At 68.4% G+C, this 55485-nt stretch carries 57 protein-coding genes and 1 pseudogene; 36 read left to right on the top strand and 22 right to left on the bottom strand.

Translation table 11 applies throughout. From position 1 onward, the window contains the following. Positions 1-88: 88 nt before the first annotated feature. The 4 genes from BRW65_RS16525 (at position 89) to BRW65_RS16510 (ending at position 4737) form a co-directional block, all read left to right on the top strand. The gene (locus BRW65_RS16525) at positions 89-1141 is read left to right on the top strand and encodes a YncE family protein (protein WP_073876371.1); all 1053 of its coding nucleotides are present in this window, start codon (positions 89-91) and stop codon (positions 1139-1141) included. Positions 1142-1285: 144 nt separating this feature from the next. Next, complete coding sequence (locus BRW65_RS16520) at positions 1286-2917, top strand: long-chain fatty acid--CoA ligase (protein WP_073876369.1); 1632 nt, start codon at positions 1286-1288, stop codon at positions 2915-2917. A gap of 36 nt (positions 2918-2953) precedes the next feature. Beyond that, a complete protein-coding gene (locus BRW65_RS16515; RefSeq protein WP_073876533.1) occupies positions 2954-3838 on the top strand; it encodes a class II glutamine amidotransferase in 885 nt (294 codons plus the stop codon). A gap of 29 nt (positions 3839-3867) precedes the next feature. Continuing rightward, positions 3868-4737, top strand: coding sequence for a patatin-like phospholipase family protein (locus BRW65_RS16510; RefSeq protein WP_073876531.1), 870 nt, complete (start codon positions 3868-3870; stop codon positions 4735-4737). 21 nt (positions 4738-4758) lie between these two features. Here BRW65_RS16510 and BRW65_RS16505 read toward each other — a convergent pair whose 3' ends face one another. Both BRW65_RS16505 and BRW65_RS16500 read right to left on the bottom strand, forming a co-directional pair. Next, positions 4759-5838, bottom strand: a complete 1080-nt coding sequence (locus tag BRW65_RS16505) for a patatin-like phospholipase family protein (protein WP_139273148.1) — start codon at positions 5836-5838, stop codon at positions 4759-4761. An 89-nt stretch (positions 5839-5927) separates the two neighbouring features. Next, entirely contained in the window at positions 5928-6371 is a 444-nt protein-coding gene (locus BRW65_RS16500; protein ID WP_244168110.1) for a lipoprotein LpqV, read from the bottom strand. A 112-nt stretch (positions 6372-6483) separates the two neighbouring features. Here BRW65_RS16500 and BRW65_RS16495 point away from each other — a divergent pair, with 112 nt between their 5' ends. Next, entirely contained in the window at positions 6484-7083 is a 600-nt protein-coding gene (locus tag BRW65_RS16495) for a cysteine dioxygenase (RefSeq protein WP_073876363.1), read from the top strand. Then, a complete protein-coding gene (locus BRW65_RS16490) occupies positions 7083-7532 on the top strand; it encodes a rhodanese-like domain-containing protein (protein WP_073876361.1) in 450 nt (149 codons plus the stop codon). Before BRW65_RS16495 ends, BRW65_RS16490 begins: the two co-directional genes overlap by 1 nt. Here BRW65_RS16490 and BRW65_RS16485 read toward each other — a convergent pair whose 3' ends face one another. From BRW65_RS16485 to BRW65_RS16475, 3 genes are read right to left on the bottom strand one after another with little or no spacing between them, the layout of a single operon-like run. Beyond that, the gene (locus BRW65_RS16485) at positions 7533-9278 is read right to left on the bottom strand and encodes an alpha/beta hydrolase (protein ID WP_073876359.1); all 1746 of its coding nucleotides are present in this window, start codon (positions 9276-9278) and stop codon (positions 7533-7535) included. An 8-nt stretch (positions 9279-9286) separates the two neighbouring features. Continuing rightward, a complete protein-coding gene (locus BRW65_RS16480; protein WP_073876357.1) occupies positions 9287-10078 on the bottom strand; it encodes an enoyl-CoA hydratase in 792 nt (263 codons plus the stop codon). A gap of 13 nt (positions 10079-10091) precedes the next feature. Then, entirely contained in the window at positions 10092-11126 is a 1035-nt protein-coding gene (locus BRW65_RS16475; RefSeq protein WP_073876355.1) for an enoyl-CoA hydratase/isomerase family protein, read from the bottom strand. A 212-nt stretch (positions 11127-11338) separates the two neighbouring features. Here BRW65_RS16475 and BRW65_RS16470 point away from each other — a divergent pair, with 212 nt between their 5' ends. Continuing rightward, entirely contained in the window at positions 11339-12190 is an 852-nt protein-coding gene (locus BRW65_RS16470; protein ID WP_073876529.1) for a Bax inhibitor-1/YccA family protein, read from the top strand. 150 nt (positions 12191-12340) lie between these two features. On the opposite strand, the gene BRW65_RS16465 is transcribed toward BRW65_RS16470, so the two are convergent. Both BRW65_RS16465 and BRW65_RS16460 read right to left on the bottom strand, forming a co-directional pair. Then, positions 12341-13558 (bottom strand): acetyl-CoA C-acetyltransferase, encoded by a 1218-nt coding sequence (locus tag BRW65_RS16465; protein ID WP_073876353.1) that lies wholly within the window; start codon positions 13556-13558, stop codon positions 12341-12343. Positions 13559-13641: 83 nt separating this feature from the next. Continuing rightward, positions 13642-14604 carry an SGNH/GDSL hydrolase family protein gene (locus tag BRW65_RS16460; RefSeq protein WP_139273151.1) on the bottom strand — a complete coding sequence of 321 codons (963 nt, stop codon included), beginning with the start codon at positions 14602-14604 and terminating at the stop codon, positions 13642-13644. A 244-nt stretch (positions 14605-14848) separates the two neighbouring features. Here BRW65_RS16460 and BRW65_RS16455 point away from each other — a divergent pair, with 244 nt between their 5' ends. The 4 genes and pseudogenes from BRW65_RS16455 (at position 14849) to BRW65_RS16440 (ending at position 19398) form a co-directional block, all read left to right on the top strand. Continuing rightward, positions 14849-15916, top strand: a complete 1068-nt coding sequence (locus tag BRW65_RS16455; RefSeq protein ID WP_073876349.1) for an alpha/beta hydrolase fold domain-containing protein — start codon at positions 14849-14851, stop codon at positions 15914-15916. Between the two features lie 69 nt (positions 15917-15985). Further along, on the top strand, positions 15986-17380 hold the full coding sequence (locus BRW65_RS16450) for a cystathionine beta-synthase (protein ID WP_073876347.1): 1395 nt from the start codon (positions 15986-15988) through the stop codon (positions 17378-17380). Between the two features lie 102 nt (positions 17381-17482). Further along, positions 17483-18189: pseudogene (locus BRW65_RS16445) on the top strand (RDD family protein). Positions 18190-18237: 48 nt separating this feature from the next. Then, on the top strand, positions 18238-19398 hold the full coding sequence (locus BRW65_RS16440) for a cystathionine gamma-synthase (protein ID WP_073876345.1): 1161 nt from the start codon (positions 18238-18240) through the stop codon (positions 19396-19398). An 83-nt stretch (positions 19399-19481) separates the two neighbouring features. Here the strand turns inward: BRW65_RS16440 and greA are convergent, their stop codons facing one another. Both greA and BRW65_RS16430 read right to left on the bottom strand, forming a co-directional pair. Continuing rightward, a complete protein-coding gene (greA, locus tag BRW65_RS16435) occupies positions 19482-19976 on the bottom strand; it encodes a transcription elongation factor GreA (protein ID WP_007168983.1) in 495 nt (164 codons plus the stop codon). A gap of 220 nt (positions 19977-20196) precedes the next feature. Beyond that, complete coding sequence (locus BRW65_RS16430) at positions 20197-20622, bottom strand: DUF4307 domain-containing protein (RefSeq protein ID WP_073876343.1); 426 nt, start codon at positions 20620-20622, stop codon at positions 20197-20199. Positions 20623-20737: 115 nt separating this feature from the next. Between BRW65_RS16430 and mca the strand changes: the two genes are divergently transcribed. The 4 genes from mca to BRW65_RS16410 are packed head-to-tail and all read left to right on the top strand — an operon-like array spanning position 20738 to position 24291. Next, on the top strand, positions 20738-21610 hold the full coding sequence (gene mca, locus BRW65_RS16425) for a mycothiol conjugate amidase Mca (RefSeq protein WP_073876341.1): 873 nt from the start codon (positions 20738-20740) through the stop codon (positions 21608-21610). After that, positions 21607-21909: a hypothetical protein gene (locus BRW65_RS16420; RefSeq protein ID WP_073876339.1), complete on the top strand. Its 303-nt coding sequence runs from the start codon at positions 21607-21609 to the stop codon at positions 21907-21909. Before mca ends, BRW65_RS16420 begins: the two co-directional genes overlap by 4 nt. Then, positions 21896-23908, top strand: a complete 2013-nt coding sequence (locus BRW65_RS16415) for a thioredoxin domain-containing protein (protein WP_073876337.1) — start codon at positions 21896-21898, stop codon at positions 23906-23908. Before BRW65_RS16420 ends, BRW65_RS16415 begins: the two co-directional genes overlap by 14 nt. An 11-nt stretch (positions 23909-23919) precedes the next feature. Continuing rightward, positions 23920-24291 (top strand): nuclear transport factor 2 family protein, encoded by a 372-nt coding sequence (locus BRW65_RS16410; RefSeq protein WP_073876335.1) that lies wholly within the window; start codon positions 23920-23922, stop codon positions 24289-24291. A 5-nt stretch (positions 24292-24296) separates the two neighbouring features. Here the strand turns inward: BRW65_RS16410 and trhA are convergent, their stop codons facing one another. After that, positions 24297-25064, bottom strand: a complete 768-nt coding sequence (gene trhA / locus BRW65_RS16405) for a PAQR family membrane homeostasis protein TrhA (protein WP_073876333.1) — start codon at positions 25062-25064, stop codon at positions 24297-24299. Between the two features lie 156 nt (positions 25065-25220). Here trhA and BRW65_RS16400 point away from each other — a divergent pair, with 156 nt between their 5' ends. The 3 genes from BRW65_RS16400 to BRW65_RS16385 all read left to right on the top strand — a co-directional run bounded on the left by BRW65_RS16400 (position 25221) and on the right by BRW65_RS16385 (position 28327). After that, positions 25221-26009, top strand: a complete 789-nt coding sequence (locus tag BRW65_RS16400) for a (2Z,6E)-farnesyl diphosphate synthase (protein ID WP_073876331.1) — start codon at positions 25221-25223, stop codon at positions 26007-26009. Between the two features lie 251 nt (positions 26010-26260). Further along, entirely contained in the window at positions 26261-27631 is a 1371-nt protein-coding gene (locus BRW65_RS16390; RefSeq protein WP_073876329.1) for a hypothetical protein, read from the top strand. A 270-nt stretch (positions 27632-27901) separates the two neighbouring features. After that, positions 27902-28327 (top strand): hypothetical protein, encoded by a 426-nt coding sequence (locus tag BRW65_RS16385; protein WP_073876327.1) that lies wholly within the window; start codon positions 27902-27904, stop codon positions 28325-28327. A 3-nt stretch (positions 28328-28330) separates the two neighbouring features. Here BRW65_RS16385 and coaA read toward each other — a convergent pair whose 3' ends face one another. Further along, positions 28331-29269: a type I pantothenate kinase gene (gene coaA, locus BRW65_RS16380; RefSeq protein ID WP_073876325.1), complete on the bottom strand. Its 939-nt coding sequence runs from the start codon at positions 29267-29269 to the stop codon at positions 28331-28333. 125 nt (positions 29270-29394) lie between these two features. Between coaA and glyA the strand changes: the two genes are divergently transcribed. The 5 genes from glyA (at position 29395) to BRW65_RS16355 (ending at position 35573) form a co-directional block, all read left to right on the top strand. Beyond that, on the top strand, positions 29395-30675 hold the full coding sequence (gene glyA / locus BRW65_RS16375) for a serine hydroxymethyltransferase (protein WP_073876323.1): 1281 nt from the start codon (positions 29395-29397) through the stop codon (positions 30673-30675). 86 nt (positions 30676-30761) lie between these two features. Further along, on the top strand, positions 30762-31589 hold the full coding sequence (locus tag BRW65_RS16370; protein ID WP_073876527.1) for an acyl-ACP desaturase: 828 nt from the start codon (positions 30762-30764) through the stop codon (positions 31587-31589). A gap of 219 nt (positions 31590-31808) precedes the next feature. Then, positions 31809-33110 (top strand): PhoH family protein, encoded by a 1302-nt coding sequence (locus BRW65_RS16365; RefSeq protein WP_073876321.1) that lies wholly within the window; start codon positions 31809-31811, stop codon positions 33108-33110. A 41-nt stretch (positions 33111-33151) separates the two neighbouring features. Next, positions 33152-34027, top strand: a complete 876-nt coding sequence (locus BRW65_RS16360) for a polysaccharide deacetylase family protein (protein ID WP_073876319.1) — start codon at positions 33152-33154, stop codon at positions 34025-34027. Between the two features lie 85 nt (positions 34028-34112). Further along, positions 34113-35573, top strand: a complete 1461-nt coding sequence (locus tag BRW65_RS16355) for an adenylate/guanylate cyclase domain-containing protein (protein ID WP_084187851.1) — start codon at positions 34113-34115, stop codon at positions 35571-35573. Between the two features lie 15 nt (positions 35574-35588). Here BRW65_RS16355 and BRW65_RS16350 read toward each other — a convergent pair whose 3' ends face one another. The 3 genes from BRW65_RS16350 to glpX are packed head-to-tail and all read right to left on the bottom strand — an operon-like array spanning position 35589 to position 39001. After that, positions 35589-36503: a hypothetical protein gene (locus tag BRW65_RS16350; protein WP_073876315.1), complete on the bottom strand. Its 915-nt coding sequence runs from the start codon at positions 36501-36503 to the stop codon at positions 35589-35591. 8 nt (positions 36504-36511) lie between these two features. Beyond that, positions 36512-37924 carry a class II fumarate hydratase gene (locus BRW65_RS16345; protein WP_073876313.1) on the bottom strand — a complete coding sequence of 471 codons (1413 nt, stop codon included), beginning with the start codon at positions 37922-37924 and terminating at the stop codon, positions 36512-36514. 24 nt (positions 37925-37948) lie between these two features. Further along, positions 37949-39001: a class II fructose-bisphosphatase gene (gene glpX / locus BRW65_RS16340; RefSeq protein WP_208611827.1), complete on the bottom strand. Its 1053-nt coding sequence runs from the start codon at positions 38999-39001 to the stop codon at positions 37949-37951. Positions 39002-39056: 55 nt separating this feature from the next. Between glpX and BRW65_RS16335 the strand changes: the two genes are divergently transcribed. Genes BRW65_RS16335 through BRW65_RS16325 form a run of 3 tightly spaced genes read left to right on the top strand, consistent with a single transcriptional unit; the run spans position 39057 to position 42109 of the window. Continuing rightward, complete coding sequence (locus BRW65_RS16335; protein WP_073876311.1) at positions 39057-39743, top strand: DUF4245 domain-containing protein; 687 nt, start codon at positions 39057-39059, stop codon at positions 39741-39743. A 13-nt stretch (positions 39744-39756) separates the two neighbouring features. Further along, a complete protein-coding gene (locus tag BRW65_RS16330; protein ID WP_073876309.1) occupies positions 39757-40554 on the top strand; it encodes a dienelactone hydrolase family protein in 798 nt (265 codons plus the stop codon). Positions 40555-40567: 13 nt separating this feature from the next. Beyond that, positions 40568-42109 carry a carboxylesterase/lipase family protein gene (locus tag BRW65_RS16325; protein WP_073876307.1) on the top strand — a complete coding sequence of 514 codons (1542 nt, stop codon included), beginning with the start codon at positions 40568-40570 and terminating at the stop codon, positions 42107-42109. Positions 42110-42118: 9 nt separating this feature from the next. Here the strand turns inward: BRW65_RS16325 and BRW65_RS16320 are convergent, their stop codons facing one another. The 5 genes from BRW65_RS16320 to BRW65_RS16300 form a co-directional block, all read right to left on the bottom strand. After that, the gene (locus tag BRW65_RS16320; protein ID WP_073876305.1) at positions 42119-43264 is read right to left on the bottom strand and encodes an AI-2E family transporter; all 1146 of its coding nucleotides are present in this window, start codon (positions 43262-43264) and stop codon (positions 42119-42121) included. An 85-nt stretch (positions 43265-43349) separates the two neighbouring features. Then, positions 43350-44468, bottom strand: coding sequence for a 3-beta-hydroxysteroid dehydrogenase (locus tag BRW65_RS16315; RefSeq protein ID WP_073876303.1), 1119 nt, complete (start codon positions 44466-44468; stop codon positions 43350-43352). A 62-nt stretch (positions 44469-44530) separates the two neighbouring features. Further along, positions 44531-44767 (bottom strand): exodeoxyribonuclease VII small subunit, encoded by a 237-nt coding sequence (locus BRW65_RS16310; RefSeq protein ID WP_073876301.1) that lies wholly within the window; start codon positions 44765-44767, stop codon positions 44531-44533. Next, a complete protein-coding gene (xseA, locus tag BRW65_RS16305; protein WP_073876299.1) occupies positions 44757-46007 on the bottom strand; it encodes an exodeoxyribonuclease VII large subunit in 1251 nt (416 codons plus the stop codon). Before xseA ends, BRW65_RS16310 begins: the two co-directional genes overlap by 11 nt. Beyond that, positions 46004-46591: a lipid droplet-associated protein gene (locus tag BRW65_RS16300; RefSeq protein ID WP_073876297.1), complete on the bottom strand. Its 588-nt coding sequence runs from the start codon at positions 46589-46591 to the stop codon at positions 46004-46006. Before BRW65_RS16300 ends, xseA begins: the two co-directional genes overlap by 4 nt. 89 nt (positions 46592-46680) lie before the next feature. On the opposite strand from BRW65_RS16300, the gene BRW65_RS16295 reads away from it, so the two are divergent. After that, positions 46681-47679 carry a 4-hydroxy-3-methylbut-2-enyl diphosphate reductase gene (locus BRW65_RS16295; RefSeq protein ID WP_073876295.1) on the top strand — a complete coding sequence of 333 codons (999 nt, stop codon included), beginning with the start codon at positions 46681-46683 and terminating at the stop codon, positions 47677-47679. A gap of 34 nt (positions 47680-47713) precedes the next feature. Here BRW65_RS16295 and BRW65_RS16290 read toward each other — a convergent pair whose 3' ends face one another. Beyond that, the gene (locus BRW65_RS16290; RefSeq protein WP_208611825.1) at positions 47714-48898 is read right to left on the bottom strand and encodes a DUF6542 domain-containing protein; all 1185 of its coding nucleotides are present in this window, start codon (positions 48896-48898) and stop codon (positions 47714-47716) included. 141 nt (positions 48899-49039) lie between these two features. On the opposite strand from BRW65_RS16290, the gene ychF reads away from it, so the two are divergent. Beyond that, entirely contained in the window at positions 49040-50137 is a 1098-nt protein-coding gene (ychF, locus tag BRW65_RS16285) for a redox-regulated ATPase YchF (protein ID WP_073876291.1), read from the top strand. 18 nt (positions 50138-50155) lie between these two features. Here ychF and BRW65_RS16280 read toward each other — a convergent pair whose 3' ends face one another. Continuing rightward, positions 50156-50614, bottom strand: a complete 459-nt coding sequence (locus BRW65_RS16280; RefSeq protein WP_073876289.1) for an SRPBCC family protein — start codon at positions 50612-50614, stop codon at positions 50156-50158. A 119-nt stretch (positions 50615-50733) separates the two neighbouring features. Here BRW65_RS16280 and BRW65_RS16275 point away from each other — a divergent pair, with 119 nt between their 5' ends. The 4 genes from BRW65_RS16275 to BRW65_RS16260 all read left to right on the top strand — a co-directional run bounded on the left by BRW65_RS16275 (position 50734) and on the right by BRW65_RS16260 (position 53002). Then, positions 50734-51312, top strand: coding sequence for a dihydrofolate reductase family protein (locus tag BRW65_RS16275; RefSeq protein ID WP_073876287.1), 579 nt, complete (start codon positions 50734-50736; stop codon positions 51310-51312). Between the two features lie 79 nt (positions 51313-51391). Then, positions 51392-51820 carry a hypothetical protein gene (locus tag BRW65_RS16270; protein ID WP_073876285.1) on the top strand — a complete coding sequence of 143 codons (429 nt, stop codon included), beginning with the start codon at positions 51392-51394 and terminating at the stop codon, positions 51818-51820. A gap of 63 nt (positions 51821-51883) precedes the next feature. Beyond that, complete coding sequence (locus BRW65_RS16265; RefSeq protein ID WP_073876283.1) at positions 51884-52357, top strand: SRPBCC domain-containing protein; 474 nt, start codon at positions 51884-51886, stop codon at positions 52355-52357. 93 nt (positions 52358-52450) lie between these two features. After that, positions 52451-53002, top strand: coding sequence for a VOC family protein (locus tag BRW65_RS16260; protein ID WP_073876281.1), 552 nt, complete (start codon positions 52451-52453; stop codon positions 53000-53002). Positions 53003-53036: 34 nt separating this feature from the next. On the opposite strand, the gene BRW65_RS16255 is transcribed toward BRW65_RS16260, so the two are convergent. Next, positions 53037-53531, bottom strand: a complete 495-nt coding sequence (locus BRW65_RS16255; protein WP_073876279.1) for a nitroreductase family deazaflavin-dependent oxidoreductase — start codon at positions 53529-53531, stop codon at positions 53037-53039. A gap of 76 nt (positions 53532-53607) precedes the next feature. Here BRW65_RS16255 and BRW65_RS16250 point away from each other — a divergent pair, with 76 nt between their 5' ends. From BRW65_RS16250 to BRW65_RS16235, 4 genes are all read left to right on the top strand, one after another. Further along, complete coding sequence (locus BRW65_RS16250) at positions 53608-53979, top strand: hypothetical protein (RefSeq protein WP_073876277.1); 372 nt, start codon at positions 53608-53610, stop codon at positions 53977-53979. 72 nt (positions 53980-54051) lie between these two features. Next, complete coding sequence (locus BRW65_RS16245; RefSeq protein WP_073876275.1) at positions 54052-54450, top strand: VOC family protein; 399 nt, start codon at positions 54052-54054, stop codon at positions 54448-54450. Between the two features lie 104 nt (positions 54451-54554). Next, on the top strand, positions 54555-54914 hold the full coding sequence (locus tag BRW65_RS16240) for a hypothetical protein (protein ID WP_073876273.1): 360 nt from the start codon (positions 54555-54557) through the stop codon (positions 54912-54914). Between the two features lie 144 nt (positions 54915-55058). Next, the coding region (locus BRW65_RS16235; RefSeq protein WP_244168109.1) for a C40 family peptidase at positions 55059-55485 on the top strand (427 nt) is incomplete at its 3' end.

The following is a 55485-nucleotide window of genomic DNA, read 5'->3' as shown; positions in this document are numbered from 1 at the left end:
CTGAGATCTGTTAGATCCGGAGGCCGAATTGTCGCGCAAGTACGGCGATTTTGCCTCCGCGCCGACAACACAGCAAAGGCGGTGCAGCGTGAGCGGTGTGAACGGCCGCAAGGCCTTCCCGGAGCACGGAGAAGAGCGAAACTTCGAATTGGGCGACGGCCCGTTGGTTCGTATTCCGGTGGGATACGGCCCGATCAGCGATGCCGGCTTAAGCCCCGACGGCAGCCGGCTGATCGTCGCCAACCACGGCGGGGACACGGTCTCGATCGTCGACACCGATGCGCGGCGCGTGGTGCAGACCATCGCCGGCCTCGAAGAGCCCTTCGCGATCGCCCTCAGCGGTGGCGACGAGCCCCGCGCCTACGTCAGCACGGCGACCGCGGCATACGACTCCGTCGACGTCGTCGATCTCGGCACGAACGCGCGCGTCGCGACGCATCCGCTGGCCAACAGCGTGAGCGACCTCGCCGTGAGCGCCGACGGCAGGTTCGTCTACGCCGGCCGGAACGGCGCCTTGGGCGCCGACGTCACGGTCCTGGACACCAGCACGGATGACTTCGAGGTGATCGACCTCGCCACGGCGCCGGGGACCACGGTGGACTGTGTCCGCATCAGCCCCGACGGGCGTCGGCTCTATGCCGCCATTAACGGGCCGTCCGGTGGCCAACTGGTCGAGGTCGACACTCGGCGCTCGCGCATCGCCGGGGCTTACGAGCTCGGGCTACCCATCCGCGACGTCGCGCTGAGCGACGACGGCGGCACGGCCTACGTGGCCAGCTGCGGCCCCGTCGTGGGTGCGGTGCTCGACGTCATCGACACCCGAACCCGCGAAATCACCGGCACCCGCAAGCTCAGCGAGGTCGCCGGTCCGCTCACCCGCCTTGCGCTGAGCCGCGACGGCCGCGCCTATCTGGTCAGCGACGACCACGTGGCGGTGGTCTGCACGCGCACCCACGACGTCATCGGGGACTTCACGGCGGTGAAGCATCCCTCCTGCGTGGTGGAGAGCCCGGACGGCAGGTACCTCTACATCGGCGACTACTCCGGCGTGGTCACCGTGGCGCCGATCACCGCGGGACCGGCCGACGAGTCGACCACCCGACTGCCCGCGCCGGCGCAGCGGGAACCCGTACTCGCTTAGGGTGATTGCCGACGCCGGCGCCGAACTCGGGCTTAGGGTGGAGGCTGCCGGCGGCTCCTCGCCTCCGGCGCGGGACGCGGTCACCCCGCGTCTCGCGGGTTGACATCAGGCGACGCTGCGCCGAGATCCAGAGGCGGTACCTCAATGGACAGCACGATGCAGGACTTTCCGTTGACGATCACCGCGATCATGCGCCACGGCTGCGGCGTGCACGGCGCGCGCACGGTCACCACCGCCACCGGCGACGGCTACCGGCGGACCAGCTACCGCGAGTTGGGGCAGGACGCCGCGCGGCTGGCGAACGGGTTGCGCCGCCTCGGCGTCAGCGGTGACCAGCGGGTGGCGACGTTCATGTGGAACAACGCCGAACACCTGGCGACCTACCTGGCGGTGCCGTCGATGGGCGCCGTCCTGCACACCCTCAACATTCGCCTCTTCGCCGAGCAGATCTCCTACGTCGCCAACGAGGCCGAAGACCAGGTGGTGCTGGTCGACGCGTCGCTGGCCAAGCTGCTCGCGCCGGTGCTCGGCGACCTCAAGACCGTGCACACCGTGATCGTGGTCGGGGCGGGGGACACCGCTTCGTTCGAGGGATCGGGCAAGGCCGTGCTGCGGTATGCCGACGTGCTCGCCGGCGAGTCCACCGAGTTCGACTGGCCTGACATCGACGAGAAGTCCGCGGCCGCGATGTGCTACACCAGCGGCACCACCGGCAACCCGAAAGGCGTGGTGTACAGCCACCGTTCGAGCTACCTGCACACGATGGCGGCCTGCACCACCAACGGCATCGGCGTCGGCGCCGTGGACAGCGTGCTGCCGATCGTGCCGATGTTCCACGCCAACGCGTGGGGTCTGCCCTACGCGGCCCTGATGGCCGGCGCCGATCTGGTGTTGCCCGACTGCCACCTCGACGCCCGGTCGCTGATCCGCATGGTCGAGGACCTGCGACCGACCGTGGCGGGCGCGGTGCCCACCATTTGGAATGACGTATTGCATCGCCTGGCGGATGAACCCGACCACGACATGTCGTCGCTGCGGCTGGTGGCCTGTGGGGGATCGGCCGTCCCGCTGTCGCTGATGCGCAGCTTCGAGGAGAACCACGGCGTTCAGATCCGGCAACTGTGGGGCATGACGGAGACCTCCCCGTTGGCGACCATGGCGTGGCCGCCTCCGGGAACTCCCGAGGACCAGCATTGGGCGATCCGTGCCACCCAGGGTCAGCCGGTCTGCGGCGTGGAGATGCGGATCGTCGACGATAACGGCAAGGTGCTGCCCAACGACGGCGAGGCCGTCGGCGAGGTGGAGGTTCGCGGCCCTTGGATCGCCGGCTCCTATTACCTGACGCCCGACGACTCGAAGTTCGACTCCAGCTGGTTGCGTACCGGTGACGTGGGGCGGATCGACGAGCGCGGTTTCGTCACCCTGACCGACCGGGCCAAGGACGTGATCAAGTCCGGCGGCGAGTGGATCTCCTCGGTCGAGCTGGAGAACAGCTTGATCGGGCACCCGCACGTGGTCGAAGCCGCGGTGGTCGGCGTGCCCGACGAGCGCTGGCAGGAGCGGCCGCTGGCCGTTGTGGTCGCCAAGGAAGGCACCACGGTCAGCGCCGATGACCTGCGAAAGTTCCTCGCCGAGAAGGTCGTTCGCTGGTGGCTGCCCGAGCGGTGGGCGTTCGTCGAGGAGATTCCACGCACCAGTGTGGGCAAGTACGACAAGAAGGCCATCCGGGCGCGCTACGCCGAGCATGGCTATTGGGTGGTCGAGGCCCGCGACTGAGTGCCGGCCTGCGCGAAGCTGGGTACCGTCGCCACCATGTGTCGACTATTCGGCCTGCACGCCGGGACGGACGTTTGCACCGCGACGTTTTGGTTGTTGGACGCCCCCGACAGCCTGGCCGAACAGAGCAGGAGAAACCCGGACGGCACGGGCGTGGGCGTTTTCGACGGGCACGGCCGGCCGCAGCTGGACAAGCAGCCGATGGCGGCCTGGGAGGACGCCGCGTTCGCCACCGAGGCCCATGACCTGACCGGCACCACGTTCATCGCGCACGTGCGTTACGCGACGACCGGTTCCCTAGACGTCCGCAACACCCACCCGTTCCTGCAGGACGGCCGCATCTTCGCGCACAACGGCGTGCTGGAGGGGCTCGACGTCCTCGACGACCGGCTGCGCGAGGTCGGCACCGACGATTTGGTTCTGGGCGACACCGACTCCGAGCGGGTGTTCGGGTTGATCACCGCCTCGATCCGGGCGCTCGACGGCGACGTCACCGCGGGTCTGACCGATGCCGTGAGGTGGCTGGCGGCCAATGTGCCGATCTATGCGCTCAACGTGCTGCTGAGCACGGCCACCGACATGTGGGCGCTGCGCTACCCGCAAACTCATGAGCTCTACATCTTGGACCGGTCCGACGACGCCGCCACCCGGGCCCCGACATTCGACATGTGCACCAACCGCATTCACGCGCGGTCGGAACATCTGTGCACCCGACCGTCGGTGGTCTTCGCCACCGAACGCATGGACGACGACCCTCGCTGGCGCTTGCTCGAGCCGGGTGACCTGGTCCACGTGGACGCCGCGCTGCGCGTCGACCACCAACTGATCCTGCCCGACCCGCCCGCACACCTGCTGCGCCGGGCGGAGCTGAGCGCACCGGTCCAGGAGGCCCAACATGCGCTGCCGGGCGCCCGGCGCTAGCCGATGCCCGACTGGCAGAGTGGGTGGGCGTGACACCCAGACGAGCACTAGTGTTGGCCGGTGGAGGGATAGCGGGAATCGCCTGGGAGACAGGCATTTTACGCGGCATCGCCGACTCGTCACCGGCGGCGGCCGGCCTGTTACTGGGTTCCGACGTGCTGGTGGGCACCTCCGCGGGGTCGACGGTTGCCGCGCAGATCGGGAGCGGCGCCCCGCTCGCTGACCTGTTCGACCGGCAGGTGGCCGAGGCGTCGGCCGAGATCGATTCCGGGGTCGACGTCGAGGCGATCACCGCAATGTTCCTGAGGGCACTGGCGGAGCCCTACGCCGACTCGTCGGACCGGACCCGGCAGCGGCTGCAGCGGATCGGCGCCGTGGCGCTCGCGACGGAAACTGTTCCGCCGCCGGTGCGCCGCCGGGTCATCGCGCAGCGATTGCCCTCCCACGCCTGGCCCGACCGGGCGCTGCGGATCACCGCAATCGACGTTGCCACCGGCGAATTGGTCGTTTTCGATCGCGAGTCCGGTGTCGACCTCGTCGACGCGGTGGCGGCCAGCTGCGCGGTTCCCGGGGCCTGGCCGCCGGTTGCGATCAACGGCCGGCGCTACATGGACGGCGGGGTGGCCGGCTTGGTCAACCTCGGTGTGGCCGCCGATTGCGCTACGGCGGTGGTGCTGGTGCCCTCGGGCGTGGACGCGCCCTCGCCGTTCGGTGCCGGGCCGGCCGCGGAGATCTCCGCCTTCACCGGCGCGACGTTGGCGGTGTTCGCCGACCCAGACTCGCTGGCGGCCTTCGGGCCCAACCCGTTGGATCCCGCCTGCCGCGTCTCGTCGGCACTGGCCGGACGCGAGCAGGGCCGCCGCGAGGCCGCGGCCGTCGCGAGCTTTCTCGGTGTCTAACCCGTTGCGGCGCAGCGGGTTTCACCCCTCGATCGTGGACGGCGCGGCGCGGTCGTTCTCGAACGCGTCCAACGCCTCGTCGGCCAGCGCACGGCCGACGGCGATCACCTCCGCCGCCCGGTGAAACTCCAGACCCCGGCAGATTGAGCGCGGAACTTCGATCAACAGGTCGGGCGGGTAGACGGCCAGCGTATGGCGCGCCAGCGCGGCCTGGGCGATGTCGATCGTCCGGTTCATCACCTCGAAGCTGCCCAGTTTCGGGACGTCCGGTGCGGCCTCGACCAATTCACCGGCCACCTCGTCGTCGGCCGCGTTCTCCTCGACGTCCGGATCGTCCGGCCAGCTGTCCGCCTCGGCGGTGGACCCGCCGAACCTGCCCAGGACGGCCCGCGCGGTCGGCCGATCGAGCAGCGAGCGGGCGGCCGTGGTGTCGAGCAGCGCCGAGGTGCTGCGCACCATGCGGTTCAGCCACTCGGCCGTGGCCCCCGCCTCCGCATCGCGGTTGGCGATCGCCTCGCTGCCGCTGAGGCTCACCGCGATGGTCACGTCGGCGTTGACGGCCGAGAGGGGCGCCATCGGCAGCGGGTCCAGGATGCCGCCGTCGGCCAGCAGACGCCCGTCGACCTCGTGCGGCGCGATCACCCCGGGGATGGCGATGGATGCGCGGATCGCGGTGTCGACCGGACCGCGCTGAAACCACACCGATTTACCGGCCACCAGGTCCGTCGCCACCGCGGTGAAGGGGATGGGCAGCTGCTCGATGGTGACCGGGCCGAGGATGTCGCGCACGGCATCGAGGATCTTCTCGGCGCGCATCACGCCGGCCGCGCTGATCGAGAAGTCCAGCAGCCGCAGGATGGTGCGCTGCGTCAGGGACTTCGCCCAGTCGGCGAACTCGTCGCGGCGCCCGGCCGCCTCCAGGCCGCCGACCAGCGCGCCCATCGACGAGCCCGCGATCCCCACGATCTCGTAATCCCGGGCCCGCAGCGCCTCGATCACCCCGATGTGGGCGTACCCGCGGGCACCGCCACTGCCCAGCGCCAACGCCACCCGGGTCGGTGACGATCGGCGCGCCGCCGCTGCGACGGGTCCCTCCGGCATCCCTTCATTTTGCGCGGCGGCACCGGTCCCCACCGGCCAGGTGGGCAGTTTTTTCTACCCGTGAATTCAATTGCGCGGGTTCGGACGCGCTAGCCGCATTCGTCGTTGGCGGCGGCACGCGCGGCGGTGAGCACGGCCGCCTGGCGGGCCGGCGTGAGATCCGCCCATCGGGCATTCCAGCTGCCCGGGGTGCCCGACGGCGCGGTCTGGACCATCGCCAAGTACGTCTCGAACAGCGACTGACCGGTCCCGGGATGGGCATCCATCCACACTTTTGCGGCGTGACAGGCCTGGTAATACTCTTCCTCGGTCGAATCGGCGGGCACGTCGACCCTGGTCGTCACGCCCCCCGGCGAGAGCCCGACGGCGCCCGGGGGAGGCGCACCGGGGCCATTGGGAATGCCCGCCGGACGCGTCGACGAGGACGCGGGCCTGCCGCTCGGGTGGTCAGCGGAGCATCCCGTGACCGCCAACAAACTGGCCGCCACGGCGAGCGTGCCCCACCGCGGGGGTCGACGAACGCACCGGCGCACCCCCTCAATCTATGCAACACTGGCGGCCGTGATGGAGCGCTTCGGATTTTGCGAGTGTTGTCGGCCCTAACGCGCCGCCGCCCGTCCGATCCGTTTTCTCTGGAGCTCCCCAATGTCTGTACCCCTCGCCGTCCCGGCTGCTGCGCTGCGCCCGCGCCACGTTTCGTCCCCATCGTCGGGGCCGACCCGCTTGCGGGTGCCCGACCTCATGCACGCCACCGACCAGGCCGCCGACGACGTCCTGAGCGGACGTTGCGACCACTTACTGCCCCCGGACGGCATACCTGAGACGCGGCGCTGGTTCACCCGCATCCACGGTGACGAGGAGCTGGACGTCTGGCTGATCAGCTGGGTGCCCGGTCACCACACCGAACTGCACGATCACGGTGGATCGCTGGGCGCGCTGACGGTGCTGTCCGGATCGCTCAACGAATTCCGCTGGGACGGACGCGCCCTGCGGCAGCGGCGGCTGAACGCCGGCGATCAGGCCGGGTTTCCGCTGGGCTGGGTGCACGACGTGGTGTGGGCGCCCCGGTCCGTGGCCGTGCCGGTCTCGGGCTTGGCGGGCGCCAACCGCGGCCCGGTGCGCCCTTCGCTCAGCGTGCACGCCTATTCGCCGCCGCTGACCGCGATGTCCTACTACGAGGTCACCGGCCGAAATCGGTTGCGCCGCCAGCGCACCGAGCTGACCGATCAACCGGAAGGACCGTGATGAGCCGCATCGACATTGTGCTGAGATCCGCCCGGCGTCGCTTCCGTCGCCTTCCCGCCGCCGAAGTGCCCGACGCCCTGCGGCGAGGGGCGGTGCTCGTCGACATCCGACCGCAGGCCCAGCGGTCCCGCGAGGGTGAGATCCCCGGTGCGCTGGTGATCGAACGCAACGTCTTGGAGTGGCGCTGCGACCCGACCAGCGACGCCAAGCTGCCCGAGGCCGTCGGCGATGACGTCGAATGGGTGATCGTGTGCTCGGAGGGCTACACCTCCAGCCTCGCGGCCGCCGCGCTGCTCGACATCGGCCTGCACCGCGCCACCGACGTCATCGGGGGATTTCACGCCCTCACGGGTTCGGGTGTGCTGGAACAGCTTTCCGGTGCCGCGCCGGTGGAAGCCGGCCCGGGCGTGCTCGCCGATTCCGGCACCCCGGGTCGCCGCTGGCTCTAACTAGCCGGTGGACGTGGCGTCCGAATGGAGCAGCGGCCGCAGCTTGTCGGTCTTCTCCTGCGACCAGCCGGGCGGTGATAGCACGGCGGCCCAGCCGTCGGCCGCGTCGGCGACGTAGTGGTGCCCATGCCCCTCTGGAACGTCGACGGCCACCGCCATGTCCGCCGAAACCTGCAGGAACGTCACCACCGGGATCCAGCGCGTCTCGGGCAACACGTCGTAGCCCCGCGGCTCCCGCAGCCAGTCCGGTTCGCTGAACAGCAAATCGGGGGACCACCAGGCGATCGGATCCGAAGCGTGTTGCAGGTAGACCACCCGCGGGTGGTCCCACGCCGAGTTCGGACGGCCTAGATTGCTCGGGCGCGCGACGAACCGGACGTTCTTGCCGTCGTTGTAGATCGGCAGCCACTCCGGGGAACCGGCGTCGCGCGTCGACGTCAGGTCCGTCCAGATGGTGTTCTGGAACGTCGGTCCGCTGAACAGCGCGCCGTCGGTGCGGGCGAGGACGTTGTTGAGGCTCATGAACGGCGCCTCGCCGCCGAACGAGCCCAGGCTCTCGCCGAACACGACGAGCTTGGGGCGTTGCGCCTCGGGCATCTGACGGATCAGTCGGTCGACGGCCTCGAATAACGCCTGCCCGGCGTGGCGGGCGTTCTCCTTGTCCACCAGGAAGGACAGCCAGCTCGGCAGGAACGAATACTGCATGCTCACGATCGCGGTGTTGCCGTTGTACATGTACTCGAGCGCATCGGCTTCCGCCTCGTTGATCCAGCCCGTGCCGGTGGTCGTCGCGACCGCAACGACGGCGCGTTGCAGCCCGCCGGTGCGCTGCAGCTCGCGGGCCGCGAGCTCGGCGGTCGCCGTGATGCCGTCCGCGGAGTTCAGCCCGGCGTAGGCCCGGATCGGTTCGGTCGCCGGCGCCCCGTTGAAGGCGGTGAGCTGGTCGACTCTGGGCCCGGCTTCGACGAAGATACGGCCTTGGTGCCCAAGGGATTCCCACGACACCAGCGATTCGGGTCCGCCGGATCGCAGCGGTGTCTTGGGTGGCGCGGTGTCGGGGTTCATCTCGTTGTTCGCCGACGCGAAGGTGTTGTTCATCGTGCGCATCGCGAACTTGAGCACCACGCCGTTGAGCAGGGTGATGGTGAGCGCCACCAGCAGCGCCACCACGATGGTCGCCGACAGCCGGAACGGCGCGATGCGGTCGACCTGACCGACCAGGAAGCGCACCAGCCACCGGATGAACTGGCCGATTTCGACCAGGGTGAACAACACCACGAGGGACAGACCCGCGGCCACCGGGTAGTCGTACCACTGCAGGTGCGCGACGCCCATCAGGTCGCGCACGTTGTCCTGCCAGAGGTGAAACCAGATGGCCATCAACACCATTCCGAGGGCGCCGATCGGGATCAGCACCATCCACGCCCACCGCGGCGGGGGTGGGCTGTGGTCCTTGGCGCGCATGTAGCGGACCAGCCACACGGCGAAGACGCCCAGCCCGTAGCCGATGGCGCCGGAGATCCCGCTGACCAGGCCCTGGAACAACGCGCCGCGCGGCAGCAGCGAAGGCGTCATGGAGAACCAGATGAAGATCAGGCCAACGGTGGTGCCGGTGAACGTGTAATGGCGTACCCACCAAGGCTTTTGGCTCCACCGAGGCTGACGAGTCGTCGGACCGGATTCCGGTTTGGCTTCCGGCTCGGCCTCGTCTTCCGGCGTGGTCGTCGCAGCACCCGGCTCGGTCATCGCGGGGCCTACCGGTGGGTGAAGTTGGGAGCGCGCTTTTCGATGAACGCCGTCATGCCCTCGGACTGGTCGTCGGTCGCGAAGGTCGAGTGGAAGAGCCGACGTTCGTAGAGCAGTCCCTCGGACAAGGTGGATTCGAACGCGCGGTTGACGGCCTCCTTGGCCATCCGGGCCGCCGAGCGCGACATCTGCGAGATGGTGGTGGCGACGGCCTTGGCCTCGGTGAGCAGGTCGTCGGCCGGCACCACGCGCGAAACCAGGCCGCTGCGTTCGGCTTCGGCGGCGCCGATGGTGCGCCCGGTCAGGATGAGGTCCATGGCCTTGGCCTTGCCGATGGCGCGGGTCAGGCGCTGCGAACCGCCCATGCCCGGCAGCACCCCGAGTTTGATCTCGGGCTGGCCGAACTTCGCCGTGTCGGCGGCGATCAACACGTCGCACATCATGGCGAGCTCGCAGCCGCCGCCCAGCGCATGCCCGGCCACGGCGGCGATGGTCGGGGTGCGGACGGCAGCCAGTTTGGCCCAGGGGGCGAAGAAGTCGGCGTCGAAGGCGTCGGCGAACGACAGCCCGGCCATCTCCTTGATGTCGGCGCCCGCGGCAAACGCCTTGGCCGAACCGGTGATGATGATCGCCCCGATGCCCGGGTCGTTGTCGAGCTCCGTTGCGGCGCTGGTGACTTCGTTCATCACCTGAGTGTTCAGCGCGTTGAGCGCCTTCGGCCGGTTCAGGGTGATGGTGCCGACGCGCCCGTCGCGTTCGACCAGGATGGTCTCGTAGCTGTTGGAAGTGGGGTCCGTCATCCAGATCGCCTTTCTAGAAACTCAAGTCGTCGTCGACCGGGGTGAAATACCCCTCGACGTCCGCCGCGGCCACCGCGTCCAGCGTCGCCGGCGACCAATTCGGGTTGCGATCTTTGTCGATCAGCTGCGCACGGATGCCCTCGACCAGGTCGTGCGACCGCAGCGACGCCGACGACACCCGATAGTCCTGAACGAGAACGTCTTTCACGGTCTCGAGTTTGGCCGCGCGCCGGACCGCCTCCAGGGCGACCGACAACGAGATCGGCGAGCGGGTGGCGATCAGGTCGGCCGCCTCCGTGGCCGGGCCGCCGTGTGTGCGCAGATTGGCGACGATGTCTTCGACCGTGTCACCCGCGTAGCAATCGTCGATCCAATCGCGTTGCGCGGCAAGCTCGCTCGGTGGCGGCTCGACGGCGTGCTTGGCGAGCGCGCCCTGCACGCCATCAGCGACGATCGCCCGGGTGAACGCCTCCAGATCCTGGTGCGGGACGTAGTGGTCGGCGAATCCCATGGCGATCGCGTCGGCCCCGGAAAACGGCGCCCCGGTGAGCGCGGCGTGCAGACCCAGCCCGCCGGGCGCCCGGGACAGCAGGAACGCCCCGCCCACGTCGGGAACGAAGCCGATACCGACCTCGGGCATCGCGACCTTCGAGGTGTCGGTCACCACGCGGATGTTCGCGTGCGCGCTGACGCCGACCCCGCCGCCCATCACGATGCCGTCCATCAGCGCCACGTATGGCTTGGAGAAATCGGCGATCTGGGCATTGAGCAGGTACTCGTCGCGCCAGAACCGCCGCGCCTCGACGCCGTCCTTGCGGGCGCTGTGATAGATGGAGACCACGTCGCCGCCGGCGCACAACCCGCGCTCGCCGGCGCCGGCGAGCACCACGGCACGCACCGCGTCGTCGTTTGCCCAGTCGGTGAGGATCGCGCCGAGCGCGTCCACCATCTGCTGGTTCAGCGAGTTGATCGCCTTGGGGCGGTTGAGCGTGATCAGACCGACGTCGCCGTCGATGCGGGTGAGAACCTCATCCGATTCGTCGGTCACGCCCTAACCTCCCATCGCCGGGTCACCCTCGAGGAAAAATCTAGATCGTCACGACCGGCGCCATACCCTCGGGTAAGGGTTATCTTTAACCCGACGCCAGCAGCAAAGGCTCGAGGCGCCGGAAAATGCCCAGTTCGACTGGGAACCCGGACGGAACGTTGCTCGTTGAGATTGTGTTCGCACAGCTCGAAGCCAATAGAGAGGACCCGACGGTGCGGGAGACAAGCAACCCGGTATTTCGTTCGCTGCCCAAGCAGCAGGGCGGATACGCGCAATTCGGCACGGGCGCGCCCCCGATGCAGGGCTATGGAGCCGACCCCTACGCGGCGCCCTACCAAGCTCCCTACCAGGAGGCCAGGGCTTCGCGTCCGCTGACCATCGACGACGTCGTCACCAAGACCGGCATCACGCTGGCCGTGTTGGCGGTGTCCGCCGTGGTTTCCTACTTCCTGGTGGCGTCCAACCTGGCGCTGGCGATGCCGCTGACCATGATCGGCGCGCTGGGCGGTCTGGGGCTGGTGCTGGTCGCGACCTTCGGCCGCAAGCAGGACAGCCCGGCCATCGTGCTCAGCTATGCCGTCCTGGAGGGGCTCTTCCTGGGCGCCATCTCGTTCGTGTTCGCCAACTTCTCCGTCTCGCACGCCAACGCCGGCGCGCTGATCGGGGAGGCTGTCCTGGGCACCTTCGGGGTGTTCTTCGGCATGCTCGTCGTCTACAAGACGGGGGCCATCCGGGTGACGCCCAAGTTCACTCGGATGCTGGTCGCCGCGATGTTCGGCGTGCTGTTCCTCATGCTGGGCAATTTCGTGCTCGCGATGTTCCACGTCGGTGGCGGAACCGGCCTGGGCCTGCGCAGCGGCGGACCGATCGCCATCATCTTCTCGCTGGTGTGCATCGGGATCGCGGCGTTCAGCTTCCTGATCGACTTCGACGCGGCCGACCAGATGGTGCGCGCCGGGGCTCCGGACAAGGCGGCCTGGGGCATCGCGCTGGGCCTGACCGTGACGCTGGTCTGGCTGTACATCGAGATCCTGCGTCTGCTCAGTTACCTGCAGAACGACTAGCTCTCGTCAACGAAAAGACCGGCACACCGATTGGTGTGCCGGTCTTTTCGTGCTGGGCGCCAGTGTGCGCGGACGGCGTCGCGCGTGCGCTCACGGGCGGGCCTTCTCGGCGTGTCGCCGCCAGCGACGACTGGTCGCGGTGGCGGGCGGTCAGCTGAGCCGCTCGATGATCATCGCCATGCCCTGCCCGCCGCCGACACACATGGTCTCCAGGCCGAACGTCTTGTCGTGCGTCTGCAGGTTGTTGATCAACGTGGTCGCGATCCGCGCGCCGGTCATGCCGAACGGGTGGCCCAGGGCGATCGCCCCACCGGACACGTTCAGCTTGTCCTCGTCCATGCCGAGCTCGCGCGCCGAGCCCAGCACCTGGACCGCGAAGGCCTCGTTGATCTCGTAGAGGTCGATGTCGCTGATCGACATGCCCGCCCGCGCCAGCGCCTTCTTGCAAGCCTCGATCGGGCCCAGTCCCATGATCTCCGGCGACAGGCCGCTGACCCCGGTGGACACGATGCGGGCCAGCGGCGTCAGGCCCAGCTCCTTGGCCTTCGTGTCGCTGGTGATGATCAGCGCGGCGGCGCCATCGTTCAAGGGACACGCGTTGCCGGCGGTCACCGTGCCGTTGGGCCGGAACACGGGCTTGAGCTCGCTGATCTTCTCGTAGGTGGTGCCCGGGCGCGGGCCGTCGTCGGTGCTGACGGTGGTGCCGTCGGGCAGGGTCACCGGGGTGATCTCCCGCTCGAAGAAGCCGCTCTTGATGGCCTCCTCGGCGCGGTTCTGGCTGCGCACCCCCCAGTGGTCCTGGTCCTCGCGGCTGATGCCGGTGAGGATGGCGACGTTCTCGGCGGTCTGGCCCATCGCGATGTAGACGTCGGGCAGGTTGCCGTCCGCGCGGGGATCGTGCCACTCGTCCGCGCCCGCGGCGGCGGCGGTCGAGCGTTCCTGGGCCGCGTCGAAGATCGGGTTCTTGGTGTCGGGCCATGAGTCGGAGTTGCCCTTGGCGAACCGGGACACGGTCTCCACGCCGGCGGAGATGAACGCGTCGCCCTCGCCGGCCTTGATGGCGTGGAACGCCATCCGGGTGGTCTGCAGCGACGACGAGCAGTACCGGTTCACCGTGGTGCCCGGCAGGAAGTCGTAGCCGAGTTCGACGGCGACGACCCGCGCCATGTTGAAGCCCTGCTCGCCGCCCGGCAGGCCGCAGCCCAGGATGAGGTCGTCGATCTGGTGCGGGTTGAGCGCGGGCACCTTGTCCAGCGCCGCGCGCACCATCTGGGCGGCCAGGTCGTCGGGCCGCATGGAGACCAGCGACCCCTTCATCGCGCGGCCGATCGGCGAGCGGGCGGCAGAGACAATAACGGCTTCAGGCATGACGGTTCCCTTCAAATCCCTTCCGGATTCCGGCGAGCTCGCTTCACAAACCGTTGACATGACGCCGACGGACTAGGACAAATCTAGTCGCTGCCAACCGGTGGGCACGAGGACGGGGCGGGTCCCGGTGCCGGGCGCCGCCACAGCCGCGACATCACGCTGGTCCGGGTGTGCCGCTGACCGAGCACCGGCGGGGTCGTCGACGCCGCCAATTCCAACGGCGGGATGTCGACTTCCTCGCCCAGCGCCTCGCACAGCGCCCGCAGCAGCGCGTCGGCCGCGATCGCGTACGCCGGGGCGGACGGGTGGAAGCCGTCGGGGGAGAACATCACGTGGGGCGTTGACCGGAACTGCGGTGTCATCAACTGTCCGAGCGGTACCGGCATGCCGCCCGCGGCCCGAACCGCCGCGGCCTGCGCGCGCGCCAGCTGCACGCAACGCTCGTGCGCCAGCGACCGAAGCGGTTGCGGGATGGCGGTGATGACGCCCAGGTCCGGGCAGGTGCCGGCGATCACCACCGCACCGCGGGCGTGCAGCTTGCGGACGCTGAGCCCCAGCCGCTGCGCGGACTGGCTGACGCCGTTGAGGGCCGTCACGTCGTTGGCGCCCACCATGATCACCGCCACGTCCGGCGGCGCCCCGGCCACGAACATCGCATCCACCTGGCCGCACAGGCCCTTCGACGTGGCGCCGACGATGGCCTTGGTGCTCAGCCGGATTCGCTTGCCGGTCTGCTCGGCGAGGCCCCGCGCGATCCGCACCCCGGGCACTTCCTCCGCGCTCAGGCACCCGTACCCGGCGGCCGTCGAATCACCGAAGATCATCAAATGCAGGTCGACGGGCATGCCGCGGTGCCACCGCTCCACCGGTCCGCCGCCGCGGGTGTACACCCCGTCGGCGCGCGGCGGGATGTCCCACGACTTGGGGATGACGGTGCGCGCGTGCGTCGCCTGGCCGACGAGCAGGTTGCGCGCGCCCAGATAGGCAGTGCCTGTCGAGGCGAGGGCGCCTGCGGTGGCCAGGGCGATCGCCGAACGACGGGGCACCCGCATGGACACGGGCTCCAGTTTAGATGGGCTTGCATGTTTGCGGGGTCGGCCTGCCAACAATCCGATCACGGCCCGAATCGAACTTGGTAACAAATCGGACTCTTTAAACGTTCTCTTAAGAAGTGGCTGTCAAGCTGAGTTCGCGGGGTTGGCTGGGTGCCTCGAGTAACCGGCTGAACCAGACGCTCAGCTGCCCCGTCACATGCTGTATCGCACTACGACGGCGTAGGAAGTGTTGAGCATGAGCGCACCCGGTAAGGTATCCGGCTCGCCCCGGACTGCCCTTCGTCCTTATCAAGTTCTCAAGGCGCGTCGCGCCGAGACGCGCCGATACGCGATGAGCGATGGCGCGCCGGTCGAGGTCCTCGAGTCCGGGCCCAGCGTTGCTGCGCGGCTGGCCAACCTGACGTCGCGGGCCACTATCCGGCCGGTGCTGTCGGTCGGCAGCCACGTGCCCAACTTCCCCTGGCCCTGGGGGCTGATCGACCTGGCGGCCCGGGTGGTGCTGCCGGTGTCGGCCACCGTCCGCGAGACGGTGAAGCTGCCCAACGCCTCGGCGCAGCTGGTGCGAGCGCCCGGCGTGCTGCCCGCCGACGGCACCCGCCGGGTAGTCGTCTACTTCCACGGCGGCGCGTTTTTGACGTGCGGGGCCAACTCGCACGGCCGGCTGGTCGAGGCGCTGTCACAGTTCGCCGACTCGCCGGTCCTGGTGGTCAACTACCGGCTGCTGCCCAAGCACTCGATCGGGATGGCTCTCGCCGACTGCCACGACGGCTACCAGTGGCTCCGGCTGCGGGGATACCAGCCGGATCAGATCGTGCTGGCCGGTGACTCCGCCGGCGGCTACCTGGCGCTCACGTTGGCGCAGCGCCTCCTGGAGGAAGGCGAGGAGCCCGCCGCGTTGGTGATGATCTCGCCGCTGCTGCAGCTGGCGAAGGAAAACAAGCAGGCCCATCCCAACATCAACACCGATGCGATGTTCTCGCGCCGGGCGTTCGACGCGCTGGCCGAGCTGGTCGCCAGCGCGGCGGACAAGCACAAAGTCGCGGGGAAGCCCGAGGAGATCTACGAGCCGGTCGAGCACATCAAGCCCGGCCTGCCGCGGACGCTGATCCACGTCTCCGGATCCGAGGTGTTGCTGCACGACGCGCGGCTGGCGGCCAGCCGGTTGGCAGCGGTCGGGGTGCCGACCGAGGTGCGGGTGTGGCCCGGGCAGATCCACGACTTCCAGTTGGCCGCCCCGATGGTCCCGGAAGCGGTCCGGTCGCTGCGCCAGATCGGCGACTACATCCGCGAGGCCACGGGCTAGCGCAACCGCCACGGGCGCCGCGGGGAAGCACCTCGTGCACAGCGGGAACGTGCCTGACACGATGAACGCATGCGGATCGCCCAGCACATCAGTGAGCTCATCGGCGGCACGCCGCTCGTTCGCCTGAATTCTGTCGTTCCCGAGGGCGCCGGCATCGTGGCGGCCAAGGTCGAGTACCTCAACCCCGGGGGCAGCTCGAAGGACCGGATCGCGGTCAGGATGATCGACGCCGCCGAGGCGAGCGGCCTCCTGAAGCCCGGCGGGACCATCGTCGAACCCACCTCCGGCAACACCGGCGTCGGCCTGGCGCTGGTCGCACAGCAGCGCGGCTACAAATGCGTGTTCGTCTGTCCCGACAAGGTCGGCGAGGACAAGCGCAACGTGCTGCTCGCCTACGGCGCCGAGGTGGTGGTCTGCCCGACGGCCGTGCCGCCCGAGCACCCGGACAGTTACTACAGCGTTTCCGATCGGCTGACCCGGGAGATCGAGGGCGCCTGGAAGCCCGACCAGTACGCCAACCCGGAGGGCCCGGCCAGTCACTACGCCACTACCGGCCCGGAGATCTGGGCGGACACCGACGGCAAGGTGACCCATTTCGTCGCCGGCATCGGCACCGGCGGCACGATCACCGGCGCGGGCCGCTATCTCAAGGAGGTGTCGGGCGGGGCCGTGCGGATCATCGGCGCCGACCCCGAGGGGTCGGTGTATTCCGGCGGTACCGGCCGGCCCTACCTGGTCGAGGGCGTCGGCGAGGATTTCTGGCCGGACGCGTACGACCGCACGGTGCCCGACGAGATCATCGCGGTGTCCGACTCGGACTCCTTCGACATGACCAGGCGGCTGGCCCGCGAGGAGGCGATGCTGGTCGGGGGGTCGTGCGGGATGGCGGTGGTGGCCGCGCTGAAGGCGGCGGAGAAGGCCGGACCCGACGCGCTGATCGTCGTGCTGCTGCCCGACGGCGGGCGCGGGTACCTGGCGAAGATCTTCAACGACGCCTGGATGTCCTCCTACGGGTTCCTGCGCAGCCGCCTCGACGGGTCGACCGAACAAGCCCGGGTGGGTGACGTGCTGCGCCGCAAATCGGGCGAGCTGCCCGACCTGGTGCACACGCATCCGTCCGAGACCGTGCGCGACGCCATCGGCATCCTGCGCGAGTACGGGGTGTCCCAGATGCCCGTCGTCGGCGCCGAGCCGCCGGTGATGGCCGGCGAGGTGGCCGGCAGCGTCTCCGAGCGCGAACTGTTATCGGCGGTCTTCGAGGGCCGGGCCAAATTGGCCGACGCCGTCTCGCTGCACATGAGCCCGCCGCTGCCGATGATCGGCGCGGGGGAGTTGGTCAGCGCGGCCGTTAAGGCGCTGCGTGACTGGGACGCGTTGATGGTCGTCGAGGCCGGCAAACCCGTCGGGGTGATCACCCGATATGACCTGCTCGGATTCCTTTCCGACGGGCCGCGGCGACGCTGACGACGCGGCCGTTCGGCGCGCGACGATGTCTCGCCGGGCCGCCGTGCGCTCGGGTACTGTAATGCCGCCTGGCTCAGCTGGTCCGCAGTGGAAGGGGTGCTCATGACCGATCAACCGCCGCCCGGGGCGCCTACCCGCCGCCTCCGCCGCCGCCCGGATCGCCCGGTGGTCAGGAGACCGCGCCCTCGGCACCGGCCGGCGGTGCCTATCCGCCGCCCCCGCCGCCGCCCGGTGGCGGCTCCTATCCGCCGCCCCCGCCGTCCTCCGGTGGGTATGCGCCACCCCCTCCCGGGCCGGCCATCCGCACGCTGCCGACCGAGTCCTACACGCCGTGGCTCAGCCGGTTCCTGGCGTTCGTCATCGACATCCTCCCGTACGCCGTCGTGCACGGCATCGGCACCGGGATCCTGGTCGCCACGCAGCAGACGGCCTGCGTCACCGACGTCACGCAGTACGCCGTCAACCAGTACTGCGCGACCCAGAACTCCACCCTCGGCCTGGCCGCGCAGTGGTTGGCGTCGCTGGTGGGGCTGTTCTATCTGATCTGGAACTACGGCTACCGCCAGGGCACCACCGGGTCGAGCGTCGGCAAGTCGGTGATGAAGTTCAAGGTGGTCAGCGAGGTCACCGGCCAGCCCATCGGCTTCGGAATGTCCGTGGTGCGGTCCCTGGCGCACTTCGTCGACGCGGTCATCTGCTTCATCGGTTTCCTTTTCCCGCTTTGGGATTCGAAGCGGCAAACGCTGGCGGACAAGATCATGACGACGGTCTGCCTGCCGCTCGACGGAACCGAGCCGCAGCCGGGCTAGTCGTGCGGGCGCGGTAGCCGGGGCGACCGTCGCCTAGGCTGATCGTCGATGAGCGCCGACCGCACCGGACACTTCACCGGACTCGCCACCAAAGCGATTCATGCCGGCTACCGGCCGGACCCGGCGACCGGGGCGGTCAACGCCCCGATCTACGCCAGCAGCACCTTCGCCCAGGACGGCGTCGGCACCCTGCGCGGCGGATTCGAATACGCACGCACCGGAAATCCGACGCGCGCGGCGCTGGAGGCCTCGCTCGCGGCCGTCGAAGAAGGCAGCCACGGGCGGGCGTTCGGCTCGGGCATGGCCGCCACCGACTGCGCCCTGCGGGCGATGCTGCGACCCGGCGACCACGTGATCATCCCCAACGACGCCTACGGCGGCACCTTCCGGCTGATCGACAAGGTGTTCACGCAGTGGGGCGTTCAGTACACGCCGGTCGCGTTGTCCGACGCGGACGCCGTCCGCGCGGCGATCACGCCGCAGACGCGACTGATCTGGGTGGAGACGCCGACCAACCCGCTGCTGTCCATCGCCGACATCGCGGCCCTCGCCGAACTCGGTAGACAGTCCTCGTCGAAGGTGTTGGTGGACAACACTTTTGCCTCGCCAGCACTGCAGCAGCCGCTGACGCTGGGCGCCGACGTGGTGCTGCATTCGACCACCAAGTACATCGGCGGCCACTCCGACGTGGTGGGCGGCGCGCTGATCACCAACGACGCCGAGCTGGACGCGGCCTTCGCGTTCCTGCAGAACGGTGCCGGCGCAGTGCCCGGCCCGTTCGACGCCTACCTGACCATGCGCGGCCTGAAGACCCTGGTGCTGCGGATGCAGCGACACAGCGAAAACGGTTCGGCCGTAGCGGAATTCCTCGCCGGGCATCCGGCGGTGAGTGCCGTGCTGTATCCGGGCCTGCCGGGCCACCCCGGGCACCAGGTCGCCGCCCGGCAGATGCACGGGTTCGGCGGCATGGTGTCAGTGCGCATGCGCGGCGGCCGGCAAGCCGCCCGGGATCTGTGCGCCCGCACCGAGGTGTTCATCCTGGCCGAATCGCTCGGGGGTGTGGAGTCGCTGATCGAGCACCCCAGCGCGATGACGCACGCGTCGACGGCCGGTTCGCAATTGGAAGTGCCCGACGACCTGGTCCGGCTGTCGGTCGGCATCGAAGACGTGGCCGACCTGCTGGCAGACCTCGAGCAGGCGCTCGACTAACCACCGCGAGCAGTCGCAAACTCGCATGCGCCAGGTCTGTGGCGTGCGATTTCATGTCTGCTCGCGGGGGGATCGCGAGCAGACTAGGAGTGGTAGGGCTCCGCGCTGACGAGCGTGACCTCGACGGTGTTGCCGTTGGGCACGACGTAGCTGCGGGTCTCGCCCACCTTGGCGTCAATCAGGGCGCCGCCCAGCGGTGAGTTGGGCGAGTACACCTCGAGCTTGCCGTCGTTGACGCCCTCCTGGCGGGTGGCGATCAGAAACGTCTCGGTGTCCGACTTGTCGCCGTTGTAGTAGACCTTCACCACCGAGCCGGGCAACGCGACGCCGGACTGCTTGGGCGCCTCGCCGACCTTGGCGTTGTTGAGCAGGTCCTGCAGCTGGCGAATGCGGGCCTCCTGCTGGCCCTGCTCTTCGCGGGCGGCGTGGTAGCCGCCGTTCTCGCGCAGGTCGCCTTCTTCCCGGCGGTCGTTGATCTCCGCGGCGATGACCGGACGATTCGCGATCAATTGATCGAGCTCCGCCTTCAGCCGGTCATGTGACTCCTGGGTCAGCCACGTCACCGAAGTGTCCGTCATCTCGTCGTGCTCCTCGTATTGTCGTTTCGCGTAACCGCGTAAGCCTGTTAAACCCCGCCGCCGGAGGTATCCGGGTTCTCTCCCCGAGCGCTGCCGATCCGTTGTGCTCACGGCCATAATGCAGCAATACACGGTCCCATCAGGAACCGTGCATTCACCCATGTTACCACCGCGCAAACAAAAGATGACCCAAATTCGCAGTTCGGCTGTTGTCGAGGGCTCACGCCGGCCGCAGATATGCGGGCACATCGGTGCCACACCCATAGATGTCGGCCATCACCGGCGGTTTGCTGGATTTGACGGTGGTGGTCAACTGCACGGTGGGCGCCTCGGACGGGGGAACCAGCACCTCACGCCGGCCCGTCTCGCTGCCGTCCTTCGCCCGGACCCGCACGATGCAGTCCACCGGCCGCGACGGATCGGATCGCGTCACGCTGATCGTTACCGACGCGGTCTGGTCGTCGATCAGCCGATAGCCGGCCAGGGTGCCGGTCACGGGGCTGGTGCCCAGCCGCTGGTAGCCGACCACGGCGATCACCAGGCCGGCCGCGACCACCAGTGCGCCCAGGCCGACGATCACCCAACGCCGGGGCACCCGGGAGCGCCCGTAGCGGCTCTCGGGACGTGGGGCGGAAGTTTCGGTCATCTGGTGGGTATGCCTGGATGGTCGGCTGCCGGACGCTGGCCGGCGGCATGCAACGATCTGAAGAACTGGAATTATAGGTTCGCAACCGGCGACCAGTTGACCGACAAGGGGGCACGTGAGCGAGCTGCGGTTGATGGCGGTGCACGCCCACCCCGACGACGAGTCCAGCAAGGGCGCGGCCACCCTCGCTCGTTACGCCGATGAGGGCCACCGGGTGCTGGTGGTGACGCTGACCGGCGGTGAGCGCGGCGACATTCTCAACCCGGCGATGGACCTGCCCGAGGTGCACGGCCACATCGCCGAGATCCGCCGCGACGAGATGGCGAAGGCCGCCGAGATCCTCGGTGTCGAGCACACCTGGCTCGGCTTCGTCGACTCCGGCTTGCCGCAGGGGGACCCGCCGCCCCCGCTGCCGGAAGGATGCTTCGCGCTGGTGCCGCTGGAGGAGTCGGTCGAGGCGTTGGTCCGCGTGGTCCGCGAGTTCCGCCCGCACGTGATGACGACCTACGACGAGAACGGCGGCTACCCGCACCCCGATCACATTCGCTGCCACCAGGTTTCGGTCGGCGCCTTCGAGGCGGCCGGCGATTTTCGGCGTTTTCCGGACGCGGGCGAGCCGTGGACGGTGTCCAAGCTCTACTACGTCCACGGGTTCCTGCGGGCCCGGATGCAGTTGCTGCACGATGAGGCCGTCAAACGCGGTCAGGAACCCCCGTTCAAGAAGTGGCTCGAGCATTGGGACGCCGCGCACGACCCCTTCGAGTCCAGGGTGACGACGCGCGTCGAATGCTCGGCGTATTTCAGCCAGCGCGACGACGCGCTGCGGGCGCACACCACCCAGATCGATCCGGAGCACGACTTCTTCGCCGCGCCCATCGAGTGGCAGCAGCGGCTGTGGCCGACCGAGGAATTCGAGCTGGCGCGCTCGCGGGTCCCCGTCCGGCTACCCGAGGACGACCTGTTCGCCGGAATCGAGGGTGACGGGTGAACCACCTCTTCGCGAGGGCCAGCGCGTTGGCGGACGGCGCGCCGCAACACACCGGTCCCGACTTCGGCAAGGCCAGCCCGATCGGCCTGCTGATCGTCGTGCTGCTGCTTATCGCCACGCTGTTGCTGCTTCGGTCGATGAACCGGCAGCTCAAGAAGGTGCCCGAGTCGTTCGACCCCAAGCATCCCGAGCCCGATCAGGCCGCCGACGAGGGCACCGACGCGGTCGATGACGGGCACATCCCGGGCCAACCGAAGCCTCCGGAGCGGCCCCCGGGACCCGGCGATGAGTCCGGCTGACGCCGCCTCGACGAACACCCTCGGGCTGGCCACCAGCCCGTACCTTCGGCAGCACGCCGACAACCCGGTGCACTGGCAGCAGTGGACCCCGCAGGCCCTGGCGGCCGCGGCCGAGCGCGACGTGCCGATCCTGCTTTCCATCGGCTACGCGGCCTGCCACTGGTGTCACGTCATGGCCCACGAATCGTTCGAGGACGACGAGGTGGCCGCCGCCATGAACGCCGGATTCGTCTGCATCAAGGTGGACCGGGAGGAGCGCCCGGATCTCGACGCCGTCTACATGAACGCCACCGTCGCGCTGACCGGGCACGGCGGTTGGCCGATGACGTGTTTCTTGACGCCGGACGGAAGGCCCTTCTTCTGCGGCACCTATTATCCGAAAGATGGCTTCCTGCAACTCCTTTCGGCGGTATCCGCCACCTGGCGCCAGCGCCGTGGCGAGGTGGAGGAGGCGTCCGACGCGATCGCCGGCGAGTTGCGTGCGATGGCGGCCGGCCTGCCCTCCGGCGGCCCGGACGTCGCGCCGGCGTTGTGCGACCACGCGGTGGCCGCGGTCCTCGACGACCAGGACACCGCGCGCGGCGGCTTCGGCGGCGCACCCAAATTCCCGCCGTCGGCGATTCTCGAGGCGCTGCTGCGCCATTACGAGCGCACCGGGTTCCAGGCTGCGCTGGACGCGGTCGTGCGCACCGGCAACGCGATGGCCCGCGGCGGCATCTACGACCAGCTCGCCGGCGGTTTTGCCCGGTACAGCGTCGACGACGCCTGGGTGGTGCCACATTTCGAGAAGATGCTGTACGACAACGCGTTGCTGCTGCGCGCCTACGCGCACTGGGCCCGGCGCACCGGGGACCCATTGGCGCGCCGGGTCGCGGCCCAGACCGCGCGCTTTCTGCTCGACGATCTGGCCGACGGCGCCGTGTTCACCTCGTCGCTGGACGCCGACGCCGACGGTCGCGAGGGCTCGACTTATGTCTGGACGCCCGAGCAGCTCGCCGAAGCGCTTGGTCCCAACGACGGGCCTTGGGCCGCAACCGTTTTCGCGGTCACCGCGGACGGCACCTTCGAGCACGGAGCGTCGGTGCTGCAATTGCCCGCCGATCCCGACGACCCGCAACGGCTGGAGCGGGTCCGGGCCGCCCTGCTGGCCGCCCGCCTGACCCGGCCCCAGCCCGGACGCGACGACAAGGTCGTCACGTCCTGGAACGGCCTGGCGATCACCGCACTGGCGGAGGCCAGCGTCGCGTTGGGCGACCCCGAACTCGCCCGGGCCGCGCGGGACTGCGCGACCACGCTGCTGGGCTCGCACCTCGTCGACGGGCGGCTGCGGCGGGCCAGCCTGGGCGGGGTGGTCGGCGACAGCGCCGCCATCCTCGAGGACCACGCGATGCTGGCCACCGGACTGCTCGCGCTCTACCAGCTGGACGCCGACGCCGCCTGGCTGACGGTCGCGACCGAGTTGCTCGACACCGCGCTGCGGCACTTCGCCGACCCGCAGCAACCGGGTCGCTGGTTCGACACCGCCGACGACGCCGAGCGGCTGATGATGCGGCCCGCCGACCCGCTGGACGGCGCGACCCCGTCCGGGGCGTCCTCGATCGCCGAGGCGCTGCTGACCGCGGCGCATCTGGTCGACGGGGAGCGCGCGGAGCGGTACCTGCGGGCGGCGGCCGAGGCGCTCGGAGCGCATTCGCTGCTGCTGGAACGCGCGCCGCGTTCGGCGGGACACTGGCTGGCCGTGGCGGAAGCGGCGGTTCGGGGGCCGCTGCAGATCGCGGTCGCCTGCGATCCGTCGCGGTCGCCGCTGCTGGCGGAGGCGCGACGGCTGGCGCCCGGCGGGGCGATTGTCGTGGGCGGTGAAAAGGACTCGTCGGCACTGCTGGCGGGCCGCGACCGGGTGGGCGGCGCCGACGCAGCCTACGTGTGCCGCGGCCGGGTGTGCGACTTGCCGGTGGCCACCGCCGAAGACCTCGCGAGGGCGCTGGCGGCGCCACGGTAGCGTGACGTTTCATGCCGAGCGCCGAACACATCACCGACACGGTCAACCGCTACATCGAACTGGTCGCCAAGGGCGGCGCCGACGAGCTGGTCGAGCTCTATGCCGATGACGCCACGGTCGAGGATCCCGTCGGCGGCGAGGTGCACATCGGCCGCCAGGCGATCCACGGCTTCTACTCCGCGGTCAATGACGTGCAGCGCGAGTGCGAGCTGGTGACGCTGCGGGTCGCCGGCAACGAGGCGGCCTTCCACTTCCGCCTGACGATCGTCGCGGGGGAGCACCGCATGGTCATCGAGCCGATCGACGTGATGGCGTTCGACGCGGACGGCAAGGTCGCCCACATGAAGGCCTACTGGTCAGCGGCCGACGTCAGCCACTCCTAGCCCGCTCAGTGCAGCCACGCCTGGTTGCCGACATAGAACACCGCGAACCACATGGCGATGTAGTGCAGGATCGCCGCGACGGCGGTGAAGGCGTGGAAGAACTCGTGGTAGCCGAACGTGCTGGGCCACGGGTCGGGCCAGCGCAGCGCGTAGAAGATGCCGCCGACGCTGTAGAACACGCCGCCGACGGCCAGCAGCACCATCGCGGCCACTCCCGCCTTGTGCAGGATGGTCGGGCAGAACCACACGGCCACCCAGCCCAGCACGATGTACAGCGGCACGCCCAGCCAGCGCGGCGCCGACGGCCAGCACACCTTGAGCAGGATGCCTGCCGCCGCACCGCCCCACACGATCCACAGCACCTCCACCCCGGTCTGCTGCGGCATGGCCAGCCGCGCGAACGGCGTGTAGCTGCCGGCGATGAACACGAAGATCATCGAATGGTCGAGCCGCTTCATCACGTTGCGGGCCGCGTCGGATTTCCACTGCACCCGGTGATAGGTGGCGCTCACGGCGAACATCGCCACCGTGGCCGCCGCGTAGACCAGCGTCGAATGCCCGGCGCGCGGCGAGGACGCGGCCCAGGACACCGAGACCAGGGTCGCGCCGGTGATGAACGCCAGCCACGCCGAGTAGAAGTGGATCCAGCCGCGCATGCGGGGCTTGGTCAACACGCTGGCCGCGCTTTCGACAAGCTGTTCGACCGTGTTGCCGGGCGTGATGGCCTCTGCTCCGCGCTCTGGGCTGGCGGGTGTGCTCGTCTGGCTGCTCATATCTCCTGGGGCCTTGTCGTGCAGGTCGGGAAACTGCCAGTGGGCTGCTTACCCGCCACAGTAGTCGGCAACCACCGGCCCGTGGTGTCCGCACGCGGTGAGATCGCCGGATTGGCTGGGGGGAATTTGGTGTAGGTCACAGTAGGCTGGGTCTCCGTGGAAATCATCCCGCCGCGTCTCAAAGAGCCGCTGTATCGCGTCTACGAGCTGCGGTTGCGGCAGGGTCTGGCGTCGTCCAAATCCCACCTACCCCGCCACATCGCGGTCCTGTGCGACGGCAACCGGCGGTGGGCGCGCGACGCCGGCTACGCCGACGTCAGTTACGGCTACCGCATGGGCGCCGCGAAGATCGCCGAGATGCTGCGCTGGTGCCAGGAGGCCGGCATCGAGATGACCACGGTCTACCTGCTGTCCACGGAGAACCTGCAGCGCGATCCCGAAGAGCTGGCCGGGCTCATCGAAATCATCACCGATGTCGTCGAGGAGATTTGCGCGCCGGCTAACCGCTGGAGCGTGCGCACCGTCGGCGATCTGGAGTTGCTCGGCGAGGAGCCGGCCCGGCGGCTGCGTGGCGCGGTGGAGTCGACGCCCGTCGTGGCGCCGTTCCACGTCAACGTCGCGGTCGGTTATGGCGGCCGTCGCGAGATCGTCGACGCGGTGCGGGCGCTGCTGAGCAAGGAGCTCGCCAACGGTGCGTCCGCCGAGGAGCTCATCGACGCGGTCACCGTCGACGGCATCTCCGAAAACCTTTACACCTCCGGGCAACCCGATCCCGACCTGGTCATCCGCACGTCGGGGGAGCAACGCCTGTCCGGGTTCCTGTTGTGGCAGAGCGCGTATTCGGAGATGTGGTTCACGGAGGCGCACTGGCCCGCGTTCCGCCGGGTCGATTTTCTGCGTGCGCTGCGTGACTACAGTCAGCGGCACCGCAGGTACGGCAAGTAGCCTGTGCCGCAGTGACGATCGCAAGCGCGGCGCAGCCGGGCGCGGCGGGTCGGCACGAATCGGAAAGGTGACGATCGCAAGCGCGGCGGAGCCGGGCGCGGCGGGTCGGCACGAATCGGAAAGGTGACGATCGCAAGCGCGGCGGAGCCGGGCGCGGCGGGTCGGCACGAATCGGAAAGGTGACGATCGCAAGCGCGGCGGAGCCGGGCGCGGCGGGTCGGCACGAATCGGAAAAGTGACAAACTAGGTTCATGGCTGCGCTGTCGGCGGTGGTGTTCACGCTGAGCGGCTGGCTGGGGTTGTACCTGCTGGCTCGCGATCCACGTAAGCCGGTCCTGGTGCTGGCGGCGATCGGGCTGTGCGGGTTCGCGTTCGTGGTGGGGCTGGACGCCGTGCGGACCGTCAGCCCGGAGTACGCGCACCTGCTGAGCCGCGTCGAGATCTACCTGGTGGCCGTCCCCGGCGTGGCATGGTTCGCCGTGCTCGTGGAGCTGTCCCGGCCCAGCGACGGCTCGAGGGCGCGCACCCGAGAGGTGCTGCTGGTTGCCGGGGTGGCGGCGCTGACCCTGTTCGGGGCGATGCTGGCCGGCGGCGTCGAGGGGCCGCTGCGCTCGGGCCACTGGGTGATGTTCGCGGCGATCTCGGTGTCCACCTTCGGCGCGATGGCCTTCGCGTTGCGGCAGCCTCGCCGGCCGCGGTCGGCCATTGGGCTCGCCGTCGTCGCGACCCTGTTCTTCGCGCTGGGCAACGCCATCCTGATCATTCCGCTGGGTCTGGTGCCCAGCTGGGTGGCGCTCGCGTCGACGAGTATCGACGTCCTCTCCCTGGGGGTCGCCGTCGCCCTGTGGGACGCGTTCGACGAGGGCCAGGCGTTGCGCGCCGACATGCTTCGCTCGTTCGCCGGATCGGTGGCGGTGGCGGTGTTGTTCGGCGCCCAGGCGCTGATCGGCCTCGCGCTGACCCGTGACGACCGGGCCGCGCAGATCGCGCTCACCGTGCTGTTGTTCACCAGCCTGGGCGTCGCGATCGCCGTGCAGGTGCTCGCCGACCCGCTGGCCGGGATTCTCGACCGGCTGGCGTTCTCCAGATCGCCTGCACTACGCGAGGATCGGGCGGCGCTGCGCAACACCGGGGCGGCGCTGCCGTTGCGGTCGGTGCATCCGCTCGACCACGTCGACGACGCCACATTCGCCAGGCTCACCCGCCGGGCCCTGACGCACTACGCCGACCTGAGCAAGCTGGTCGCCAGCCCGTTGACCGCGCTGCCCGTGATCGACGAGCGGCTCGCCGCCCGGGGGGCGCCCGACCATCCGCTGGAGCGGGCCAACGAGCTCAAGGCGGTTCTCGCCGAGGCGATCGGGCGGCTCAAACCGCGCGACGGCGGCGATTTCGGGACCACCGACCAATGGCGCCACTACAACTCGCTGTACTTCCCCTACGTCGTCGGGGTGCGCGCGTACGCGCAGAACGCCACCGCCGCGGGATTGGATCCGATCGCCCGGCAGGCCTGGCAGTGGCTGGTGACCGAGGTGCCGCAGCGTTCGCTGCACAACTGGCAGAACGCCGCCGCCCGGCTGATCGCCGCGGACCTTCGGGCCCGCGTTCCGGTGACCAGCGACTAGCTCGACCCCGGCGCCGCGTCTATCACTTCCGTCGCTCAGAGGCGGGCACATCGTCGTGCGCCAAGAACGCTGTGACGGCTGGGGCTGTTGAACACCAGGCTGGCGTCTGTCGAATAACAGTCGTGATTCGGAGCCGCAAACGGGAATAGCCGGGCGAACGCACTGGTCTGTGTATTCGTGGCAGTAGTTGGCAGTGCCACGAGTCGATATGGCAGTGGGCCGGCGGCACGCTGATGTTCGACCCCAATCGCCATCGCGAGGAGTAATCACATGATGTATGCATCTGGCGCATCCGGTCTGGCGACCCGACCCCTGTACGACGCGACCGACTCGCTGCTGCGTTTCGCCATGCGCGCCGACGCCACTCTGACGGGAATATTCGGTTTGGCCATCGCCTTTCTCGCCGACCCACTTTCATCGCTGACGGGCCTGACGTCGTTGCAGGAGTACAGCCTCGGCGCCCTCTTCGTGTTCAGCGGCTTGGCGGTGTTCCTCGTTGCGGCGGCGCCGAACCTGCGCCGCGTCGGCATCGGCGTCATCGTGGCCAACATCTTGTTCACGCTGGCAGCCATCGTGGCCGCGGGCGCGCTGCCGCTGTCCGCGACCGGGATCGCCGCAACGCTGGCCGTCGGCGTGTACACCGCGGCTTTCGCCTGGCTGCAGTACCTGGGGGTGCGCCGTCTCGTAACGGCGTGACCTTCAGAGCTTGCGCAGCCGGAGCCGGTTGATGGAGTGGTCGGCATCCTTGCGCAGCACCAGGGTGGCTCGCGGCCGCGTGGGCAGGATGTTCTCGACCAGGTTCGGCCGGTTGATGGACCGCCAGATCTCGCGCGCCGCGGCCACCGCCTTGGTGTCGTTGAGGGCGGCGTAGTGGTGGAAGTGCGATTCCGGGTCGGCGAAGGCCGTGCTGCGCATGGCCAGGAATCGCGATACGTACCACTGCTCGATATCCTCGATCCGGGCGTCCACGTACAGCGAGAAGTCGAACAGGTCCGACACCATCAGCGTCGGCCCGGTCTGCAGCACGTTGAGGCCCTCCAGGATCAAGATGTCGGGGTGGCGGACGACGTGCTTGGCCCCGGGAATGACGTCGTATTTCAGGTGCGAGTAGACCGGCGCGCACGCGTAGTCGGAGCCGGACTTGACCGACGTCACGAACCGCATCAGCGCCCTGCGGTTGTAGCTTTCCGGAAAGCCCTTGCGGTGCATCAGGTTTCGCCGGTCGAGTTCGGCGTTCGGGTACAGGAAGCCGTCGGTGGTCACCAGGTCGACCCTCGGGTGGTGATCCCAGCGGGCCAGCAGGGCCTGCAGCACGCGGGCGGTGGTGGATTTCCCCACCGCGACGCTGCCGGCCACGCCGATCACGAACGGCACCGGCCGGTCCGGATTCTGCTGCGGTTCGCCGAGGAACTCCGCGGTGGCGGCGAACAACCGCTGCCGGGCGGCGACCTGCAGGTGGATGAGCCGGGCCAGCGGCAGGTAGACCTCTTCCACTTCGAGGAGGTCAAGCTGCTCGCCGAGGCCGCGCAGGCCGATCAATTCCTCTTCGGTGAGGGCCAGTGGCGTCGACATGCGAAGCGCGCGCCATTGCTTTCGGTCGAACTCCACGTAGGGGCTCGGCTCGCTAAGCCGCGGCATGGTGCAAGTGTTGCAGGGTCGGACGCGCGCCCGACGGCTGGGCTGGCTAAACCGTCGCTGGATAGACTGGCGCCGTGACTGCTGCACCCGACGCCCGGCCCGCTCGCTCCGGCACAGCCTCCCTCATGTCCTCCCCGCTCGCCGAGGTCGACCCCGACATCGCCGAGCTGCTCGGCAAGGAGCTGGGCCGCCAGCGCGACACGCTGGAGATGATCGCCTCGGAGAACTTCGTGCCGCGCTCGGTGCTGCAGGCCCAGGGCAGCGTGCTGACGAACAAATACGCCGAGGGTCTGCCCGGCCGGCGGTACTACGGCGGCTGCGAGTACGTCGACGTCGTGGAGAACATCGCCCGCGACCGGGCCAAGGCGCTCTTCGGCGCCGACTTCGCCAACGTGCAGCCACATTCGGGCGCGCAGGCCAACGCCGCCGTCCTGCACGCGCTGATGACGCCGGGGGACCGCCTGCTGGGCCTCGACCTGGCCAATGGCGGCCACCTGACGCACGGGATGAAGCTGAACTTCTCCGGCAAGCTTTACGAAACCGGTTTCTACGGCGTGGATCCCACGACGCACCTGGTCGACATGGACGCTGTGCGGGCCAAGGCCCTCGAGTTCCGCCCCAAGGTCATCATCGCCGGATGGTCGGCCTACCCGCGGATCCTGGACTTCGCGGCGTTCCGCTCGATCGCCGACGAGGTCGACGCCAAGCTGTGGGTCGACATGGCGCACTTCGCCGGCCTGGTCGCCGTCGGACTGCACCCGTCGCCGGTGCCGCACGCCGACGTGGTGTCCACGACGGTGCACAAGACGCTCGGCGGGCCGCGTTCCGGCCTGATCTTGGGCAAGCAGGAGTTCGCCAAGTCCATCAACTCCGCGGTGTTCCCCGGTCAGCAGGGTGGGCCGCTGATGCACGTCATCGCGGGAAAGGCCGTCGCGCTCAAGATCGCCGGCACCCCCGAGTTCGCCGACCGCCAGCAGCGCACGCTGTCCGGCGCGCGCATCGTCGCCGACCGGCTAACCGCGCCCGACGTCACCAAGGCCGGCGTGTCGGTGGTCAGCGGCGGTACCGACGTCCACCTGGTGCTGGTCGACCTGCGCGACTCCCCGCTCGATGGCAAGGCCGCCGAGGACCTGCTGCACGAGATCGGCATCACGGTCAACCGCAACGCGGTCCCCAACGACCCGCGGCCGCCGATGGTGACGTCGGGCCTGCGGGTGGGGACGCCGGCGCTGGCGACCCGCGGCTTCGGGGATGCGGAGTTCACCGAGGTCGCCGACGTCATCGCCACCGCGCTGGCCGCGGGTACCGCGGCCGACCTGTCCGCCTTGCGGCAGCGGGTGACCCGGCTCGCCCGTGAGTTTCCGCTGTACGACGGCCTGGAGGAGTGGACGCTGGTCGACCGCTGAGCGCGGCTGAAGGACCAAAGTCACCATTTGTCACGACACGGGCCGGGCGATTTCACGAACCTGTGTACGCGAGTTACAGTAACCGCATGGCACAGAAACCTGTAGCTAACGCGCTGACTCTGGAACTCGAACCGGTGTGCGAGGCCAACATGGACCGCCATCTCAACACCGAGGAACTTTGGTTCGCCCACGACTACGTACCGTTCGACCGGGGCGAGAACTTCGCCTTCCTCGGTGGACGCGACTGGGAGCCGTCCGACGCGACGCTGCCGCGCGAGTACACGGACGCGTGCGAGATCCTGCTGCTGCTCAAGGACAACCTGGCCGGGCACCACCGCGAGCTCGTCGAGCACTTCATCCTCGAAGACTGGTGGGGTCGCTGGCTGGGCCGGTGGACCGCAGAGGAGCACCTGCACGCCATCGCGCTGCGCGAATACCTGGTGGTCACCCGCGAGGTCGACCCGACCGCCAACGAGGAGGCCCGGGTCCAGTACGTCATGAAGGGCTACCGCGCGGACACCTACACGCAGGTGGAAACCCTGGTGTACATGGCGCTCTCCGAGCGCACCTACGCCGTCTTCTGCGAGAACCTGGCCGCGAAGCTCGAAGAGCCCATCCTGGCCGGGCTGATCGACCGCATCGCGCGTGACGAGCGGAGGCACGAACTGTTCTTCTCCAACCTCGTCGAGCACTGCCTGCAATACACCCGCGACGAGACGATCGCCGCCATCGCGGCCCGCGCCGCCGACCTGCAGGTGCCCGGCGCGGACATCGACGCCTACCAGGACAAGCTGCGCAACGTCGCCGAGGCGGGCATCTTCGACCAGCAGCAGCTGCGGCAGGCGATCTCGGACCGCATCACCGCATGGGGTGTGGCCGACGAGCCCGCCCTCAAGCAGTTCGTCATCGGCTAGCCGATTCTCGCGCCTGACCGCCTAGACGTCGGCGCGCCTGCGCTGCTGCAAAGCGGCGACGAGAGTAGCGTCGTTCTCGATGGTCAGCGTCATGCTCAGCTGCCAGGGCGGCACCTCCCGTGATCGCATCGGAAGGACCGGCCCCGGTCCTGGTGTCGCAGTTCCCGCCGACATGCCTGCGCGGGTCCGCGCGGGCTTATCCCGCTCGAGGAGCGCTACGTGACCGAAATCCGGACCTACGTGATCGACACCTCCGTGCTGCTGTCCGACCCCTGGGCCTGTAGCCGGTTCGCCGAGCACGAGGTGGTGGTCCCGCTGGTGGTGATCAGCGAACTGGAGGCCAAACGGCATCACCACGAGCTGGGGTGGTTCGCCCGCCAGGCGTTGCGGCTGTTCGACGATCTCCGGCTCGTGCACGGACGTCTCGATCAGCCCATTCCCGTTGGGGCACAAGGCGGTACACTTCACGTTGAGCTCAACCACACAGATCCAGCGGTACTGCCCGCCGGTTTCCGCAGCGACAACAACGACTGCCGGATCTTGAGTTGCGCCGCCAACCTCGCCGCCGAGGGCAAACGAGTCACGTTGGTGAGCAAGGACATTCCGCTTCGCGTGAAGGCCGCAGCGGTCGGCCTGGCCGCCGACGAGTATCACGCGCAGGACGTGGTGGCCTCCGGCTGGTCGGGGATGCGCGAGATCGAGACCGCCGCCGAGGACATCGACGGGCTGTTCGCCGAGGGCGAGATAGACCTGGCTGAAGCCCGGGACCTGCCCTGCCACACCGGCATTCGGCTGCTCGGCGGAAGCTCGCACGCGCTGGGCCGGGTCAACGCGGACAAGCGTGTCCAGCTGGTACGCGGCGACCGCGAGGCGTTCGGCCTACGCGGCCGGTCCGCCGAGCAGCGCGTGGCGCTCGATCTGCTGCTCGACGAGTCGGTGGGCATCGTGTCGCTGGGCGGCAAGGCGGGCACCGGCAAGTCGGCGCTGGCGCTGTGCGCCGGTCTGGAAGCGGTGCTAGAACGGCGGACCCAGCGCAAGGTGGTGGTCTTCCGCCCGCTCTACGCCGTCGGTGGCCAAGAGCTGGGCTACCTGCCCGGCAGCGAGAGCGAAAAGATGGGGCCCTGGGCGCAGGCCGTCTTCGACACGCTCGAAGGGCTGGCCAGCCCCGCCGTGCTCGAGGAAGTGCTCTCCCGGGGCATGCTCGAGGTGCTGCCGCTGACCCACATCCGGGGCCGGTCACTGCACGACTCGTTCGTGATCGTCGACGAGGCCCAGTCCTTGGAGCGCAACGTCCTGCTGACGGTCCTGTCCAGGCTGGGGGCCGGGTCGCGGGTGGTGCTGACGCACGACATCGCCCAGCGCGACAACCTGCGGGTCGGCCGGCATGACGGGGTCGCCGCGGTGATCGAGAAGCTCAAGGGGCACCCGCTGTTCGCCCACATCACGCTGCTGCGCAGCGAGCGGTCGCCGATCGCCGCGCTGGTCACCGAGATGCTCGAGGAGATCGCCGGCCCGCAGTGACGGCGCATTTCGGCTGGCCACGCGTTCGATAAACTTCGACGGTGCCGAAACGACCCGACAACCAGGCCTGGCGCTACGGGCGCATGGTGGTCGGTGTCGTCGCGGCCGTCGCGGTGCTGGTCATCGGCGGGCTGACCGGCCATGTGACCCGCGCCGACAACCTGAGTTGCTCGGTGGTCAAGTGCGTCGCGCTGACGTTCGACGACGGGCCCGGGCCGTTCGACGAGCGACTGCTGCAAGTTTTGAAGGACAACGACGCGAAGGCGACCTTCTTCCTGATCGGCAACAAGGTCGCGGCCAACCCCGCGGGCGCCAAGCGGATCGCCGATGCGGGGATGGAGATCGGCAGTCACACGTGGGAGCACCCCAACATGGCGACCATCCCGCCGGACGACATCGCCCCGCAATTCGCCAAGGCCAACGACGCGATCACCGCCGCGACGGGGCGAACGCCGACGTTGTACCGCCCCGCGGGCGGGCTGTCCACCGACGCCGTCCGGCAGACCGCGGCGAAGTTCGGCCTCGCCGAAATCCTGTGGGACGTTATCCCATTCGATTGGGCCAATGATTCGAACACGGCGGCGACGCGCTACATGCTGATGACGTACATCAAGCCGGGTTCGGTGGTGTTGTTCCACAACACCTACTCGAGCACAGTCGATTTGGTCTACCAGTTCCTTCCGGTGCTCAAGGCCAACGGCTACCGGATGGTGACGGTCAGCGAGCTGCTCGGCCCGCGGGCGCCCGGTAGCAGCTACGGCAGCCGCGATAACGGGCCACCCGTCAACCAGCTGCACGACATCCCGGCGAGCGACATTCCCACCCTGCCGAACACGCCGTCGCCCAAGCCGATGCCCAACTTCCCGATCACCGATATCCCGGGCCAGAACTCGGGCGGGCCGAACAACGGTGCCTAGGCCAGGCTCGGGGGCGCGCGCGGCCACCTGGCTCCGGAATAGTCGGCGTCCCCGAGCGGTGGGGCAGCGAAAGTCCTTCCGCCGGTTGGCGATTGAATACGGAGCATACCTCGCGCTGTCCTACGTCCTGGCCGTCGGCGAGGCGGCCGCCATCCTGATCCCGCTGCGGGGCCACGTGTCCGTCGGCGCCGCCTCCGACTTCGCGCAAACCAACACGGCGGCGGTCGTGGTGCTCGTCCTGTTGGGCACCATCGGCATCGCGGTGGCCGGGATGCTGAGCGCGGCCCCGACGCTGCGCTGGTATGTCGCCGGCGTCGAGCCCGACCAGGCGCAGCGGGAAGCCGCGATGAAGCTGCCGGGGCGGCAGTCGACGATCCTGTTCGGGGCCTGGGCGGTGAGCGGCGGCATCTTCATGTTGCTGAACCTGGGTGGCGGCGCGCAGCTGCTGTTGCCCATCGCGCTGGGCGTCCTGCTGGGCGGGCCGGCCGCCGCCGGCACGGCGATGCTGCTGGCGCAGCGTGTCCTGCGGCCGATCATGCGCGCCGCCACGCTGGGCTGCGAGCCGCGGATGGCCGTGCCGGGCGTGTACGCCCGGCTGGTCCTGCTGTGGTTTCTGTGCAGCGCGTTTCCCATCGGGGTGATCGCGACGCTGGTCGTCCTGCGCTCGTACGGCTGGCTGATCGAGAAGTCCACGTCGCTGGACGTGGTGGTCCTGATGGTGTCGCTGGCGGCGCTGGTGCTCGGGTTCCCGATTATGATCTTGACCTCGCGCTCCATCTCCGATCCGCTCGGCGAGGTCGTCGACGCGATGGCGGAGGTCGAGCACGGCCACATGGAAACCTATGTCGGGGTCTACGAACGCTCCCAGATCGGGCGGCTGCAAACGGGTTTCAATCGCATGGTGGCCGGGTTGGCCGAGCGCGACCGGCTGCGCGACCTGTTCGGGCGCCACGTCGGGGCGGACGTGGCCCAGCGCGCCATCAACGAGGGCGCTTCGCTGTCGGGAGACGTGGTCGAGGCGGCGGTTCTCTACATCGACCTGGTGGGCTCGACGCAGCTGACGGAAAGCCTTCCGCCACAAGAAGTCGCCGAAGTGCTCAACGATTTCTTCCGCATCGTCGTCGACGCCGTCGACGAACACAACGGGCTGATCAACAAATTCGCGGGGGATGCCGCGCTGGCCGTGTTCGGAGTGCCGTTGTCCATCAGCGAGCCGGCGTCGGCCGCGCTCGCGACCGCCCGCGCCCTCGGCACCCAATTGCGCCGTCTGCCGGTGGATTTCGGCATCGGCGTCTCGGCGGGCCGTGTCTTCGCCGGCAACATCGGCGCCGAGAACCGGTACGAGTACACGGTGATCGGCGATGCGGTCAACGAGGCCGCGCGATTGGCCGACCTCGCCAAGACCGCCGACCGTCGGATCCTGTGCGCGGCGGGGGCAATCGAGCGGGCCGGGGAAGCCGAGCAGACGCATTGGGCCGAGTGTTATTCCACCGTCCTGCGGGGACGCTCCGAAGCCACCCAGGTCTCGGCGCCCGCGTCGACCTAGGGCCCGGAAGGCGCGTCAGGACTTGTTGACCTTGAGCGCGGCGATGATCTTGCCCATGATGGCCGCCGACGCGGCGTCACCGATCGGGGTGCTGCCGATGAAGGCGGTGACCGGTTTGGTGTCGACGGTGATCACGGTGACGGAGTCGCCCTTGACGTTGCGGCTGGTGTCGGCGATCGTGATGTCGGCGTCGACGCGGGCGGCCTTGGTTCCGTCGACGGTGATCGACGAGGACTTCGCCGGGCCGAGTGTGGGCTGTGCGTTCGCGTAGCCGGGCCCGTTGGCGACGCACTGCAACAACTTCGACGCCTGCGCGCTGACGTCCATGCTGCTGACGAAGTTGGTGACGCCGACCTCGGCCGTCATCATCCACTGGCTGGCCCCGGGCACTTCCTGGGCGACACCGACGGCGCCGATCAGGTTTGGGTTCTGGTCGTCGGAGAACACCGTCCAATTGGGCGGCACCGAGCTGGCCGGGAACGACAGCTTGCCGGCGGCGATCGAGTCGGTCCGCGGAATCTCACCACCGGACACGTTCGGGGTGCAATCGGTGGCGGTCTGCTGGCCCCTCGGTTGGCTGCTGGTGCTGGTGGACGTCGACGGCGCAGCGGTGGTGGGGGATGTGCCGTGGCTGCCGCCCCGCATCACGATCAAGGTCGCCACCAGCGCGATGACGGCAAGGATCACGAGCCCACCGATGATCAGCCAGGGCAGCTTCGAGCCGGGTCCACTCGGTGGCGGTCCCGGCGGATACGGGCCGGGCGGGAATGGCTGTCCCGGTTGCGGATACGCCTGAGGCGGGTACTGGTAGGGGCCGGTCGGCGGGTACGGTTGCGGGCCGCCTTGCGGCGGGCCGCCCCAATAGGGTTGCTGCCCATAGGGATTTCCGTAGGGCCCCTGACCGTAGGGGCCGCCGGGGGGAGCCGTCATCGATGCACCTACTTCGCCGGCTTGACCTTGGCCATCGCCAAGACATCGAGGCGGCGGTCCAGTTCTTCTTCCGAGAGCTTGTCCCCGATCAGGCCGCGGTCGATCACGGTCTGGCGGATCGTCTTGCGCTCCTTTAGGGCCTGCTTGGCCACCGCGGCGGCCTCCTCGTAGCCGATCGCCGAGTTCAACGGCGTCACGATGGACGGCGACGACTCGGCCAGCTCCCGCAGGTGGTCGACGTTGGCCTTCAGGCCGACGATGCAGCGCTCCGCGAACAGCCTCGACACATTGGTCAGCAGCTTGAACGACTCCAAGATGTTGCGGGCCATCATCGGGATGTAGACGTTGAGCTCGAAGGCGCCCGACAAGCCGCCGACGGCGACCGCGGCGTCGTTGCCGATCACCTGCGCGGCCACCTGCGTAACTGCTTCGGGCAGAACGGGGTTCACCTTGCCCGGCATGATCGAGCTACCTGGCTGCAGGTCGGGCAGCTGGATCTCGGCCAGACCGGTCAGCGGGCCCGAGCCCATCCAGCGGATGTCGTTGGCGATCTTGGTCAAGGACACCGCGATGGTTCGCAGCGCGCCGGACGCCTCGACCAGGCCGTCGCGCGCCGCCTGGGCCTCGAACGAGTTGGTGGCCGTGCGCAATTCGTTCAGGCCGGTGGACGCGATCAACGTCTCGACCACCTTGGCGCCGAAGCCGTCGGGGGCGTTGAGGCCGGTGCCCACCGCGGTGCCGCCGATCGCCAGTTCGCCCAGGCGCGGCAGCGTGGCGCGCACCCGCTCGATGCCCGCCTCGATCTGGCGGGCGTAGCCGCTGAACTCCTGACCGAGGGTCACCGGGACGGCATCCATCAGGTGCGTGCGGCCCGACTTGACGACCGTCTGCCACTCGCGCGCCTTGCTCTGCAGGGCTTCGTGCAGCACCTCGAGCGCCGGGATCAGGTGGCGCACCGCGGCCTCGGTCGCCGCGATGTGGGTGGCGGTCGGGAAGGTGTCGTTGGACGACTGCGACATGTTCACGTCGTCGTTGGGGTGCACCTTGACACCGTTTTTAGCCGCGATGCTCGCGATCACCTCGTTGGTGTTCATGTTGGAGCTGGTGCCCGAACCGGTCTGGAAGACGTCGATGGGGAACTGGTCGTCGTGCTGGCCGTCGGCGATCTCGGCCGCCGCCGCGATGATCGCGTCCGCCTTCTCCGGTGCCAGCAGCCCGAGATCTTTGTTGACCTGCGCGCAGGCGCCCTTCAGCAGGCCCAGCGCGCGGATCTGGGCGCGCTCGAGGCCACGGCCCGAAATGGGGAAGTTCTCCACCGCGCGCTGGGTTTGCGCGCGCCACAACGCTTTTGCGGGCACCCGGACCTCGCCCATGGTGTCGTGTTCGATGCGGTATTCGGTGTCGTTGGCGCTATCGGCCATATAGCAGTCCTCGCTGGTTTTCGGTCAGGGCAGGGGATAGGCGGCAGTGCTGTCGCCGGTGAAGTCGATGGCGGAGTACTCGTTGAGCTTCGAGAGCCGGTGGTAGGCCTCGATCATGCGCACGGTGCCCGACTTCGACCGCATCACGATCGACTGCGTGGTGCAGCCGCCCGGGTAGTACTGCACGCCCTTGAGCAGGTCGCCGTTGGTGACCCCGGTGGCGCAGAAGAAGACGTTCTCGCCGGAGACCAGGTCCTCGGTGGTCAGTATCTGGTCCAGGTCGTAGCCGGCGTCCAGCGCCTTGCGGCGCTCGGCGTCGTCAATGGGCGCCAGTTGCGCCTGGATGGCGCCGCCCATGCAGCGGATCGCTGCGGCGGCGATGATGCCCTCCGGCGTGCCGCCGATGCCGGCCAGCATGTCGGTGCCCGAGTTCGGACGGCAGGCGGAGATCGCGCCCGCGACATCGCCGTCTGTGATCAGCCGGATGCGGGCGCCGGTCAGCCTGACGTCTTCGATCAGCTGCGCGTGCCGCGGCCGGTCCAGGATGCAGACCGTCATGTCGCGCACCGACAGGGCTTTGACCTTGGCGACGGCCTTGATGTTCTCGGCGATCGGGGCGGTGATGTCCAGCACGTTGGCGGCCTCGGGACCGACGGCGATCTTGTTCATGTAGAACACCGCCGACGGGTCGAACATCGCGCCGCGGTCGGCCACGGCGAGCACGGAGATGGCGTTGGGCATGCCCTTGCTCATCAGGGTGGTGCCGTCCACCGGGTCGACGGCGAAGTCGCAGTCGGGCCCGTCGCCGTTGCCGACCTCCTCGCCGTTGTAGAGCATCGGCGCGTGGTCCTTCTCGCCCTCGCCGATCACCACCACGCCGCGCATCGACACGGTGTTGACCAGCTCGCGGATGGCGTCGACGGCCGCGCCGTCGCCGCCCTCTTTGTCGCCGCGGCCCACCCAGCGGCCGGCGGCCATGGCCCCGGCCTCGGTCACGCGCACCAGTTCCAATGCCAGGTTGCGGTCCGGGGCTTCACCACGTGGCCGCCCGGCGGGGCGGTCGCCCTCAACTGTCATGGTTGGTGATTGTCCCAGAAGCGGATCGGTCTGCCGGAACTGGGATACTCGGGGGATGACCGAAGAGCCGCCGCTGAATGCCGAGGTAGCCGGCGAGCCGGCCCCGGCGGCCCGACCCGCTGCCAGGCCGGCCAAACCGCGGTTGCTGCAGGACGGCCGCGACATGTTGTGGTCGCTGATGCCGTTGGTGCTCGGCTGCATCTTGTTGGCCGGCCTGGTGGGCATGTGCTCGTTCCAGCCCGGCAGCCACCAGGGCGCGGTGCCGTCCTACGACGCGTCGGGGGCGCTGCGGGCGGACGCCGCGACCCTGGGCTTCTCGATCCGGCTGCCCAAGCTGCCGGGGGGCTGGCAGGCAAACTCGGGCGGCCGGGGCGGGATCCAAGGCGGCCGCGCCGACCCCTCGACCGGTCAGCGGGTCAACGCGGCCACCTCGATCGTCGGCTACATCAGCCCCACCGGGATGTATCTGAGCCTGACCCAGAGCAACGCCGACGAGGACAAACTGGTGGGCTCGATTCACCCATCGGCCTATCCCGCCGGGACGGTCGACGTCGCCGGCACCACCTGGGTCGTCTACAACGGCGGCGGCCAGAGCGGGGCGGACGCCGAGCCGGTGTGGACCACCCGGCTCGCCGGACCGTCCGGGGCCACCCAAATTGCGATAACCGGTGCCGGTGACACCGATCAATTCCGTACGCTGGCTTCGGCGACGCAATCGCAACCGCCGTTACCGGCACGCTGAAGAAAGGCCGAGCGTGACTGCACCCCAAGCGGATCTGTCCGGATGGTCGGTGGCGCCGTTCACCGGTGGCGGCTACACCCATGACGTCTACCGCAAGGGCACCGGCCCCGGCGTGGTCTTGATTCCCGAGATCCCCGGCATCCATCTTGAGGTCCTGGGTCTGGGTAATCATCTGGTGGACAACGGGTTCACCGTCGTCATCCCGTCTCTGTTCGGCGTGCCAGGCAGGGCCAAGACGACCGGTTCCATCGTGACAAGCCTCGCACGGGCCTGTGTGGCAAAGGAATTCGCCGCGTTTGCGACCAACAAGCAGCGGCCGGTGTCGCTGTTCCTGCGCGCGCTGGCTCGTGATCTCAACGCGTCGACTCCGGGCAAGGGCGTCGGCGTCATCGGCCAGTGCTTCACCGGCGGCTTCGCGTTGGCCGCCGCGGTCGACGACAGCGTCCTGGCTCCGGTGCTTTCCCAGCCGTCGGTGCCGCTGCCGCTGGGCCGCGCGCGGCGGCGCGATCCCGGCCTGAGCGAATCCGAACTGGCCACCGTCGCAGGTCGCGCCGCCAACGAGGGCTTGTGCGCCTTGGGTTTACGGTTCAGCGAGGACTCGGTGGTGCCCGCTGAACGGTTCGCGGTGCTCAAGGAGCGACTGGGCGACGCTTTCGAGGTGATAGAGATCGACTCGAGCCAGGGCAATGAATACGGATTCGGGAAGTCAGCTCACTCGGTGCTGACCACCGAGGTTCGTGAGGTCGACGGCCAGCCGGCATACGAGGCCCGCAAGCGGGTGGTCGAGTTCCTGACCCAGCGCCTTGGTTAGGAAAGCCCACACGATGACGACTACGACCAGTGACCGGGTGGTGGAAACCACCTTCGGCCCCGTCCGCGGCGCCGATGACGGCCGCGTGAGCTCGTGGAAGGGCATCCGGTACGCCGCCCCGCCCGTCGGCGCCCTGCGCTTCCGGGCGCCGCAACCCCCCGAGCGGTGGACCGAGGTCGCCGACGCCACCCGCTACGGGCCGGCCTGCCCGCAGCCGGTCTTCCCCAACATGCCGCTCGACCTGGGCGCGCCGCAGGGCGAAGACTGCCTGCGGCTGAACGTCTGGGCGTCGTCCGGCACGCAGCCGGGTGACGGAAAGCCGGTGATGGTGTGGCTACACGGGGGCGCCTACGTCCTGGGATCGGGCAGCCAGGCGCTCTACGACGGCCGACGGCTGGCCGGCGACGGCGAGGTCATCGTGGTCACTCTCAACTACCGGGTGGGAGCCCTCGGGTTCATGGACCTGTCGTCGTTTAGCTCGTCGCGGCGGCGGTTCGACTCCAACGTCGGGCTGCGCGACGTACTGGCGGCACTGAGTTGGGTGCGCGACAACATCGCGGCTTTCGGCGGCGATCCCCGCAACGTGACGCTGTTCGGCGAATCCGCGGGCGCGGGGATCGTGACGACCCTGCTCGCCAGCCCGTCCGCCGAGGGACTGTTCGCCCGTGCGATCGCCCAGAGCTCACCGGCCACATCGGTATACGACCGGCGCAGGGCTGAACGCGTGGCCGAAACGGTCCTCGACAGGCTTGACGTCGACGCGAACCGGTTGCCCGACGTGCCCACCGCCGTGCTGCTTGCCGCGTCCCAAGAGGTCTTCGACGAAGTGCCCGTGCGTAATCCCGGCCTCCTCGCGTTCGTTCCGATCATCGACGGCGACTTGCTGGACGACTACCCGGTCAAGCGCGTGCAAGAGGGCCGCTCGCTTCCGGTCCCGTTGGTCATCGGGACCAACAAGCACGAGGCGGCGCTCTTCCGGCTGATGCGTTCGCGGCTGATGCCGATCACGCCCCGCGCGATCACGTCGATGTTCGACCAGATCGCGGCCGAACAACCGGACCTGCAATTGCCGACCGACGAGCAGATTGGATCGGCCTATTCGCGGTTGCGGCGCAGGGCAAGGAGTTTGAGCATCGCCACCGACGTCGGGTTCCGGATGCCGTCGGTCTGGCTGGCCGAGGGCCACGCCCACGTGGCACCGGTGTACCTGTACCGGTTCGATTATGCGACCCCGCTGCTGAAGCTGCTGTTGGTCAACGCGGCCCACGCCACCGAATTGCCTTACGTCTGGGGCAATCTCGGGGCGCCGAAGGATCCGACGCTGAAACTGGGCGGCAGCAGGACTGCAAAGGCGGTTTCCAAGCGAATGCGAGCCCGGTGGATCAACTTCGCGGCGCGGTCGACGCCGGCGGGCCCGGCCGGCGAGCCGGAGTGGAGGCCCTACCGGGAGGACGACCGGGCTTGCCTCATCATCGACGGGAGCGACACCGTCGCGCAGGACGTCGACGGGAAGATCCGCGCCGCGTGGGGCAGCCAGATGGTGGGTTTCCGGTAGGTGCCGTCATCAGACCGCGCCTGACTGCGCGGCGCGCGACTTCGCCTGCCGGCGAAGCCAATTGCGGCGGGCGGGCGGGGCCTCGGGCGGGTCCGGTTCGGTCCCCTTGAACACCATCAGATACACCTCGACGGTGGTGACGATGAGGATCATCAACACGGGCCCGATGACGATGCCCCAGGGCCCGAACATGGCTATGCCCGAAAATACCGACAGCAGCATCAGCGCCGGGTTCAGCCGGGCGTCCCGCGGAACGAGGATCGGGCGCAGGAAGTTGTCGATGTTGGTGACCACGACGAGGTGCCAGAGCACGACGAACGCGCCGCCGGCGATGTTGCCGTAGAAGATCATTCCGATGCCGAAGGGGATGGTCACGATCCCGCCGCCCAGCGGAATGATCGACAACGCGGTCAGCAGCACCGCGAAGATGAAGAATCCGTGGTGAAAGCCGGCGACATAGATGGACGCGGCCCCCGCGACGCCTTGGCACAGCGCTATCACGAACTGGCCACTGACGGTGCCGCGCACCATTCCTCCGGCTTTGGCCAGGTAAAGATCCGTGACCTCGTCGCCGAGGGGATTGAGCTGGGCGATCAACTTCCGCACGCGCTCGCGGTGCACCAGCAGCGCGACGAAGACGTACAGGAAGATGATGGCCGACGTGACCGCGCCGGCGATACCGCCGACGGCGCCCTGCAGGAAGTGCAGGGCCCACTCGCCGGCATTGCGACCCACCGTGACCATCGCCTTGCGCAGGTTCTCCGTCGTTATCGTCATGTGCGCGAAGGGAACCCGGGACAGCAGTTCGTTCACCGCGTGCAGCGTGCGGTCGCCAAGCCCGCTGAGGTCCGTCGATTTGACCCAATCGGTGATGCTGTCGATCATGCGCGAGATCTGAACGATCGCCAGGAGCACCAGGAGGGTGACCGGCACGATGACGATGACCAGCGCGCACAACAGGGTGCAGGTCGCCGCCAATCCGGTGCCCAGCCGCCTGCCGAACCAGTTGTACAGCGGTGTGAAGAGGTAGGCGCCCACCGCGGCCACAACGATCAGCACGAAGTAGTTACGCAGGAAGTACGCCCCGAACAGCAGGGCGATCGCCGTCAGGATCGCCAGGGCACGCTTCTGGTTGAGCGTGAATTCGGTATTCATGCCACCGGGCCGCCCTCCGCGTCGTCGCCGCTGAGGGAACCTTAGCCCCGGCGCGGTGCTCTCGTCAGCGTCCGCGCAACCGGGTTCACTGCCGGCCGCGGGCCGCCGGCTTCGGGGATTCAACCTCCGCTTGGTTTTTCATGCGCTGGAACATGTCGACGTAGTAGGGCAGGCATTCGGACAGGGCCTTGTCGGTGGTGAACAACGGCTCGTATCCGAGGTCGCGCCGGGCCTTGTCGATGGAGAAGTAGTTGTCCAGATAGAGGCGCTCGACGGCCAGCGGCTCGAGGAGCGGCGCCGGGATGCCGAAGCGGAAATGCAGCCGCTGCCAACCGGTCATCGCCACCCGGACCATCGGGCCGTTCACCCGCACCCGGGGCCAGTTCACGCCGCAGGCCTCGACCACCGGCCGGGCGAATTCGAACATGTTGATCGGTTCGCCGTCGTTGATGAAGTAGGCCTGACCCGGCGCCGTGCCGCCGGGGACGAGGTGCTGGGCTGCCAGGATGAAACCGTGAATCAGGTTGTGCACGTACGAGTTATCCAGGCGGGCCGATTTGCGGCCGATCAGCACCTTGACGTGGCCGGCGATCACGCTTTCGAAGAGTTTGCGGAACATCGTCTGATCGCCGCGCCCCCAGATCCCGCTGGGCCGAATCGCACACGTCAGCATGCCGTCAATGCCGTTCTGCGACAGCACGAACCGCTCCGCTACCACCTTGGTCTCGGTGTAGAGGTCGTTGAACCGGGTGGTGTAGGGCAGCGTCTCGTCGCCGCCGGGAATGTTCTGGCCGCCCATCACGACGCTGTTGGACGACGTGTAGACGAATCGCTTCACCCCGGCCGCTTGCCCGGCGTGCACGAGGTTCTCGGTGCCGCCCACGTTCACCGCGAAGCTGCGCTGCCGGTACGCGTCGGTCACCGACGCACCGCCCATCAGCTCGATGATGGCCGCGGTGTGGAAGACGGTGTCGATGCCGTCCACCGCCTGGGCGCAGACCGCGGTGTCGGTGATGTCGCCCTCGAGCACCTCCAGCTGCGGGTGCTGGGGAAGCGGCGACGGCGCGCGGTCGAACGAACGCACCCGGTACCCACGGTCCAGGAGGGTGGTGACCAGATTGGCACCGACGAAGCCGGAGCCGCCGGTGACCAGGACGCGGCCGAGTTCGGTGGTCAGTGCTGCATCAGCCATGGGCCGAAGCATAACTGAAACGTGTTCCAATTTCGAAAAGGTTCATGGTTTCGGTTTCCGTAGAGTGGTCCGATTCAGGCGTCGTCCGCCTGACCGGCCGCCAGGGCATCCTCGATGCGCTTGCGGGCGCCAGCTAAATGCTCTTCACATCTCTTCGCCAGCTCTTCGCCCCTTTCCCACAGCTTCAGCGACGCATCCAGGTCCAGGCCGCCCTGCTCCAGGAGGCGCACCACTTCGATCAGCTCATCCCGGCACGCCTCGTACCCGAGCTGACTAATAGGCGTAACTGACTGCTCGTCTTCAGCGGCCATCGGTCTGCCCTTCGCTCACCGCGGCGATCGCGCCGTCGGCAACCCGCACCCGCAGTCGGCTGCCCGGCGGCGCGCCGGAGACCGACCGCAGCACCATCGGGGGCCCCGAGTCGGGCATCGCCTGCACCACCGCGTAGCCGCGGGCCAGCGTCGCCGCGGGGCCCAGCGTCGCCAGGCGAGCGCTCAAGTGGCCGACGCGCTCGGTCTCGGCGGCGGCCAGGCGGGTGACGTCGCGGCGGATCGCCGACCGGGCGCGGTGGATCTCGTCGGCGCGCGCCCTCAGTGCCGTCAGCGGCTCGGCGAGCACCGGCCGGCTGCGGACTTGGGCCAGCGCGCGTTGTTCGCGAGACACCCAGCTGCGCAGCGCCTGCGCGCTTCGCCGGCGCAGGTCCTCGATCAGCCGGAGTTCGGCGGCGGTGTCGGGAACCACCTTCTTGGCCGCGTCGGTGGGGGTGGCGGCACGCAGGTCGGCGACCAGGTCGCAAAGCGGGTTGTCGGGTTCGTGGCCGACGGCGCTGATCACCGGGGTGCGGCACGCCGCGATGGCGCGGCACAGCGTCTCGTCGGAGAACGGCAGCAAGTCCTCCACGCTGCCACCGCCGCGGGCCACCACGATGACGTCGACCTCGACGTGGCGGTCGAGCTCGTACAGCGCCTCGACGATCTGCGCCACCGCGTTGGGGCCCTGGACCGCGGTGTTGCGCACCGCGAACCGGACCCCGGGCCAGCGTCCGGTGGCCACCGTCGTCACGTCGCGTTCGGCGGCGCTGGCCCGGCCAGTAATGAGGCCGATCATGTTGGGCAGGAACGGGATTGGCCGTTTGAGCCGCGGATCGAAGAGTCCTTCTGCGTCCAGCAGCCGACGCAGCCGATCGATGCGCGCCAACAGCTCGCCCACGCCGACGGCGCGAATCTCGCTGAGCCGCAACGAGAATGTGCCGCGACCGGTATAGAACGACGGCTTTCCGCAAACGACCACCTGCGTGCCCTCGGCCAACTTCACCGGCGCGTTGGCCACCAGGTCGCGCGAACAGGTCACCGTCAGCGACATGTCGGCGGCCGGGTCACGCAACACCATGAACACCGTCTTGGAGTCGGGCCGCGCGCTGATCTGGGCCAGCTGCCCCTCGACCCATACCGTGCCGAGCTTGTCGATCCAGCCCGCGACGCGAATGGCCACCGCGCGCACCGGAAACGGGTTCTCGGCGGAGTTCGGTTCGGACTGTGCGGCCGGGGTCACTTCGCGTTCGCGCGGGTGATCCTGTTGGCCAGCAGCGTCTGAAAAGGCGCGCGGGCCTTGGTGGCCTGCTCGTAGGCCAGCAGGGCTTCGAGTTCGTCGACGCTCAGCGACTGCAGGCGGGCCCGCAGCTGAGCCAGCGTCAGCGCCGCATAGTCCAGCTCGGCCACCACCGACGGTTGCGGAACCGACGGCCCGTCCGAGGGTTTCCTGCCCTGTTTCAGGGGGGCGGCATCGGACGCGGCGTCGGCGAGCGAGTACAGCGCGAACCGCCCCTCGGTACGGCGATCGCCTTCGCCGACACCGCCCTCGGCCGGGCCGGGCGCTTCGACCGCGGCGGGCAGGTCCTCGTCGAACGTCGCCCATTCCGGCTGCTCGTCCTTGGGCGGAAAGATGTTCTCCAAGGTGCTGTCGCCCTTGATCGCCAACTCGGCGAGGTTCTGCTGAAATCGCATCACGAGGTGCGCCGCCTGACTGGCCAACGTCATGGGGTACATCAGGATGGTTTTCGGCAGCTTCATGGTCTCCTCGACGGCGACTGTCGCCGCGCCGACCAGTAGCCGAACTCCATACGGTGCAGTAGCCATGGGTCCAAGATTGCCTTAAAGCGACCGCTAACTCCAAGCCCACCGGCGCGAGCTGGCAGGCCCGTGCCGGCAGAACGTACCCTGGTGTCATGCCGCCGACTGTTGACATGGGGATTCCCGGTGCGTCCAGCTCGGTAGCCAGCGATCCAGCCCGCAAGCGAGTGCTTCTGGCCGAGCCGCGTGGTTACTGCGCGGGCGTGGACCGGGCCGTTGAGACGGTCGAACGTGCGCTGGAAAAGCACGGCGCCCCGGTGTATGTGCGCCACGAGATTGTGCACAACCGGCACGTGGTGAACACGCTGGAGCAGGCCGGCGCCGTGTTCGTCGAGGAGACCGACGAGGTGCCCGAGGGGTCCATCGTGGTGTTCTCCGCACACGGCGTGGCGCCGACGGTGTACGCCGCGGCCGCCGAACGTAACCTGCACACCATCGACGCCACCTGCCCGCTGGTGACCAAGGTGCACAACGAGGCCAGGCGATTCGCGCGCAATGACTACGACATCCTGCTGATCGGCCACGAGGGCCACGAGGAGGTCATCGGAACCTCCGGCGAGGCCCCCGACCACGTGCAGCTGGTGGATGGGGTCGCGGCCGTGGACAACGTGACGGTGCGCGACGAGAACAAGGTGGTCTGGCTCTCACAGACCACGCTGTCGGTCGACGAGACGATGGAAATCGTCGACCGGCTGCGGCAGCGGTTCCCCAAGCTGCAGGATCCGCCCAGCGACGACATTTGCTACGCGACGCAGAACCGCCAGGTCGCCGTCAAGGCGATGGCTCCCGAGTGCCAGCTCGTGATCGTCGTCGGGTCGCGGAATTCGTCGAACTCGGTGCGGCTAGTCGAGGTGGCGCTCGGCGGCGGCGCGGCGGCCGCCCACCTGGTCGACTGGGCTGACGACATCGACCCGGCGTGGCTGGAAGGGGTGACCACCGTGGGCGTGACGTCCGGTGCGTCGGTCCCCGAGGTCCTGGTGCGCGGTGTGCTGGAGCGGCTGGCCGATTACGGCTACGGCGTGGTGCAGCCCGTCACGACGGCGCAGGAGACCCTGGTATTCGCCCTGCCGCGCGAGATCCGCTCACTGCTCTGAGAACTGCTCTGAGAACGCGGGCGCCGGAGGGCGCTCAGCCGTCGTATTCCCATTCCGTCGGGGGTCGCTGAGGCCGGCCATAGGCCCGTGAGCCGTTCCGGCGTTCCGGCCGACGCTCGGCCGCGGGCTCGTCGCCCGCCCCCCGGTAGCGCACCTGCGAGATGGGGTGGTGCGTTCCACCACTGCCGTTCGGCGCGGGGCGGCGTCGCCTCGGCTCGTACGCCGGCTCATAGCGGTCGTAGCTGTCCAAACGGCCGAACTGCTCCCCGGGCTGGTCGAAGGGGTCCCCGTACCTGTCCGCGCCATCGAAACGGCTGCTCCGCGGCGCGGGCCGCTCGTAAGGCGGCTCGTAGGGGTTGCGCCGGGTGCGCGGCTCCCGGCGGCCCTCACGGGGTGATTGGCCACGTGGGTCCCCATCCGCCGCCGGCCTGGGGCGGCGGCGCGACCGGCGGGGCGATTCCGCGGCGTCGTAGTCCCGGGCGGCCGCCGAGGTTTTCCGGCTGCGCCGCTCGCCCGGTTCGCCCGCGTCGGCGAGCGATTCCCGAGTGCGCCGGGAATGGGCGCGGGCGGAGCGGGCGGCGGACCGTTCGCCGCGGGCCGTCCGGCGGGCCTGGGCGGACGAACTTGCCCCTCGGCTGCGTCGCGCCTTGGCGGGCGCTGCCTCGTCGGCGTCGTCCTCCCCGCCTTCCGGGCGGAGGAGCGATTGCAGTTTGGCGGAGAGGCCGCCGAGGACGGACTTGGAATCGGTGGATGCCGCTTTGTCGGTGGTGGGCGATTCCGCGGCGGGCCGCTGTGACATGCCGAAGTACCACCTGACCAGCCCGATCAACAGCACGATGCCGGCGGTTCCCAGCATCAGCGGGAAGCGCTCGATCAATGGATAGCCGCAGTTGATCAGCAGATCTTTGAGATGGCCGACCTTGGCGTCGTGGAACAACCAGTACGCGCCGGGCACCGCGCAGAAAAGTATCAGTGGGGGCTGGATGATCGCGGTGAACAGCCCGTCCTGGCGGACCGCGAGCACCGCCGCCACGCAGCCGGCTATATAGAAGCCGGCGAAGACGTGGGTCAGCTCCTTGTGGCCGGCGTCAATTCCGTACCCGATCGCGGTGGCGGTGACGGCGAGGAGCAGGGCGGCATACCACGGCACACCTGGGATATTTGGGTGGATCGACCGGTGGGAGGCTTCCACCGTCGATGTTGCCCGCTGTCCTGACACATGTCGACCGTACCGGCAATGGGCCGAAAGCCCCGTAAATACCTTGTAGCGATCCCGGGCGCGCCACGCCCCGGGGCCTGGGAAGCGCTCGAAAGGTCCACGGCAACCCACGTGGCCGCCGACCCCTAGACTTGGGTCCCTGTGAGCTTGAGCCTGGGAATCGTGGGTCTGCCCAACGTCGGCAAGTCGACCCTGTTCAACGCGCTGACCCGCAACGACGTGGTGGCGGCCAACTATCCGTTCGCGACGATCGAGCCGAACGAAGGCGTCGTTCCGCTGCCCGATCCGCGACTGGACAAGCTGGCCGAGCTGTTCGGGTCCGAGCGCATCGTGCCGGCGCCTGTGACGTTCGTCGACATCGCCGGCTTGGTCAAAGGCGCGTCGGAGGGGGCGGGCCTGGGCAACAAGTTCCTGGCCCACATCCGCGAATGTGACGCCATCTGCCAGGTGGTCCGGGTGTTCTCCGACGACGATGTGACCCACGTGGCCGGGCAGGTGGATCCCAGATCCGACATCGAGGTCGTGGAGACCGAGCTGATCCTGGCCGACCTGCAAACCCTGGAGCGTGCACTGCCGAGGCTGGAGAAAGAGGCCCGCACCAGCAAGGAGCGCAGGCCGGTGTACGACGCGGCGGCGGCCGCCCAGGAGACGTTGAACGGCGGCACGACACTGTTCGGTGCCGGGGCCGACGCGTCGCTGCTGCGAGAGCTGAACCTGTTGACCACCAAGCCGTTTCTGTATGTCTTCAACGCCGACGAGGCGGTGCTGACCGACGGGGCGCGGGTCGCCGAGCTGCGCCGGCTGGTGGCGCCCGCCGACGCGGTGTTCCTGGACGCGGCCATCGAAGCGGAATTGAACGAGCTCGACGACGAGTCGGCCGCCGAACTGCTGGAGTCCATAGGGCAGACCGAACGGGGGCTCGACGCGCTGGCCCGCGCTGGCTTTCACACCCTCAAGCTGCAGACCTTCCTCACCGCGGGCCCAAAAGAGGCGCGCGCGTGGGTGATTCACCAAGGCGACACCGCACCGAAGGCGGCCGGGGTGATCCACACCGACTTCGAAAAGGGCTTCATCAAGGCCGAGATCGTGTCCTACGACGACCTGATCGCCGCCGGCTCCATGGCGGCGGCCAAGGCGGCCGGCAAGGTCCGGATGGAAGGCAAGGACTACGTCATGGCCGACGGCGACGTGGTGGAGTTTCGGTTTGGATCGACGTCTACATCGAAAGCCAAGGCATAGCTCTGATGCCCCGACTGGTCAGTGCTTCTCCCGCACCGCTGCGTCGATTTGCGCCGGAAGCTGTGCAAGGCTTTTGACGAGCGCCCGCTTGAACGCCGCGGACATGACGGCATCCAACAGCCGACCTAGGGGACCTCTGATAGCCGGCTCCCCGACGACCCGGAAGGTGTAGCGAGTACCTTCAGGCACCTCCTCCAACGTATCGATCGTGGCGAAGGGAAACTTAGATTCTGTTATCTCCATCTCCATCACCTCGGGCATGTCAACACGCGTAAAGACGCCGGTCCATCTATTGGTGATCCCGAATGACCGGCTTACTCCATGCCACACATCACCTGGGGCGTACGGAGGTTCCTTACCTGCATCAACAGAGACGATCCCGGGCAAGATGATCGACAAGTTATCCGGTCGGATGATGTAGTCCCAAACCGTTTGTGGGGGCTGTGCGATGACGACCGATGCCGTTACCTTGGGCATAGCTGACAAGATACGGTGTTCTGCCCCAGTTTCTCCTCCTGCTTCACGGCGACGTGGTCGAATTCCGTTCAATGTCTACGGCTCGATGAGTTCTGCTGATAACGCAGGTCTCTAATACCGTGGGAATCCTTTGTTACACCGCGACGGTGTCTCTCGACGGCTACGTTGCCGACGGCAGCGGCGACTTCCAGTGGTCGGCCCCGAGCGATCCGGTGTTCGCCGAGCATGTCGATCGCATGGCTCGGGTGTCGACCGAAGTCTTAGGGCGGAAGACTTTCGCGCTGATGAAGTACTGGGAGACCGATCCAGAGGCCGAAGAGTGGGCCGCGGCGGAACGGGAGTTCGCCCAGCGCTGGCGGGGCATCCACAAAGTGGTGGTTTCGTCGACGCTGACGCGCGAGGAGGTCGAGTCGGACCGTGTCCGTCTGGTACCCGATCTGCCCTTGGCCGAATTGAAGCGGATCGTCGCGCAGGCCGAGGGCGTAGTCGAGATCTTCGGGCCCACCACCGCGGCCGCCGCCATCCGAGCTGGCCTGATCGACGAGTTCCAGTTCTTCGTGGTGCCGAAGATGGTGGGTGCGGGCCTACGTGCCCTGCCTGGGGGCGTGCGCCAGGATCTGAGCCTCGCCGGTCACAGCCTGTTCGACGACGGCACCGCTCACCTGCGCTACCTGTCTCGCCGAGACGTTGCTCGGTGACTGAAGAACTATCCGCTTCCGGCTGGACAGGTGTCCAGCTATCCTAACCGTCACGTTGACCGGAACGGAGTTGGCAGAGATGAGCAAGGTGCCGAGCCGGAAGGCTCGCCTGGCGCACGCGTCCAAGCACGCCGATCTATGGAACGCGGGCAAGAAAGACGAGTGGGTGGAATCGTGGCGCACCATCTGCCCCGGCGAGGTTCGCATGTTCGACCCGGTCGGCACCGAGGAGAAACATGGCTTCGCGGCCGCCACGTCGGATGCCTTCGACATGTTCCAGCCGATCCTCAAGATCAAGATGATCACTGTGCAGGTCAACGGGAACGAAATGGCATGGGTGTGCGAGAACCACTTTGGTACCGAACCGAACGTGGGAATGGCGCACAGCATCGAAACATTCGCATGGGACGACGACGGGAACCTGCTCATCAAGACCTACTACCCGATGCCGGAATCCGTTGGTGGCGAAGACGACCCGTATGCCCACCTGCTGGAGGGACAGCAGTAGTCGCATTGGCAAACCGGGCCGTCGTTGAGTTCAAGTTCAAGCCCTAGCGGGAACACTGGCGTCATGGGACGAACCGACACCGCCTCGTTGGTGATTGCCGCTCCGCTGAGTCGGGTTTACAGCGCGCTGGTGGAACCGCGGGCACTCGTCGAATGGCTTCCACCGCAGGGGATGTCAGGAAAGTTCGAACATTTCGACGCCCGCCCCGGAGGGTCCTACCGGATGAGGCTGACCTACGCCGAGCCGCCCGAGTCGGGTGGCAAGTCAACCACCGACTCGGACGTCGTGGATGTCCGGTTCGTCGAGGTCGTGCCCGACGATCGGGTCGTGCAGGCCGTCGACTTCGAATCCGATGAACCCGCGTATACCGGGACGATGACCATGACGTGGGCGGTCACAGCGGTGGGCGCCGACAGCACCCGCGTCGACATCCGCGCCGATGATGTCCCACCGGGCATCTCCGCGGACGATCACGTCAAGGGTCTGCGGTCGTCGTTGACCAATCTGGCGGCCTACCTGACTGGAACGCGGGGTTGACGGTGACGTGGTCGGGTTCCGGACACCTGACGAGGCTTCACTGTGCGAGCGGAGGTCACTACATTGCGTAGTAAGCAGTGTTGAGGAGGCCTGATGCGGTCGCGGGGGGTTTGTCACGTCGAGTTCGCGGTGCTGGACTATGACGATTCGGTCGCGTTCTATGACGGGTTGTTCGGTTGGCTTGGATACAGCAGCTTCTCGTCGCTGAACATGGAGTACGAGTCGACGTACTACATGACGCGTGGTGCCGATCCGCACAGCTACATTGGCATCCAGCCTGCCCGTACCGGCGGGAAGCTGGCGCACCGGGACCAGGCGGTCGGCATCAACCACATCGCTTTATGGGCCCGGAGCAGGGGAGAGGTCGACCGCTTCCATCGTGAGTTCTTGATCGGGCGGGATGTCCCTGTTACTGACGAGCCGAGGGAGTACCCGCAGTACTGGCCTGGCTACTATGCCGTGTTCTTCGATGACCCGATAAACGGGATCCACTGGGAGCTGGCGTGGATCCCGAAAGTCCCTACGCCTTACCAGGTTTGGTCGTTCTATCGCGCGATTCGTGCCTTCGCCCGAAGTCGGCCAGATCTGGCGAACACAGTGCCAGGCGTTGTCTTCCAGGCGAGGAGAACACTGCCTGCCCGGTAAGCGCCCTGCGACACCACTTTCGCCCGGACCGGCGCTAGCGCGGCTTGAGGCGGAAGATCGGAATGTCGCGGCCCGCGGGCGCCGCCTTCTCCCGGTAGTGGGCATAGCCCGAGTAGATCCGGTTGGCCAACTCGAATAGTCGGGCGTACTCGTCGGGGTCGGTGACCTGCCCCGCGGTGAAGCGCTCGCCGCCGAATTCGCAGTCCGGATGCGCCTTCAAGTTGTGATACCACTGCGGGTGCTTGGTGCCGCCGAAGTTGGAGGCCAACAGGATGACGTCGGGACCGTCGTGGAAGTAGGTGAGTTGTACCTCGCGCTTCTGACCGGACTTCGCGCCGGTGGTGACGAGCGGCGCATTGATGATCGAGCCCATGTTGATCCGCCCGCCGGTGAGGCGGAACAGGTACGGATCGGTATGGCGGGCGATGTGGCGGGCCATGAACTGCCCCGCTCGCGAACGTCCGAAGCGAACGCTTGCCCGATACAGCGGGCCCCGCCGCTGGTGCGGGTCCACGTACCTCAGCGGCATATCCCGACGATACTTGGGCCGTTCGCGGCAGGGTTTGGGGCTTGCTTGGATTCCGGTCCGGGGAAATGCTTTAGGGATGGGTAAACGAGTGAGGCCGTGTGTCCGGCGGTTCGGGCAAACCTTGATGGGCTGCACGTTGGCGTTGTCGGGGTTCGGGCTGGCCGGCGGCCAGGCTCAGGCGGCACCGACCTCGCACTGGTGCCCGGGCAACCCATGGAATTCGAGCTGGGGCAACGTCTACAACTGGGATTGGAATCGCTGCCACGACTGGCAGGGCCCGGCGGGCCAAAGTTTCCCGACGGGCGCGGGACCATGGGGGCCCGCACCGATATGGGCGCCGCCACCGCCACCGCCACCGTCGTGGGCGCCCGGGGCCAAGCTGATGTGGAATCCGACGGGGCCCGGCAACTGGGGGTTCTGGAACAACGGCATCTGGACCCCGGCTTAGTCGGCCCGACCCTCCTTGTCGGAGGGGGTTCGTAACATGCCCTCCGTCGCGTCACCGCAGTCAGGAGGGCCCATGAAATTCGTTTCCACCCGCATCATCACCGCCGACGTCCGCCGGCTCGTCGACTTCTACGAGACGGTCACCGAGGTCCCCGCGGTATGGGGCAACGAGCTTTTCGCCGAGATCCCCACTTCGGTTGGCACGCTGGCGATCGGCAGCGACAAGACCGTGCCGCTGTTCGCGGCCGGATCCGCCGAACCCGCGGCCAACCGCAGCGCCATCGTGGAATTCCTGGTCGACGACGTCGACGCGCAGTTCGAGCGGCTGCGCGAGCACGTGGGGGAGGTCGTGACCGAGCCGACCACCATGCCGTGGGGAAACCGCGCACTGCTCTTTCGGGATCCGGACGGGAACCTCGTCAACCTGTTCACTCCGGTGAACGACGAGGCCCGCGCCAAGTTCGGAATGTGACTGTTGCGCAAGCGAATCGATGCCGGGCCGGCAGCAAATTGGTTGGCGCGCAGCCAGCTCCGACGCACTTGCGCGCGCCCGGCCTGGCGGCGTTAAAGTAAGTCGTGGTCACTGGGGACGACCCTGACGCGGCCGATGAGCTCGGCCGTCGGGCCCGCGCGCTCGACGAGCGCGAGGATGCGGTCGAACAGCGTGAGCGCGAGCTGAAGAGACGCGAATGGCTGGCCGGCAGGCGAGATCGGGTCGCTGACAAGCGCGATGAAATCGCCGATGACCGGGAACGGGCGGCGGACGAGCGGGAGCAGCGCGCCGACGAGCGCGAGGGCTCAGCCGCTGAGCGCGAGCGCGAGCGGGTGCGGCGCGAGGACGACCGGATGAAACGGGCGGATGCCGCCGAGAAGCGAGACCAGGCGAACATCGACCGCGAGATGGCGGAGTCCGAGCGGGGCCCGGAGTACCCCTAGCCGAGACGCAAATGTTTGCTGGTTAAGCGATCCGCTGTCGAGGTGGTTTTGCTGAATGTGCGGCGGACGCCATTGTCCGCTTTGCGAATGACATAGGCCACAAATTTTGGCGAACAATAACCGCTATTGCTAGCGTCCCCGGCCATGGTAGTACTTGCAACATTGATGTCATTGATTAATCAGGTTTCGGGGACGCCCTATATTCCGGGTGGAGATTCTCCCGCCGGAACGGATTGCTCAGGACTCGTTTCGTGGGTTGCCAACGCAGCATCCGACAGGCCAGTCTTCGGCAACCGGTTCAACACCGGAAACGAAGAAGCGGCGTTGTTGGCGCGGGGCTTCCAGTACGGGACCGCTCCCAACGCGCTCGTGATCGGATGGAATGGCGGCCACACAGCCGCGACGCTGCCGGACGGCACCCCGGTCGCCAGTGGTGAGCGCGGTGGCGTGCACATTGGCGGCGCGGGCGCCTACCAGGCCGGGTTCACCCACCACATGTTCCTGCCGATGCCGCCGGATGGCGAGGGCGCACTTCCGCCTCCGCCGGACGCGCCGCCCCCGCCGCCGGACA

This window comes from Mycobacterium paraffinicum, assembly GCF_001907675.1.
Classification (GTDB): domain Bacteria; phylum Actinomycetota; class Actinomycetes; order Mycobacteriales; family Mycobacteriaceae; genus Mycobacterium; species Mycobacterium paraffinicum_A.
The sequence above is the reverse complement of the archived record's forward strand: the minus strand, read 5'-3'. Positions and strand labels throughout refer to the sequence as shown.

Excerpts from the sequence above, each read along its gene's own strand:
- BRW65_RS16335 (WP_073876311.1), top strand. The coding sequence starts at position 39,057 with ATGACCGAAGAGCCGCCGCTGAATGCCGAGGTAGCCGGCGAGCCGGCC.
- BRW65_RS16520 (WP_073876369.1), top strand. The coding sequence starts at position 1,286 with ATGGACAGCACGATGCAGGACTTTCCGTTGACGATCACCGCGATCATG.
- BRW65_RS16505 (WP_139273148.1), bottom strand. The coding sequence starts at position 5,838 with ATGCCGGAGGGACCCGTCGCAGCGGCGGCGCGCCGATCGTCACCGACC.
- BRW65_RS16325 (WP_073876307.1), top strand. The coding sequence starts at position 40,568 with ATGACGACTACGACCAGTGACCGGGTGGTGGAAACCACCTTCGGCCCC.
- BRW65_RS16430 (WP_073876343.1), bottom strand. The coding sequence starts at position 20,622 with ATGACCGAAACTTCCGCCCCACGTCCCGAGAGCCGCTACGGGCGCTCC.
- BRW65_RS16320 (WP_073876305.1), bottom strand. The coding sequence starts at position 43,264 with ATGAATACCGAATTCACGCTCAACCAGAAGCGTGCCCTGGCGATCCTG.
- glyA (WP_073876323.1), top strand. The coding sequence starts at position 29,395 with ATGTCCTCCCCGCTCGCCGAGGTCGACCCCGACATCGCCGAGCTGCTC.
- BRW65_RS16415 (WP_073876337.1), top strand. The coding sequence starts at position 21,896 with ATGAGTCCGGCTGACGCCGCCTCGACGAACACCCTCGGGCTGGCCACC.
- BRW65_RS16385 (WP_073876327.1), top strand. The coding sequence starts at position 27,902 with ATGATGTATGCATCTGGCGCATCCGGTCTGGCGACCCGACCCCTGTAC.
- BRW65_RS16465 (WP_073876353.1), bottom strand. The coding sequence starts at position 13,558 with ATGCCTGAAGCCGTTATTGTCTCTGCCGCCCGCTCGCCGATCGGCCGC.
- BRW65_RS16480 (WP_073876357.1), bottom strand. The coding sequence starts at position 10,078 with ATGACGGACCCCACTTCCAACAGCTACGAGACCATCCTGGTCGAACGC.
- BRW65_RS16315 (WP_073876303.1), bottom strand. The coding sequence starts at position 44,468 with ATGCTTCGGCCCATGGCTGATGCAGCACTGACCACCGAACTCGGCCGC.
- BRW65_RS16490 (WP_073876361.1), top strand. The coding sequence starts at position 7,083 with ATGAGCCGCATCGACATTGTGCTGAGATCCGCCCGGCGTCGCTTCCGT.
- BRW65_RS16495 (WP_073876363.1), top strand. The coding sequence starts at position 6,484 with ATGTCTGTACCCCTCGCCGTCCCGGCTGCTGCGCTGCGCCCGCGCCAC.
- BRW65_RS16390 (WP_073876329.1), top strand. The coding sequence starts at position 26,261 with ATGGCTGCGCTGTCGGCGGTGGTGTTCACGCTGAGCGGCTGGCTGGGG.
- BRW65_RS16260 (WP_073876281.1), top strand. The coding sequence starts at position 52,451 with ATGCGGTCGCGGGGGGTTTGTCACGTCGAGTTCGCGGTGCTGGACTAT.
- BRW65_RS16300 (WP_073876297.1), bottom strand. The coding sequence starts at position 46,591 with ATGGCTACTGCACCGTATGGAGTTCGGCTACTGGTCGGCGCGGCGACA.
- BRW65_RS16280 (WP_073876289.1), bottom strand. The coding sequence starts at position 50,614 with ATGCCCAAGGTAACGGCATCGGTCGTCATCGCACAGCCCCCACAAACG.
- BRW65_RS16350 (WP_073876315.1), bottom strand. The coding sequence starts at position 36,503 with ATGACGGCTCCCCCCGGCGGCCCCTACGGTCAGGGGCCCTACGGAAAT.
- BRW65_RS16370 (WP_073876527.1), top strand. The coding sequence starts at position 30,762 with ATGGCACAGAAACCTGTAGCTAACGCGCTGACTCTGGAACTCGAACCG.
- BRW65_RS16250 (WP_073876277.1), top strand. The coding sequence starts at position 53,608 with ATGGGTAAACGAGTGAGGCCGTGTGTCCGGCGGTTCGGGCAAACCTTG.
- BRW65_RS16455 (WP_073876349.1), top strand. The coding sequence starts at position 14,849 with ATGAGCGCACCCGGTAAGGTATCCGGCTCGCCCCGGACTGCCCTTCGT.
- coaA (WP_073876325.1), bottom strand. The coding sequence starts at position 29,269 with ATGCCGCGGCTTAGCGAGCCGAGCCCCTACGTGGAGTTCGACCGAAAG.
- BRW65_RS16515 (WP_073876533.1), top strand. The coding sequence starts at position 2,954 with ATGTGTCGACTATTCGGCCTGCACGCCGGGACGGACGTTTGCACCGCG.
- BRW65_RS16265 (WP_073876283.1), top strand. The coding sequence starts at position 51,884 with ATGGGACGAACCGACACCGCCTCGTTGGTGATTGCCGCTCCGCTGAGT.
- BRW65_RS16310 (WP_073876301.1), bottom strand. The coding sequence starts at position 44,767 with ATGGCCGCTGAAGACGAGCAGTCAGTTACGCCTATTAGTCAGCTCGGG.
- BRW65_RS16295 (WP_073876295.1), top strand. The coding sequence starts at position 46,681 with ATGCCGCCGACTGTTGACATGGGGATTCCCGGTGCGTCCAGCTCGGTA.
- BRW65_RS16270 (WP_073876285.1), top strand. The coding sequence starts at position 51,392 with ATGAGCAAGGTGCCGAGCCGGAAGGCTCGCCTGGCGCACGCGTCCAAG.
- trhA (WP_073876333.1), bottom strand. The coding sequence starts at position 25,064 with ATGAGCAGCCAGACGAGCACACCCGCCAGCCCAGAGCGCGGAGCAGAG.
- BRW65_RS16255 (WP_073876279.1), bottom strand. The coding sequence starts at position 53,531 with ATGCCGCTGAGGTACGTGGACCCGCACCAGCGGCGGGGCCCGCTGTAT.
- BRW65_RS16410 (WP_073876335.1), top strand. The coding sequence starts at position 23,920 with ATGCCGAGCGCCGAACACATCACCGACACGGTCAACCGCTACATCGAA.
- BRW65_RS16345 (WP_073876313.1), bottom strand. The coding sequence starts at position 37,924 with ATGGCCGATAGCGCCAACGACACCGAATACCGCATCGAACACGACACC.
- glpX (WP_208611827.1), bottom strand. The coding sequence starts at position 39,001 with ATGACAGTTGAGGGCGACCGCCCCGCCGGGCGGCCACGTGGTGAAGCC.
- BRW65_RS16245 (WP_073876275.1), top strand. The coding sequence starts at position 54,052 with ATGAAATTCGTTTCCACCCGCATCATCACCGCCGACGTCCGCCGGCTC.
- BRW65_RS16485 (WP_073876359.1), bottom strand. The coding sequence starts at position 9,278 with ATGACCGAGCCGGGTGCTGCGACGACCACGCCGGAAGACGAGGCCGAG.
- BRW65_RS16440 (WP_073876345.1), top strand. The coding sequence starts at position 18,238 with ATGAGCGCCGACCGCACCGGACACTTCACCGGACTCGCCACCAAAGCG.
- BRW65_RS16450 (WP_073876347.1), top strand. The coding sequence starts at position 15,986 with ATGCGGATCGCCCAGCACATCAGTGAGCTCATCGGCGGCACGCCGCTC.
- greA (WP_007168983.1), bottom strand. The coding sequence starts at position 19,976 with ATGACGGACACTTCGGTGACGTGGCTGACCCAGGAGTCACATGACCGG.